The 55,522-nt window shown below is 64.1% G+C and carries 53 protein-coding genes (1 of these 53 cut by a window edge); 24 read left to right on the top strand and 29 right to left on the bottom strand.

Going from position 1 to position 55,522, the window contains the following annotated elements; translation table 11 throughout:
• On the bottom strand, positions 1-1,193 hold the 5' portion of the coding sequence (locus tag ACL9RJ_RS15445; protein WP_422765441.1) for a hypothetical protein. Its footprint begins 4,201 nt before the window's first position; only the first 1,193 of its 5,394 coding nucleotides appear in the window; it begins with the start codon at positions 1,191-1,193; its stop codon lies beyond the left edge, outside the window.
• A 281-nt stretch (positions 1,194-1,474) separates the two neighbouring features.
• Between ACL9RJ_RS15445 and ACL9RJ_RS15440 the strand changes: the two genes are divergently transcribed.
• From ACL9RJ_RS15440 to ACL9RJ_RS15420, 5 genes are all read left to right on the top strand, one after another.
• Positions 1,475-2,395, top strand: coding sequence for a hypothetical protein (locus ACL9RJ_RS15440; RefSeq protein WP_017125054.1), 921 nt, complete (start codon positions 1,475-1,477; stop codon positions 2,393-2,395).
• Positions 2,395-2,859, top strand: coding sequence for a hypothetical protein (locus ACL9RJ_RS15435; protein WP_017125053.1), 465 nt, complete (start codon positions 2,395-2,397; stop codon positions 2,857-2,859). Before ACL9RJ_RS15440 ends, ACL9RJ_RS15435 begins: the two co-directional genes overlap by 1 nt.
• A 176-nt stretch (positions 2,860-3,035) precedes the next feature.
• Positions 3,036-6,311 (top strand): DUF2126 domain-containing protein, encoded by a 3,276-nt coding sequence (locus ACL9RJ_RS15430; protein ID WP_422765440.1) that lies wholly within the window; start codon positions 3,036-3,038, stop codon positions 6,309-6,311.
• Positions 6,312-6,398: 87 nt separating this feature from the next.
• The gene (locus ACL9RJ_RS15425) at positions 6,399-8,885 is read left to right on the top strand and encodes a circularly permuted type 2 ATP-grasp protein (protein ID WP_422765439.1); all 2,487 of its coding nucleotides are present in this window, start codon (positions 6,399-6,401) and stop codon (positions 8,883-8,885) included.
• Entirely contained in the window at positions 8,885-9,787 is a 903-nt protein-coding gene (locus ACL9RJ_RS15420; RefSeq protein WP_177083338.1) for a transglutaminase family protein, read from the top strand. Before ACL9RJ_RS15425 ends, ACL9RJ_RS15420 begins: the two co-directional genes overlap by 1 nt.
• 217 nt (positions 9,788-10,004) lie before the next feature.
• Here the strand turns inward: ACL9RJ_RS15420 and ACL9RJ_RS15415 are convergent, their stop codons facing one another.
• Positions 10,005-10,178 carry a hypothetical protein gene (locus tag ACL9RJ_RS15415; protein ID WP_017125049.1) on the bottom strand — a complete coding sequence of 58 codons (174 nt, stop codon included), beginning with the start codon at positions 10,176-10,178 and terminating at the stop codon, positions 10,005-10,007.
• Between the two features lie 433 nt (positions 10,179-10,611).
• Here ACL9RJ_RS15415 and azu point away from each other — a divergent pair, with 433 nt between their 5' ends.
• Positions 10,612-11,058 (top strand): azurin, encoded by a 447-nt coding sequence (azu, locus tag ACL9RJ_RS15410; RefSeq protein ID WP_017125047.1) that lies wholly within the window; start codon positions 10,612-10,614, stop codon positions 11,056-11,058.
• Positions 11,059-11,094: 36 nt separating this feature from the next.
• Here the strand turns inward: azu and ACL9RJ_RS15405 are convergent, their stop codons facing one another.
• The 5 genes from ACL9RJ_RS15405 to ACL9RJ_RS15385 form a co-directional block, all read right to left on the bottom strand.
• On the bottom strand, positions 11,095-11,790 hold the full coding sequence (locus ACL9RJ_RS15405; protein ID WP_422765438.1) for a hypothetical protein: 696 nt from the start codon (positions 11,788-11,790) through the stop codon (positions 11,095-11,097).
• 109 nt (positions 11,791-11,899) lie between these two features.
• Positions 11,900-12,922, bottom strand: coding sequence for a DUF1338 domain-containing protein (locus ACL9RJ_RS15400; RefSeq protein WP_017125045.1), 1,023 nt, complete (start codon positions 12,920-12,922; stop codon positions 11,900-11,902).
• Positions 12,923-13,291: 369 nt separating this feature from the next.
• On the bottom strand, positions 13,292-14,119 hold the full coding sequence (gene nadE, locus ACL9RJ_RS15395; RefSeq protein WP_017125044.1) for an ammonia-dependent NAD(+) synthetase: 828 nt from the start codon (positions 14,117-14,119) through the stop codon (positions 13,292-13,294).
• Positions 14,120-14,155: 36 nt separating this feature from the next.
• On the bottom strand, positions 14,156-15,355 hold the full coding sequence (gene pncB, locus ACL9RJ_RS15390) for a nicotinate phosphoribosyltransferase (protein WP_017125043.1): 1,200 nt from the start codon (positions 15,353-15,355) through the stop codon (positions 14,156-14,158).
• Between the two features lie 344 nt (positions 15,356-15,699).
• Positions 15,700-16,605, bottom strand: coding sequence for a LysR family transcriptional regulator (locus ACL9RJ_RS15385; protein ID WP_017125042.1), 906 nt, complete (start codon positions 16,603-16,605; stop codon positions 15,700-15,702).
• Positions 16,606-16,768: 163 nt separating this feature from the next.
• Between ACL9RJ_RS15385 and ACL9RJ_RS15380 the strand changes: the two genes are divergently transcribed.
• From ACL9RJ_RS15380 to ACL9RJ_RS15345, 8 genes are all read left to right on the top strand, one after another.
• Positions 16,769-18,259 (top strand): aldehyde dehydrogenase family protein, encoded by a 1,491-nt coding sequence (locus tag ACL9RJ_RS15380; RefSeq protein WP_017125041.1) that lies wholly within the window; start codon positions 16,769-16,771, stop codon positions 18,257-18,259.
• 175 nt (positions 18,260-18,434) lie between these two features.
• Complete coding sequence (locus ACL9RJ_RS15375) at positions 18,435-19,718, top strand: NAD(P)/FAD-dependent oxidoreductase (protein WP_017125040.1); 1,284 nt, start codon at positions 18,435-18,437, stop codon at positions 19,716-19,718.
• Between the two features lie 362 nt (positions 19,719-20,080).
• Positions 20,081-21,214: a branched-chain amino acid ABC transporter substrate-binding protein gene (locus ACL9RJ_RS15370; RefSeq protein WP_042934891.1), complete on the top strand. Its 1,134-nt coding sequence runs from the start codon at positions 20,081-20,083 to the stop codon at positions 21,212-21,214.
• A 173-nt stretch (positions 21,215-21,387) separates the two neighbouring features.
• Positions 21,388-22,302, top strand: a complete 915-nt coding sequence (locus ACL9RJ_RS15365) for an ABC transporter permease subunit (RefSeq protein WP_017125038.1) — start codon at positions 21,388-21,390, stop codon at positions 22,300-22,302.
• Between the two features lie 3 nt (positions 22,303-22,305).
• Positions 22,306-23,604: a high-affinity branched-chain amino acid ABC transporter permease LivM gene (gene livM / locus ACL9RJ_RS15360; protein WP_422765437.1), complete on the top strand. Its 1,299-nt coding sequence runs from the start codon at positions 22,306-22,308 to the stop codon at positions 23,602-23,604.
• Positions 23,601-24,476 (top strand): ABC transporter ATP-binding protein, encoded by an 876-nt coding sequence (locus ACL9RJ_RS15355; RefSeq protein ID WP_017125036.1) that lies wholly within the window; start codon positions 23,601-23,603, stop codon positions 24,474-24,476. The genes livM and ACL9RJ_RS15355 overlap by 4 nt, the downstream gene beginning before the upstream one ends.
• Complete coding sequence (locus ACL9RJ_RS15350; RefSeq protein ID WP_177108822.1) at positions 24,473-25,189, top strand: ABC transporter ATP-binding protein; 717 nt, start codon at positions 24,473-24,475, stop codon at positions 25,187-25,189. The genes ACL9RJ_RS15355 and ACL9RJ_RS15350 overlap by 4 nt, the downstream gene beginning before the upstream one ends.
• Positions 25,190-26,057: 868 nt before the next feature.
• A complete protein-coding gene (locus tag ACL9RJ_RS15345; RefSeq protein WP_017125034.1) occupies positions 26,058-26,822 on the top strand; it encodes an SDR family oxidoreductase in 765 nt (254 codons plus the stop codon).
• A gap of 147 nt (positions 26,823-26,969) precedes the next feature.
• On the opposite strand, the gene ACL9RJ_RS15340 is transcribed toward ACL9RJ_RS15345, so the two are convergent.
• The 7 genes from ACL9RJ_RS15340 to ACL9RJ_RS15310 all read right to left on the bottom strand — a co-directional run bounded on the left by ACL9RJ_RS15340 (position 26,970) and on the right by ACL9RJ_RS15310 (position 32,258).
• Entirely contained in the window at positions 26,970-28,103 is a 1,134-nt protein-coding gene (locus ACL9RJ_RS15340) for an AGE family epimerase/isomerase (protein ID WP_042935143.1), read from the bottom strand.
• A 72-nt stretch (positions 28,104-28,175) separates the two neighbouring features.
• The gene (locus ACL9RJ_RS15335) at positions 28,176-28,748 is read right to left on the bottom strand and encodes a HupE/UreJ family protein (protein ID WP_103033011.1); all 573 of its coding nucleotides are present in this window, start codon (positions 28,746-28,748) and stop codon (positions 28,176-28,178) included.
• A 25-nt stretch (positions 28,749-28,773) separates the two neighbouring features.
• Positions 28,774-29,388: an urease accessory protein UreG gene (ureG, locus tag ACL9RJ_RS15330; protein ID WP_017125686.1), complete on the bottom strand. Its 615-nt coding sequence runs from the start codon at positions 29,386-29,388 to the stop codon at positions 28,774-28,776.
• 9 nt (positions 29,389-29,397) lie between these two features.
• Complete coding sequence (locus ACL9RJ_RS15325) at positions 29,398-30,072, bottom strand: urease accessory protein UreF (RefSeq protein ID WP_017125685.1); 675 nt, start codon at positions 30,070-30,072, stop codon at positions 29,398-29,400.
• Positions 30,069-30,569 (bottom strand): urease accessory protein UreE, encoded by a 501-nt coding sequence (ureE, locus tag ACL9RJ_RS15320; RefSeq protein ID WP_017125684.1) that lies wholly within the window; start codon positions 30,567-30,569, stop codon positions 30,069-30,071. Before ureE ends, ACL9RJ_RS15325 begins: the two co-directional genes overlap by 4 nt.
• A gap of 237 nt (positions 30,570-30,806) precedes the next feature.
• Complete coding sequence (locus ACL9RJ_RS15315) at positions 30,807-31,439, bottom strand: TetR family transcriptional regulator (protein ID WP_017125683.1); 633 nt, start codon at positions 31,437-31,439, stop codon at positions 30,807-30,809.
• 165 nt (positions 31,440-31,604) lie between these two features.
• On the bottom strand, positions 31,605-32,258 hold the full coding sequence (locus ACL9RJ_RS15310; RefSeq protein ID WP_422765436.1) for a hypothetical protein: 654 nt from the start codon (positions 32,256-32,258) through the stop codon (positions 31,605-31,607).
• A 361-nt stretch (positions 32,259-32,619) separates the two neighbouring features.
• On the opposite strand from ACL9RJ_RS15310, the gene ACL9RJ_RS15305 reads away from it, so the two are divergent.
• Positions 32,620-34,689: an AsmA family protein gene (locus tag ACL9RJ_RS15305; protein ID WP_017125681.1), complete on the top strand. Its 2,070-nt coding sequence runs from the start codon at positions 32,620-32,622 to the stop codon at positions 34,687-34,689.
• 224 nt (positions 34,690-34,913) lie between these two features.
• Here ACL9RJ_RS15305 and ACL9RJ_RS15300 read toward each other — a convergent pair whose 3' ends face one another.
• Both ACL9RJ_RS15300 and ACL9RJ_RS15295 read right to left on the bottom strand, forming a co-directional pair.
• Complete coding sequence (locus ACL9RJ_RS15300; RefSeq protein ID WP_017125680.1) at positions 34,914-35,444, bottom strand: ferritin-like domain-containing protein; 531 nt, start codon at positions 35,442-35,444, stop codon at positions 34,914-34,916.
• Between the two features lie 87 nt (positions 35,445-35,531).
• The gene (locus tag ACL9RJ_RS15295; protein ID WP_178990790.1) at positions 35,532-36,476 is read right to left on the bottom strand and encodes a LysR substrate-binding domain-containing protein; all 945 of its coding nucleotides are present in this window, start codon (positions 36,474-36,476) and stop codon (positions 35,532-35,534) included.
• A gap of 126 nt (positions 36,477-36,602) precedes the next feature.
• On the opposite strand from ACL9RJ_RS15295, the gene ACL9RJ_RS15290 reads away from it, so the two are divergent.
• The 3 genes from ACL9RJ_RS15290 to ACL9RJ_RS15280 all read left to right on the top strand — a co-directional run bounded on the left by ACL9RJ_RS15290 (position 36,603) and on the right by ACL9RJ_RS15280 (position 38,547).
• Positions 36,603-37,241 carry an FMN-dependent NADH-azoreductase gene (locus tag ACL9RJ_RS15290; RefSeq protein ID WP_017125678.1) on the top strand — a complete coding sequence of 213 codons (639 nt, stop codon included), beginning with the start codon at positions 36,603-36,605 and terminating at the stop codon, positions 37,239-37,241.
• Between the two features lie 9 nt (positions 37,242-37,250).
• Positions 37,251-37,556: a DMT family transporter gene (locus tag ACL9RJ_RS15285; protein WP_042935172.1), complete on the top strand. Its 306-nt coding sequence runs from the start codon at positions 37,251-37,253 to the stop codon at positions 37,554-37,556.
• 100 nt (positions 37,557-37,656) lie between these two features.
• The gene (locus tag ACL9RJ_RS15280) at positions 37,657-38,547 is read left to right on the top strand and encodes an esterase/lipase family protein (protein ID WP_422765435.1); all 891 of its coding nucleotides are present in this window, start codon (positions 37,657-37,659) and stop codon (positions 38,545-38,547) included.
• A gap of 15 nt (positions 38,548-38,562) precedes the next feature.
• Here the strand turns inward: ACL9RJ_RS15280 and ACL9RJ_RS15275 are convergent, their stop codons facing one another.
• Positions 38,563-39,441 carry a DMT family transporter gene (locus tag ACL9RJ_RS15275; RefSeq protein ID WP_017125675.1) on the bottom strand — a complete coding sequence of 293 codons (879 nt, stop codon included), beginning with the start codon at positions 39,439-39,441 and terminating at the stop codon, positions 38,563-38,565.
• A 98-nt stretch (positions 39,442-39,539) separates the two neighbouring features.
• Between ACL9RJ_RS15275 and ACL9RJ_RS15270 the strand changes: the two genes are divergently transcribed.
• The 4 genes from ACL9RJ_RS15270 (at position 39,540) to ACL9RJ_RS15255 (ending at position 42,617) form a co-directional block, all read left to right on the top strand.
• The gene (locus ACL9RJ_RS15270) at positions 39,540-40,325 is read left to right on the top strand and encodes an AraC family transcriptional regulator (RefSeq protein WP_017125674.1); all 786 of its coding nucleotides are present in this window, start codon (positions 39,540-39,542) and stop codon (positions 40,323-40,325) included.
• Between the two features lie 86 nt (positions 40,326-40,411).
• Entirely contained in the window at positions 40,412-40,708 is a 297-nt protein-coding gene (locus tag ACL9RJ_RS15265) for a PsiF family protein (RefSeq protein ID WP_422765434.1), read from the top strand.
• Positions 40,709-40,900: 192 nt separating this feature from the next.
• Complete coding sequence (locus tag ACL9RJ_RS15260; RefSeq protein ID WP_177118095.1) at positions 40,901-41,545, top strand: hypothetical protein; 645 nt, start codon at positions 40,901-40,903, stop codon at positions 41,543-41,545.
• A gap of 61 nt (positions 41,546-41,606) precedes the next feature.
• On the top strand, positions 41,607-42,617 hold the full coding sequence (locus tag ACL9RJ_RS15255) for an AI-2E family transporter (protein ID WP_017125671.1): 1,011 nt from the start codon (positions 41,607-41,609) through the stop codon (positions 42,615-42,617).
• 213 nt (positions 42,618-42,830) lie between these two features.
• On the opposite strand, the gene ACL9RJ_RS15250 is transcribed toward ACL9RJ_RS15255, so the two are convergent.
• On the bottom strand, positions 42,831-44,096 hold the full coding sequence (locus tag ACL9RJ_RS15250) for an Hsp70 family protein (protein WP_017125670.1): 1,266 nt from the start codon (positions 44,094-44,096) through the stop codon (positions 42,831-42,833).
• Between the two features lie 300 nt (positions 44,097-44,396).
• On the opposite strand from ACL9RJ_RS15250, the gene ACL9RJ_RS15245 reads away from it, so the two are divergent.
• Positions 44,397-45,350 (top strand): DnaJ C-terminal domain-containing protein, encoded by a 954-nt coding sequence (locus ACL9RJ_RS15245; RefSeq protein ID WP_177083305.1) that lies wholly within the window; start codon positions 44,397-44,399, stop codon positions 45,348-45,350.
• 2 nt (positions 45,351-45,352) lie between these two features.
• Positions 45,353-45,661: a chaperone modulator CbpM gene (locus ACL9RJ_RS15240; protein WP_017125668.1), complete on the top strand. Its 309-nt coding sequence runs from the start codon at positions 45,353-45,355 to the stop codon at positions 45,659-45,661.
• 12 nt (positions 45,662-45,673) lie between these two features.
• Here the strand turns inward: ACL9RJ_RS15240 and ACL9RJ_RS15235 are convergent, their stop codons facing one another.
• From ACL9RJ_RS15235 to urtB, 11 genes are all read right to left on the bottom strand, one after another.
• Positions 45,674-46,819 carry a sensor histidine kinase gene (locus ACL9RJ_RS15235; RefSeq protein WP_017125667.1) on the bottom strand — a complete coding sequence of 382 codons (1,146 nt, stop codon included), beginning with the start codon at positions 46,817-46,819 and terminating at the stop codon, positions 45,674-45,676.
• Between the two features lie 77 nt (positions 46,820-46,896).
• Positions 46,897-48,597: an urease subunit alpha gene (gene ureC / locus ACL9RJ_RS15230; protein ID WP_017125666.1), complete on the bottom strand. Its 1,701-nt coding sequence runs from the start codon at positions 48,595-48,597 to the stop codon at positions 46,897-46,899.
• Complete coding sequence (locus tag ACL9RJ_RS15225) at positions 48,594-48,914, bottom strand: urease subunit beta (RefSeq protein WP_017125665.1); 321 nt, start codon at positions 48,912-48,914, stop codon at positions 48,594-48,596. Before ACL9RJ_RS15225 ends, ureC begins: the two co-directional genes overlap by 4 nt.
• Positions 48,911-49,444, bottom strand: a complete 534-nt coding sequence (locus ACL9RJ_RS15220) for a GNAT family N-acetyltransferase (RefSeq protein WP_177083300.1) — start codon at positions 49,442-49,444, stop codon at positions 48,911-48,913. The genes ACL9RJ_RS15225 and ACL9RJ_RS15220 overlap by 4 nt, the downstream gene beginning before the upstream one ends.
• A gap of 7 nt (positions 49,445-49,451) precedes the next feature.
• Positions 49,452-49,985, bottom strand: coding sequence for a GNAT family N-acetyltransferase (locus ACL9RJ_RS15215; RefSeq protein WP_422765433.1), 534 nt, complete (start codon positions 49,983-49,985; stop codon positions 49,452-49,454).
• Between the two features lie 8 nt (positions 49,986-49,993).
• On the bottom strand, positions 49,994-50,296 hold the full coding sequence (gene ureA, locus ACL9RJ_RS15210) for an urease subunit gamma (protein ID WP_007937143.1): 303 nt from the start codon (positions 50,294-50,296) through the stop codon (positions 49,994-49,996).
• Positions 50,297-50,364: 68 nt separating this feature from the next.
• A complete protein-coding gene (locus tag ACL9RJ_RS15205) occupies positions 50,365-51,204 on the bottom strand; it encodes an urease accessory protein UreD (protein ID WP_177127891.1) in 840 nt (279 codons plus the stop codon).
• Positions 51,205-51,234: 30 nt separating this feature from the next.
• Positions 51,235-51,933, bottom strand: coding sequence for an urea ABC transporter ATP-binding subunit UrtE (gene urtE, locus ACL9RJ_RS15200; protein ID WP_422765432.1), 699 nt, complete (start codon positions 51,931-51,933; stop codon positions 51,235-51,237).
• 18 nt (positions 51,934-51,951) lie between these two features.
• Positions 51,952-52,827, bottom strand: a complete 876-nt coding sequence (gene urtD, locus ACL9RJ_RS15195; protein WP_042935141.1) for an urea ABC transporter ATP-binding protein UrtD — start codon at positions 52,825-52,827, stop codon at positions 51,952-51,954.
• Positions 52,824-53,903, bottom strand: coding sequence for an urea ABC transporter permease subunit UrtC (gene urtC / locus ACL9RJ_RS15190; protein WP_422765431.1), 1,080 nt, complete (start codon positions 53,901-53,903; stop codon positions 52,824-52,826). The genes urtD and urtC overlap by 4 nt, the downstream gene beginning before the upstream one ends.
• Positions 53,903-55,408, bottom strand: coding sequence for an urea ABC transporter permease subunit UrtB (gene urtB, locus ACL9RJ_RS15185; RefSeq protein WP_422765430.1), 1,506 nt, complete (start codon positions 55,406-55,408; stop codon positions 53,903-53,905). The genes urtC and urtB overlap by 1 nt, the downstream gene beginning before the upstream one ends.
• Positions 55,409-55,522: the final 114 nt, after the last annotated feature.

Genomic DNA, 55,522 nt, shown 5'->3' with positions numbered 1-55,522 from the left:
CGTCGGGCCGGTGCTTCGGTATCGCCAAACGCCTTGTACAACCAGCGGGCAGGGGTGGTCAGTTCGTTTTCATCGACGCTCGGGACCTTGAGCTTGCCGTAGAAGTCGGCCTGGTTCATCAGCGACATGGTGCGTGTGAGCCAGGTGATCTGGCCCGTGCCCGCATCCTCGCGTATCTGATCGCGCAGATCCTTGAGCGCCAGCGCGGAAGTGAGGTGGTAGCGCAGGGCGCCGCCCGGCCGGTCCGGGAAATAACTGAATACGCCTTGAGAGGCTCCGCGCTCGAAACGCATCAGGCAGAAGGGCAGCGGCAGCCATTGCAGATCGCCGAAATTGGGCAGGTAGTCGCGACCAAAATCAAGGCTGTAGAACTGTGCGCTCATGAGCTGTTTATCGGCCACGGCCTGCATGAATTTTTCCGCCGAGGGCTGATCGGTGCCGGGCAGTGTCTGCTGGCGCAAGGCTTCCAGGACCGCGAGTTCCAGGCTGGCCTTCTGAAGGGCGCTCAGTGCGTCGTTGATCTGGCCGATCATTTGTTCATGCAGTTCGCGTCTCAGGCGCGATCCCAGGTCCAGGGCGCGAACGACCGAGATAAAGCGATCCACGCTCAGGGATACTCTCTGCGCGGGATCTTCGCAGACGACACTGATGCTGCTGTGCTTCTGGAAATCGAAGCCCGAAGGAAACGAGGCCGTGGCGCCGGTGAAAGAGAAGTTCTCCCTGGCGGCCTGCCACAGGGATATGGAGATGATCTCCTCTACCGGGGCACTTGGGTCCAGGGCTCTGCGATGCCTGGTTTTCCGATACTGCTCGATGATTCTGTAGATGAGCTCGATCGGGTCCTTGGCGTCGGTACGCGGGGGGACTTTCAGTGTTTTGGTATTCAGCCGGGATTTTTCCGCATCGATGTACTGGCCGGTTTCCTCATGGAGTGCCGTGCGCAGATCGTGCCTGGCGTTGCGTTCGAAACGGGCCTTGAACCCTTGTAGCGATTCGGCCAGTTGTTGCTTGAGCCGTGGTTCTTCCCGGCACAGCGCCAGGTAGCGTTTCTGTTCCTCGGCGCTCAGTGGCGCGAGGAAAGAGGTCAATTGGTGTTCGATGGTGTCCAGCGCATCGTAGTCGGACCAGGTGTCACTGGACATCAGATAGTCGCCAGGTGAGTCGACTACAGGGAAGGGGGCGATTGCGGTCATGGAGACACTCTCTTCAGTGGCGTTGCCTGCGTCAGTCAGGGGCAGAAACAGTCGGAGTGTCATCTAAGGGCGGAACGGCCTTGCCAAGGTGTTAGATATCTACCGTGCAGAGATTTCGCTCTCGTCCGCAGGCGGGTCGAGCGACCTGCCGGTGGGTGCCAGGCGCCCCGGCGAAAGCTGTGGGCTGGCTGGATACTGGCATTTTGGTTTCTATCGGAGACCAGGTTCGTTTGCTAAGGTGCGGCGAATTTCCCCGCGCTCGATTCAAGGATGAACACTGCATGAGCAACCCGCTCCCTGGCATTGGCATGGACTCCAGCCCCTCGCAGTTCCTCGCGCGCAAACGCATCGAAAGCCAGATCAACCTGCCCCAGCTGTTTGCCGCGATCGATGCCGACCCCGGCATCGTCGGGGCCGGCGTGGTCTATATCGACGCCGACTTCAACGTGGTCACCCTGCGCGAATTCCAGCCGATCTGCAGCATCAAGCCCAAGCGCATCATCCTGCGCGAGGCGCAGAAGTACATCGCGCCGGTGCAGTTCGCCCAGCAGGTGCAGGACAATCCCCGCGAGTCGCGCCTGGTCGGCGAGGCGATCAATACCAGCCTGTCGTGCGCCGGCGCGGTGATCGGTTGGGTGGTGGTGCTCAGCGGCTCGGTGGCCGTGCCGTTCTCGGCCGGCGCCAGTTCGGTGCTGGTCGCCATTGGCTACACCGCGGCGGTCGCGAGTACCGCGCAATGCGTCGTTGGCGGCTATCGGACAGTCAACGAAGCGGTCAATCCCGCCCGCAATGACTACCTCGATGGCGAGGCCTGGTACCAGTACACCTCCATCGCCCTGGATGCGGCTTCCCTGGTCGGAGTCGGCGCCTCGTCGCTGACCACCCTCAAGCTGGTGCGCATGACCAAGGCCACCACCGGCAAGACAATCCGCGAAGTGCTGCGGGGCCTGAACCGCCAGGAGCGCTCGAAGCTGACCAAGGAGCTGTTGAGCATCAACGATCCGCGGCTGACGCCGAAAATGCTCAAGCTCAAGCAACTGGCCGGCGAACTGCCCAAGCGCTTCACGCCTACCCAGATCAAGCATGCCACCGTGACCCAGATCAAGGACTCCCTGGGGGCGGCGATCGGCCTGACCGGCAGTGCCTTGTCCGGCAATGTGAAAACCATTGCCGTGGGGCTCTACGAGGAGATCGAGGAGTAATGGAAGAGTTGAGCCTGCCGCGTTTCCTGGCGCAGTATTTCCCCACCTTCATCGGCGGAATTTTTGCCGCGCTGGTCGCTATCAGCTGTGGCGTGCCCCTGGTGGGCGGCCACTTTTTTCCCGATGCCTCCCTGGACGGCCAGGCAACCGGCATGTTCGTCGCGGTCCTGGTCCTGGCCCTGGTGGTGGTGCACTGCAACTTCCTGATCGTGCGCGGCCGTCCGCAATGGGTTTGGGGGCTGGTCCTGGTCTTTGCGCTGTGCTTTCTGAGCGTGCTGCCGACCATCACCTCGCATCCCCATCGGTTCATCTACGCCTTGGCCGTCCTGGCCCCGCTGGTTGGCCTGCTGTTGCTCAACAGTCGGCGCCACCGCGAAATGCGCCACCGGCTCGTCGCTATCCGCCACCAGCGCGAAGCCCTGCGCAAGGCCCTCAAGGCCCGGCGCAAGTCACGCCAGGGCTGATGTCCGGGCGTTCGCCCCGTTTCTGTGCGACTCTCTGCACTACGCCCTCAAGCTGGCGCCATTCTGGTGCTGTGCTTAGCTGAGCGAGCACGACTCACGCCGAAAGCGCAGGACTTGCCCGGGTGGCATAAGTCTTGCGCGCACAGGTATAAGCCCAGGCTCGCAGGAGGCACGCCGTGTCGATCCATGTCGCATTGCACCATGTCACGCATTACCGCTATGAGCGCGCCGTCGAGCTCGGCCCGCAGATCGTTCGCCTGCGTCCGGCGCCCCATAGCCGCACGCGGATTCTTTCCTATGCGCTGAAGGTTGCGCCCGAGCAGCATTTCATCAATTGGCAGCAGGACCCCCAGGGCAACTACCTGGCGCGGCTGGTGTTCCCGGAAAAGACCGACGAATTACGCATCGAGGTCGACCTGGTCGCCGAGATGGCGGTGTTCAATCCGTTCGACTTTTTCCTCGAGCCCTACGCCGAGAAGATCCCGTTTGCCTACGCGGCCGATGAAAAGCACGAGCTGATGCCCTACCTGGAGAAGCTGCCGCTGACCCCCAGGTTCAAGGCCTATCTCGACGGCATCGACCTGACGCCCAAGCCCAGCGTGGATTTCCTGGTGGCCCTCAACCAGCGCCTGAGCGAGGACATCGGCTACCTGATCCGCATGGAGCCCGGCGTACAGACGCCCGAATACACCCTGGAAGCGGCGTCCGGCTCCTGCCGCGACTCGGCCTGGCTGCTGGTGCAACTGCTGCGTCACCTGGGCCTGGCGGCACGGTTTGTCTCCGGCTACCTGATCCAGCTGACCGCCGATGTGAAGGCCCTGGACGGTCCGTCCGGGACCGAGGTCGACTTCACCGACCTGCACGCCTGGTGCGAAGTCTATCTGCCGGGTGCCGGCTGGATCGGCCTGGACGCCACCTCCGGGCTGTTTGCCGGCGAAGGGCATATCCCGTTGGCCTGCAGTCCCGATCCATCGTCAGCGGCGCCCATCAGCGGCCTGGTGGAGCCCTGCGAGTCGCAGTTCAGCCATGAAATGTCGGTGGAGCGGATCTGGGAGGCGCCCCGCGTCACCAAGCCCTACACCGAGGAGCAATGGTTGGCGATCCAGGCCCTGGGTCGACAGATCGACACGGACCTGCTCGAAGGCGATGTGCGCCTGACCATGGGCGGCGAGCCGACCTTTGTCTCCATCGACGATCCCGATGGCGCCGAGTGGAACACCGCGGCCCTGGGGCCGGACAAGCGCCGGCTGTCCGCGCAACTGTTCCAGCGCCTGCGCAAGCGTTATGCCCCGCAAGGCCTGGTGCACTTCGGCCAGGGCAAGTGGTACCCGGGCGAGCAACTGCCGCGCTGGTCGCTGAACTGCTACTGGCGCCGCGACGGTGTGCCGATCTGGCACAACAGCGCGTTGATCGCCGATGAGCAGGAGGACTATGGCGCCGATGGCGAACTGGCCGGGCGTTTTCTCGCCAGTGTCGCCGAGCGCCTGAAACTGCCGGGCCGTTTTGTCTTCCCGGCCTACGAGGACAACTTCTACTACCTCTGGCGCGAGGGGCAGTTGCCGATCAACGTCAGCGCCGAGGATCCGCGGCTGGGCGACGAACTGGAGCGCGCGCGCCTGCGCAAGGTGTTCTCCCAGGGCCTGGACAAGGTGATCGGCCAGGTCCTGCCGCTGGCGCGCACCGCCGCCAATGACCGCTGGCAGAGCGGACGCTGGTACCTGCGCGACAGCCATTGCCGGTTGGTGCCGGGCGATTCGCCGCTGGGCTACCGCCTGCCGCTGGCCTCCCAGCCCTGGGTGACGGCGGCGGAATATCCGTTCGTGCATCCGCTCGACCCGAACCAGGACCTGCCCGAACTGCCCGGCACCGACGCCCTCGAGGCCCACGGCGAGCCGGCGCCGGTCGACGAACGCGTGCCGCAGATCGATCAGTCGGCGAACTGGCTGACCCGCACCGCCTTGTGCGCCGAAGCACGGGAAGGCCGCCTGTACCTGTTCATGCCGCCCCTGGAGCGGGTCGAGGACTATCTGGAACTGGTCGGCGCCATCGAGGCCACTGCGGGGGAACTGCATTGCCCGGTGTTGCTGGAAGGCTATGAGCCGCCCGCCGACGGGCGCCTGGCGAACTTCCGGGTGACGCCGGATCCGGGCGTGATCGAAGTCAATGTGCAGCCGTCCGCGAGCTGGGACGAACTGGTCGAACGCACCGAGTTCCTCTACGAGGAGGCGCGCCAGACCCGCCTGACCACCGAGAAATTCATGATCGACGGGCGCCACACCGGGACCGGTGGCGGCAACCACTTTGTCCTCGGCGGCGCGACCCCGGCGGATTCGCCATTCCTGCGGCGCCCCGACCTGCTGCGCAGCCTGATCAGCTACTGGCATAACCACCCGTCGCTGTCCTACCTGTTTTCCGGACTGTTCATCGGCCCGACTTCCCAGGCGCCGCGGGTGGACGAGGCGCGCAACGATTCGCTGTACGAGCTGGAAATCGCCTTCGCGCAGATACCCGCGCCGGGCGAAGAGTGCCCGCCCTGGCTGGTGGACCGATTGTTGCGCAACCTGCTGATCGATGTGACCGGCAACACCCACCGTGCCGAGTTCTGCATCGACAAGCTCTACTCGCCGGACGGCGCCACCGGGCGTCTCGGCCTGCTGGAATTGCGCGCCTTTGAAATGCCGCCCCATGCGCGCATGAGCCTGACCCAGCAACTGCTGCTGCGGGCGCTGGTGGCGCGCTTCTGGCGCGAGCCCTATGCACCGCCGAAGCTGGCGCGCTGGGGCACCGAGCTGCATGACCGCTTCCTGTTGCCGCACTTTATCGAGCAGGATTTCGCCGATGTGATCGTCGACCTCAATGCCGCCGGGTATCCCCTGCGCGCGGAATGGTTTGCCGCGCACCTGGAGTTCCGCTTTCCGAAAGTCGGCGACTACGCGGTCAATGGCATCGAGCTGGAAGTGCGCCAGGCCCTCGAACCCTGGCATGTCCTGGGCGAGGAGGGCGCGGTCGGCGGGACGGTGCGTTATGTCGATTCGTCCCTGGAGCGCCTGCAGGTCAAGCTCAACGGCTTGCCGCCGCAGCGTTACCTGCTGACCTGCAACGGTATCCCGGTGCCGTTGCAGCCGACGGGGCGGGTCGGCGAGTTCGTCGCCGGCGTGCGTTATCGCGCCTGGCAACCGGCCAACTGCCTGCAACCGACCATCCCGGTGCACGCTCCGCTGGTGTTCGATCTGCTGGACACCTGGATGCAACGCTCCCTCGGCGGTTGCCAGTACCACGTCGCCCATCCGGGCGGGCGCAACTACGAGACGCTGCCGGTCAACGCCAACGAGGCGGAGAGCCGTCGTATGGCGCGCTTCTTCCGCCTTGGCCACAGCCCGGGCGTGCTGGCGATCCCGCTGTTGAAGATCAACGATGAACTGCCGATGACGTTGGACCTGCGACACACATAAGCCTGACAGGGCGCACGGAGTTTTCGCATATCCGTGCGTCACATGTCTGCGTTAACCTGACTTCCCTTGCCGTCTGCCGAGCTTTCCATGCCCGACCTGCTTGACCGCTACCCGCTGACACCGGGTACCTATCACGAACTGCTGGACGACAGTGGCGCGGTCCGTGCGCACTGGCGGCCGCTGTTCGACCAACTGCAGCGCAGTACGCCGACACAACTGGCCCAGCGCCAGGCCCTGCTGGCCCGGCAGATCCAGGAAAACGGCGTGACCTACAACGTCTATGCCGACCCCAAGGGTGCCGACCGGCCCTGGGAGCTCGACCTGCTCCCGCATATCATCCCCGCCGACGAATGGCAGCAGGTGGCCGCCGGCATCGCCCAGCGCGCGCGGTTGCTCAACGCCGTGCTGGCGGACCTGTACGGCCCGCAGACGCTGATCCGCGACGGCCTGCTGCCGGCCGAGCTGGTGTTCGGCCATAACAATTTCCTCTGGCCCTGCCAGGGTATCCGGCCGCCGGACGGCATCTTCCTGCACCTGTTCGCGGTGGACCTGGCGCGCACTCCCGATGGCCGCTGGTGGGTCACGGCAGACCGTACCCAGGCACCTTCCGGGGCCGGCTATGCCCTGGAAAACCGGACCATCGTATCGCGGGCGTTTCCCGACCTGTACCGCGACCTGCGGGTGCATCACCTGGCCGGGTTCTTCCGCACGCTGCAGGAAACCCTGGTGCGCCAGGCGCCGAGCGACGCCGAAGCGCCGCTGGTGGTGCTGCTGACCCCGGGACGCTTCAACGAGAGTTACTTCGAACATCTCTACCTGGCCCGCCAGTTGGGTTATCCACTGGTGGAAGGCGGCGACCTCACCGTGCGCGACGCCACGGTCTACCTGAAGACCCTGAGCGGCCTGCAGCGGGTCCACGCGATCATGCGCCGGCTGGACGACGACTTCTGCGATCCCCTGGAACTGCGCACCGACTCGGCCCTGGGCGTGCCCGGCCTGCTGGAGGCGGTGCGCCAGGGCCGGGTGCTGGTGGCCAACGCCCTGGGCAGCGGCGTGCTGGAGTCGCCCGGACTCCTGGGTTTCCTGCCGAAGATCAACCAGCATCTGTTCGGTGAAGAGCTGCTCCTGCCGTCCATCGCCACCTGGTGGTGCGGTGAGGCCCCGGTACTGGCCCAGGCCCTGGAAAAACTCCCCGAGCTGCTGATCAAGCCGGCCTTTCCGTCCCAGAGTTTCGTGCCGGTGTTCGGCCGCGATCTCGACGATACCCAGCGCCAGGCCCTGGCCGAGCGGATGCGGGCGCGGCCCTACGCCTATGTCGCCCAGGAACTGGCGCAGCTGTCCCATGCGCCGATCTGGCAGGAACAGGACGGCAGCCTGCAACCGCGGGCCATCGGCATGCGGGTCTATGCGGTCGCCAGTGCCGACGGCTATCGGGTGTTGCCCGGCGGCCTGACCCGGGTCGCGGCGGAAGCCGATGCCGAAGTGGTGTCGATGCAGCGCGGCGGTGCGAGCAAGGACACCTGGGTCCTCAGCGAACGCATGCCGAGCGGTGAACAATGGCGCGCCCAGCGTTCCCTGGGGGTGCACGACCTGGTGCGGCGCGATCCCTACCTGCCGTCGCGGGTAGTGGAAAACCTGTTCTGGTTCGGTCGCTACTGCGAACGCTGCGACGACAGCGCGCGGCTGCTGCGGATCATGCTCGCGCGGTATGTCGATGGCGACGACCCGCGAGCCCTGCAGGCGGCGGTCGACCTGGGCGAAAGCCTGATGCTGCTGCCGGACGAAGGCGAGCTGCCGGAGCGCCTGCAGGCGGCCTTGCTCGGCGACGACTGGCATTTCAGCCTGCGGGCCAACCTGCAGCGCTTGCAGTGGGCGGCATCCCAGGTTCGCGGCAAGCTGTCGCGGGAAAACTGGCAGGCCCTGGTGGAGCTGCAACGCGAGGCCCTGAGCCTGGAAACCGAAGCCCCGGATTTCGGTGAACTGCTGGACTTCCTCAACCGGCTGGTGATGTCCCTGGCGGCGTTGTCCGGCTTTGCCCTGGACGACATGACCCGTGACGAAGGCTGGCGCTTCCTGATGATCGGGCGGCGCATCGAGCGCCTGCAGTTTCTCAGCAGCAGCCTGGCGGCGTTCCTGCGCGGGATCGCGGTGTTCGACCAGGCCGGCTTGGAGTGGCTGCTGGAACTGGGCAACAGCAGCATCACCTACCGTTCCCGCTACCTGGCGGTGCCGCAGTTGATCCCGGTGCTCGACCTGTTGCTGCTCGACGAGCAGAACCCCCATGCGGTGCTGTTCCAGCTGAAACTGGTGAGCCGCACCTTGCGTCGCCTGAACGATGACTTCGGGGTGCCGCGCGAGCTGGGCCTGAACCAGCTGGTGGAGCGTCTGGCGCGGTTCGACCTGGGCAACCTGGAGAGCGCGCTGTTCGGCGACAGCGGCGTGCGCGAGGTGCTCGACGGTCTCGCCGGGCTGTTGCAGGAGGTCGCCGATGCCAGCGGCCAGGTCTCCGATCGCCTGGCCTTGCGGCATTTCGCCCATGTCGATGATATCAGCCAGCAGACGGTGTCCGTGTGATGAGCGCCCAGTACCAGATCTTCCACGACACCCACTATCACTACGACAGCCCGGTGTCCCTCGCCCAGCAGCTGGCACACTTGTGGCCGCGCGCCTGCGACTGGCAGCGCTGCAGTGCGCGGACGTTGCAGATCAGCCCCGAGCCGACCACCCGCCGCGATGAGCTGGATGTCTTCGGCAACCCGCTGACCCGCCTGGCATTCGAGCGGCCCCACGATGAATTGCTGGTCAACGCCTGCCTGACGGTGGAAGTGCTGGCGCGGCCGGCACTGGACTTCAACCAGTCGCCGGCCTGGGAAGAGACGCGCGGTGCCCTGACCTACAGCAGCCAGCCGGTGACGGCCGAGTTGCTGGAGGCCTGCCGCTATCGCTTCGAGTCACCCTATGTGCACCTGAAGAAAAGCTTCGTCGAGTTCTCCGAGAGCTGCTTTGCTCCGGGACGCCCGTTGCTGGTGGGCGTACAGGCCCTGATGGAGAAGATTTTCCACGAGTTCACCTTCGATGCCGAGGCGACCCAGGTCGCCACGCCGCTGGTGGAGGTGCTGGAGCGCCGGCGCGGGGTCTGCCAGGACTTCGCCCACCTGATGCTTGCCTGCCTGCGCTCGCGCGGGTTGGCGGCGCGCTACATCAGTGGCTACCTGCTGACCCAGCCGCCGCCCGGCCAGCCTCGTCTGATCGGCGCCGATGCGTCCCATGCCTGGGTGTCGGTGTTCTGTCCGGTGCTGGGTTGGGTGGATTTCGATCCGACCAACAATGTGCAGCCGGCACTGGAGCACATCACCCTGGCCTGGGGCCGGGATTTCTCCGATGTGTCGCCGTTGCGGGGGGTGATTCTGGGGGGCGGCAGCCATGACCCGGAAGTCCGGGTGACGGTGATGCCGGTGGGCGAGGCAGGGCCCTGATTGATCGTTCACACGCTCCGCGTGGGAACGCCTCGCTGGACGCTTCGCGTCCGCTCTGTGGGTTAGGCGGAGCGTGGGAGCAGTCGGAATCGCTAAAAGCTTCGCGGGCAAGCCCGCTCCCACACAAGCCCCATCCACTCAAGCCCGCTCTCACACAGGCCCGTTTCCATACCTGCCGGCTTCTGGACTAGTTCTGCCCTGCCAGTGTCCGGTGTGATCAGGCGTCCGGCGCCTGCTCTTTTTCTTCAGTGTCTTGCGCGGTGTCGCTGTCTGCTTCAGGGGTCAGCAGGGCTTCGGCCTCGGCTTTCTTGCGTTGCAGCTTTTCCTCTTTCTTCTGTTCCTTGGCCAGGTCTCGTTGACGTTTGGCGAAGGAGTAATTGGGTTTGGCCATGGGCGATCCTCTGGGGTCGAAGGTGAGGTTGAGCGGCGCGTATTGTGCCTGTGTTCGTCACGCAGTACACGTGGCAATGGCACGGGCGGACACGGGCGCCAGCGCGCTCTGCCTCCAGAGTAAAGGCTGGCCGACCAGGCTCCAAGCTTTAACGCTCGCGGGCCGGCGTTTCACAGGTGCCGCAGGCACCACAGGCGTAGGCGGCGAGCAAACTGTACAGCAGGCTGTTGAGAGGCATGGCAGACGCTCCGGTGGATGACGATGGGCTAATGTTAAGCCGCGCCGGTTCGTCTGGCTGGTTGATTGTATCCATCGAGGCGATAGCTTAGGATTGTATACAATCTCTTGATTCAGATCATGGGAACCCGGCCTGGTTTCAGGCAGTCTTCCCATTTGATCCCTTGATTTTCATACCCTGCCTTGGAGATTCACCATGTTCGCCAAAGTTGTTGCGGTATCCTTGCTGACCCTCGCCAGTGGTCAGTTGCTTGCCGCCGAGTGCAAGACCACCGTCGATTCCACCGACCAGATGTCCTTCAATACCAAGGCCATTGAAATCGACAAGAGCTGCAAGACCTTCACCGTCGAACTGACCCACAGTGGCAGCCTGCCGAAGAATGTCATGGGCCATAACTGGGTATTGAGCAAGGAAGCCGATATGCAGCCGATCGCCTCTGACGGCATGGCGGCGGGGATCGACAAGAACTACCTGAAGGACGGCGACGCCCGTGTCATCGCCCATACCAAGATCATCGGTGCCGGCGAGAAAGACTCGGTGACCTTTGATGTGTCGAAGCTGGCCGCGGGTGAGAAGTACGGCTTCTTCTGCTCGTTCCCGGGCCATATCTCGATGATGAAAGGCACCGTCACCCTCAAGTAACGGCCTTTGTCGCACCTGACCCCGCGCCACGCGGGGTCAGGACTGATCACCCATCCTCAACTCCAGCCGAATCTTCCTCCCCTCCAGCTCCTGGCGGCTGAATACCCCGCCCAGCTGCTTGCGCTTGTAGTCATTGCCAAGCATCTGCCACTGCTCGTCGACACTGTGGCAACTCAGGGTTTTCTGCGGCTCGACGCCGGCCGGTGTGTCCTGCTCCTGCCAGTGGCAGAGACCGCGATAGTGTTTTTCCCCCGACGCCGGAAATCCCGACACGCCCGCCCGCAGATCGTCGCGCAGGGTGATGGCGCCGCTGTTGCTGATGCTGCGCTGGTGGTTGTCCCGGCCGTAGAACGCCTCGGTCTCGAAGCTCACCTCGCTCAGCGAGAGCTGGCAGTCGGGCAGTTCATAGCCGGTGGGTATGTCGAAGTCGAAGTCGCGGCGGGTGTCGCCCGCAGGGGTATCGAAGTGCAGGGTCGGATGCTGGTAGGGGCAACCCACCTGCTGGCGATCGGGCGTATAGCGGGCACTGGCGCGCAATGCCGTCTGGCCGGGCATGGCGCCGGTCAGGGTGAAGTGTTCCTTGCTGGGACGGCCGTTCGCCGTGGTGCCTGACTGACTGGTGGCGGTGGCGATCCAGCACAGTGCGCCGATCAGTCCGAACAGCGGAATGATCCACGGGCGCTGGAAGAGGGGCGTGGCCCGGATATGAGGGGCTTTGTGCGAGAACAACATCGGCGGCAGTCCTGACCAACAAGGGTTGGCGCAGACTGCCGAGGTGTTTCCTGCGTCTCAAGAGGTGCCGAATAAAACAGAAATTTCCTACGATAAACAGGCCATTGCTTCAGGCCTTCGAGGCCGTCATCTTGAAAATGCCCTGGGCGTTGCTGCTGTCGAAGTTCAGGTCGAGCCGGTCGGTTTCCGGATCGATCCGGCGCTGGATGAATTCGACGAACGAGCCCGGCACCGAATGCTCGCGATACTGGCCCTGGGCATCGATCAGCCCGCGGCTGACCGTGCAGGCACGGTAGGCGGTCTGCATCACCCGGCCGGAAGCGGAGACTTCGATGCTGTCCTTCATCGGTCGCTGGCGTTGGCGCTGCTGCGCCACCGTGGCCTCAAGATCGGCGACGCGGTCGGTGAGGTGGTTGAAGCTGTTGCCCTCGGTGGCGATCCAGGCCATTTCCGCGCTTTCGCCGAGCAGGACCCGGTAGTCCGCCTCGTGCACCGCGCCGTGTTGCCGGCCAAAGGCCTGGTACAGCGCCGGCAACAGGAGCAGGGCTTCGCCCAGTTGGCAATGGCGGGTCAGGCGCAGGCGCTTGAGAATGCTCAGGTGCTCGGCCTGCAGCGGATCGCGGCTGGAAGCGACTACGCGCCCGACGGCGTCCTGGAAGGCCTCGCTGAAGCGTCCCGGGTGCAGTTCGGAGACGAAGAACTGGGCGATATCCTCCGGCAGGTCCATCTGGCGATAACCCCAGCCGGTCATGCCCAGCTTGGTCAGCGGGTAGGTGCGGACATCGGTGAAGCCCAGGGGCTCCAGCAGTCGCGAGAAGGCCAGGCGTCCGCGCGGCAGTTCGCCGTTTTCGGGCCAGTCGACGGTACGGATGGCGCCATGGTCGAACACCACCTTGCGGCCGTCCCCGGCCTGTTCTTCCACATAGCGGCGGCCATCGGGCACGGCTTCCACCAGCTTGTGGAACAGGCACAGGTTCAGGGCTTCGGCCAGCCAGACCCGATGCAGGGCGTCGTCGCTGCGGGAGAAGTCATGCAACGCCACCGGCACGTCGACGTGTTGTTCCAGCCACTGGGCGGCGGGTTGGCCGAGCACGGAAGCGACAAGGGAGAACAGGCCTTCGAAGGAGGACATGGGGCAGGACTCTGGCGGCAAAAATGAGTCCCTATGAAAGCCCCCGGACGGCAACCGGGCAAGCGAAAAAAAATGCTGGGTTCATTCCGTTTTGTCGGGTTGTGGTGTCTGGAAGGGATTTGTTCCTCGGGCTGGCGCTTTCGCGGGCAAGCCCGGCTCCCACAGTGATCGGGTCGGAGCCGGATTCCCGGTCCGAGCGCAACCTGTGGGCGAACCGCTTGCCCGCGAAGGGCATCTCGCGCTTTTGATCGTTCCCACGCTCTGCGTGGGAATGCAGCCTTCGACGCTCCGCGTCGTCGCAGTAAGGCTGGGCGCGGAGCGTCCGGTGAGGCGTTCCCACGCAGAGCATGGGAACGATCATCATGGGTCCTATGGCGCGAAAGGCATCTCGCGCTTGTGGTGGGTCTTTTCGTAGGTCCGGCAGATGATATCGAAGACTTCCTGGCGCACCGCTTCGCCGTGCAGGAAGGCGTCGATCTCGGCATAGGTCACGCCATGGGACGCTTCGTCCGGCTTGCCCGGCGCGAGGTCTTCGAGGTCGGCGGTCGGAACCTTCTCCACCAGCGACTCGGGGGCGCCGAAGCTGCGGGCAATCGCCCGGACCTGGTTCTTCACCAGGCCGCTGAGGGGCGCGAGGTCGCAGGCGCCGTCGCCGAACTTGGTGAAGAAGCCCATCACCGCTTCCGCCGCGTGGTCGGTACCGATCACCAGGCCATTGGCGGCGCCGGCGATGGTGTATTGCGCGACCATGCGCATGCGCGCCTTGGTGTTGCCCAGCACGAAGTCCCGCGAGACCGCCGCCTTGCCTTCAAAGGCCGCGACTTCGCCGGCCAGCGACTTCACTGCCGGACCGATATTCACGGTATGGCGCTCGTCGGGGTCGATGAAGTTCACCGAGGCGGTGGCGTCGTGTTCGTCGAACTGGGTTTCATAGGGCAGGCGCACCGCGATAAAGCGGTACTGCGCGTCGCCGGTGCTTTCGCGCAGTTCACGCATGGCGCGCTGGGCCAGCAGGCCGGCGGTCAGCGAATCGACGCCACCGCTGATGCCCAGCACCAGGGTCTTGAGGCCCGAGTTGCGCAAGCAGTTCTGGATAAAGGCGACGCGCCTTGCCACCTCGGCCTCGAGGGCGGCCTGGTTGGCGAACGGCGGCTGGACCTTGAGCTGTTCAGCAATCTGGCGCTGTACGGCTTGCATGATTCACTCCTCACGTAACATTCAATCGAAAACGGATTAGTCGGTCACCTGGAACACGTGGCGCAGGTAGGCGACGAAGTTCGGGTCCTTGCACTGGGCCTTGCCCGGCTCGTCGGAAATCTTCGCCACCGGCTGACCGTTGCAGGCGGTCATTTTAAGCACGATGCTCATCGGTTCCACCCCGGGAATGTCACAGGTGAGGTTGGTGCCGATGCCGAAGCTGACATTGATCCGACCGCGCAGGGCCCGGAATATCTCCAGGGCCTTGGGCAGGCTGAGGCTGTCGGAGAACACCAGGGTCTTGCTCATCGGGTCGATGCCCAGCTGGTGATAACGGGCTATGCATTTTTCGCCCCAATGCACGGGGTCGCCGGAGTCATGGCGCAAGCCGTCGAACAGCTTGGCGAAATACAGGTCGAAATCCCGCAGGAAAGCGTCCGTGGTGATGCAGTCGGTCAGGGCGATACCCAGCAGGCCGCGGTACTCGCGGACCCAGCAATCGAGGGCGGCGATCTGGCTGTCGATCAGCCGGGGGCCGAGTTGCTGGTGGGCCATGATCCATTCGTGGGCCATGGTGCCCAGCGGCTTCATGTCGAACTCGCGGGCCAGGTGCACGTTGCTGGTGCCGACGAAGCGCCCCGGGAAGTCATGCTTGAGCACGCTGACCACTTCCTCCTGGACCCGGTAGGAGAAACGCCGGCGGGTGCCGAAGTCGGCGACCTGCAGCTCGGCGAGCTCGTCGGGGGTGGCATTGGCGTTCAGCCAGTCGAACTTGCGATACAGCTGCTCGCGGGCCTGGCTCAGCAGGGTTTCCTGATAGCGGTAGCGGTTGCGCACTTCACTGACGATCGCCAGCAAAGGCACCTCGAACAGGATCACATGCAGCCACGGACCGCGCAGGCGGATGAACAGCTCGCCGTTTTCGATCCCGGTGTGCACATAGCGCAGGTTGAAGCGGAACAGGCCGAGGAAGCGCAGGAAGTCCGGCTTGAGGAAGCTGATGCGTTCCAGGAAGCTCAACTGGTCGGCACTCAGGCTCAACTCGGCCAGGCGCTCGATCTGGTAGCGGATTTCCGCCAGGTACGGACGCAGGTCCTCGCTGTTGCGGCAGCGGAAATCCCATTCGACTTCGACGTTGGGGTAGTTGTGCAGCACCGCCTGCATCATGGTCAGCTTGTAGAAGTCGGTGTCGAGCAGGTTCTGCACAATGCGATCGCCGAAGGCCTTATCGCTCATAACGGGTATCTCCATGCCGGTCGCGCGTCATGGCAGCGTCCTGGCAGTACTTGAATGAAGACCGCTAGTGGCGCATATCCGCGGGCGGTTTTACCAGCGATTTTTGTTGGCTGCCCCGGCCTTTTCGTCGGAGTGCCACCCGGACCGGGCCCGCTCCCACAGTCGATCGCATACCCCCAGCAGGAGTGGGCAAGCCCATTCCTGCAGTTGATCGCATATCCCTTGCAGGAGCGGGCAAGCTCATTCCTGCAGTCGATCGCATATCCCCAGCAGGAGCGGGCAAGCTCATTCCTGCAGTCGATCACATATCCCTTGTGGGAGCGGGCTTGCCCGCGAAACGATCCTCAAGATTGCACGGGACTGTCGATCTGCTCCAGCATCCAGCGCACGAAATCGCGCACCTTCGGTACTTCCGCCGAATGCTCCGGATAGGCCAGGTAATAGGCGTCGTGGCTGGGCATCGCGTGCTGCCAGGGAATGACCAGCTTGCCGTCGGCCAGTTCCTCTTCCACCAGGAACCGTGGCAGCAGGGCCACGCCACAGCCGACCTGCGCCGCGCGAATGCACATGTAGAAGGTTTCGAAGCGCGGCCCGTGGTAGCTGTGTTCGGTCTGGTAACCCTGGCTTTCGAACCAGTCATGCCAGGCCTGGGGGCGCGAGGCATTCTGCAGCAGGACCAGGTCGCTCAGTTGCGTCGGGTCGGCGAACGGCTTGTCCGGCAGGCTGGAGGGCGCGCAGACCGGCACCAGTTCCTCGCTGAACAGCTTCACGCACTCGGTGCCCGGGCGTGAGCCCTGGCCGAAATAGAAGGCCAGGTCGCTACGGCCTTGCAGCAGATCGTCGGCTTCCTGCTCGTTGCACAGGTCCAGATGGATATGCGGGTGGCGCAGGCGCCAGCCCTTGAGCCTCGGCACCAGCCAGCGGGCGCCGAAAGTCGACGGCGTGGAGACCCGCAGGACTTCGGTTTCACCGCCGTAGGAGCGCAGGTAATGCGTCGACATTTCTACCTGGGTCAGGATTTTTCGGACTTCCACCAGGTACAGGTCGCCCGCCGGCGTCAGTTGCAGGCGCCGCCGCACCCGGCGGAACAGCAGGTGCTGGAGCAATTCCTCGAGCTGCGCGACCTGTTTGCTGACCGCGCTCTGGGTGAGGTTCAGCTCTTCTGCCGCGCGGGTGAAGCTCAGATGGCGGGTGACGGCCTCGAAACATTGCAGGGCAGTGATCGAGGGCAGGTGTCTTTTATTCAGCATGAACGGGCCTTTTCTTCTGTTTCTTGCGCTGCATGAATAAACGGAATGATATCTCGCCTAAAGGTCGTTTGTTGGCAAGTCTCAAGGCCGCTACAACTAGAGGTCTGAAACGCCGTGTTTTTCCGGCTGAAGATTTCCGATTCCCGTTTGAAGGAGTGACCCCATGGTTGCCGCATTGCTCGATCGTCTTGGCGTGAACCCGGCGCTGTACCAACAGGGCAAGCAGCCTGTGCATTCGCCCATCGACGGCAGTCGCATCGCCTCCGTGAGCTGGGAAGGCCCGGCGGAAGTGGAACAGCAGGTCAGCCGTGCCGAGCGCGCCTTCGACGCCTGGCGCAAGGTGCCGGCCCCACGTCGTGGCGAGCTGGTGCGCCAGTTCGGCGAGGTGTTGCGTGAATACAAGGCCGACCTGGGCGAACTGGTGTCCTGGGAAGCCGGCAAGATCACCCAGGAAGGCCTGGGTGAAGTGCAGGAAATGATCGATATCTGCGATTTCGCGGTCGGTCTGTCGCGCCAGCTCTACGGCTTGACCATCGCTTCCGAGCGTCCGGGCCACCACATGCGTGAGTCCTGGCACCCGCTGGGCGTGGTCGGCGTCATCAGCGCCTTCAACTTCCCTGTCGCGGTCTGGGCCTGGAACACCACGCTGGCGCTGGTCTGCGGCAACTCGGTGATCTGGAAGCCGTCGGAGAAGACCCCGCTGACCGCACTGGCCTGCCAGGCGCTGTTCGAGCGGGTGCTGAAGAGTTTCCACGATGCTCCCGAGTACCTGAGCCAGGTGATCATCGGTGGCCGCGATGCCGGTGCCGCGCTGGTCGATGACCCGCGTGTGGCGCTGATCAGTGCCACCGGCAGCACGCGGATGGGCCGCGAAGTGGCGCCGAAAGTGGCCGCGCGCTTTGCCCGCAGCATTCTCGAACTGGGCGGCAACAACGCGATGATCCTCGGCCCGAGCGCCGACCTGGACATGGCGGTACGCGCGATCCTGTTCAGCGCCGTCGGTACTGCCGGCCAACGCTGCACCACCCTGCGACGGTTGATCGCCCACGAATCGGTCAAGGCGGAGATCGTCACCCGTCTGAAGGCGGCCTATTCCAAGGTGCGTATCGGCCATCCGCTGGAAGGCAACCTGGTCGGTCCGCTGATCGACAAGCAAAGCTTCGAGAACATGCAGGACGCCCTGGAGCAGGCCCTGAGCGAGGGTGGGCGGGTGTTCGGTGGCGAGCGCCAGTTGCAGGACAAATTCCCCAATGCCTACTACGTGTCGCCGGCCATCGTCGAAATGCCGGAGCAGAGTGAAGTGGTCTGCAGCGAGACCTTCGCGCCGATCCTGTACGTGGTCGGCTACAGCGACTTCGCCGAGGCCCTGCGGCTGAACAATGCAGTGCCCCAGGGCCTGTCGTCGTGCATCTTCACCACCGATGTGCGCGAGGCCGAGCAGTTCATGTCGGCAGTGGGCAGCGATTGCGGTATCGCCAACGTCAATATCGGCCCGAGCGGGGCGGAGATCGGCGGCGCGTTCGGCGGCGAGAAGGAAACCGGTGGCGGCCGTGAGTCCGGTTCCGATGCGTGGCGCGGGTACATGCGTCGCCAGACCAATACCGTGAACTACTCGCTGGAACTGCCTTTGGCCCAGGGCATCACCTTCGACTGAGGCCCTGCGAGCGCAGTGCTCGTCCGCACTGCCCGGCTGGGTGCGGACACTGCAGGAGCCGGCATGCTGGCGATGGCGTCTTCAGGGGCGCCAGCAGTTTCGCCGGCAAGCCCGCTGCTACAGGCGGGCGTATCAAGTCCAGGAGTTTGTTGGGTTTCATTTTCGGAGTCTGGCAATGCCGTTACGCGAAGAGTGTCTATGGGAAAAACTGACGCCGCAGCGACTTGAGGCGGCGCGCTTCAAGGGTGAGCTGAGCGTCGATGTCTGTGTGATCGGTGCCGGTATCACCGGCCTGTCCGCCGCGATCCATCTGCTGGAACAAGGCAAGCGTGTCTGCGTGCTCGAAGCCCATCGCACCGGCCATGGCGGTTCCGGGCGCAATGTCGGGCTGGTCAATGCCGGGATGTGGATCCCGCCGGACGAGATCGAGGCCGGTTTCGGCGAAGCGGTGGGCAGCCAGCTCAATCGCATGCTCGGTGCCGCCCCGGCCCTGGTGTTCAGCCTGGTCGACAAATATGCCATCGATTGCCAGTTGCGTCGCGAAGGCACCTTGCACATGGCCCACAATGCCCGTGGCGAGGCCGACCTGCGCAGCCGCGAAGAACAATGGAAGCGTCGTGGGGCGCCTGTGGAACTGTTGACCGGCAGCGCCTGCGAAACCGCCACCGGGACCAGGAAGATCGCCGCCGCCTTGCTCGATCGGCGCGCCGGCACCCTCAACCCCATGGCCTACACCTCGGGCCTGGCCAGGGCGGCCGCCGGGCTCGGTGGCCAACTGTTCGATCATTCGCCGGTCACCCGCCTGGAGCGCCAGGGCCAGCGCTGGTCGGTGCAGACGGGCGATGGCGCGGTCAGCGCGGAGCAGGTGGTCATGGCCTCCAACGCCTACACCGAGGGCGAATGGACCGAGCTGCGGCGCAATTTCTTTCCCGGTTACTACTATCAGGTCGCGTCCAGCCCGCTGACCGAAGACGCCGCGCGGCAGATCCTGCCGGGCGGGCAGGGCTCCTGGGACACCCGCCAGGTGCTCAGCAGCATCCGTCGCGATGCCGACGGTCGGCTGCTGCTGGGCAGCCTCGGCAACGGTAATCAGAAACCCGCGTGGTTCCTGCGCGCCTGGGCCGATCGGGTGCAGCAGCACTACTTCCCCTACCTGAAAAAGGTCGATTGGGAGTGCACCTGGACCGGCTGCATCGCCTTTACCCCCGATCACCTGATGCGCCTGTTCGAGCCGGCGCCCGGTTTAGTGGCAGTCACCGGCTACAACGGTCGCGGCGTTACCACCGGAACGGTGGTCGGCAAGGCATTCGCCGATTACCTGTGTAACGGAAATCCTCAGGCCCTGCCGATTCCCTTCGCGCCGATGCGTCCGGTCCCGGCGGTGGGGCTGCGCAGTTGTCTGTACGAGGCCGGATTCTCGCTGTATCACGCGGGCCAGTGCCTGCGCATAGTGATTTGATACAACAAAAGCGCCAATACGGACGGCGCTTTTACCCAATGCAGCTAGCCTGTAATGGTGCGCGATGTAGCAGTCGCGCACTGTGAGTGTGCACTTCGGTGACGCACGTTGTTACAGGGCGGTTGCACGCCTTTCGGTGCGGTGGTTGCAGTAGTGGCACCTTTAGGTTGCACCTTTTGAAAAAATGGGTTTCACCTTCCGCGGTTTAGACGGTTGCACGCCCAGTTAAAAAGGGCCCGAAACAGTCCATAAAACAATAAGACAGCGACTTTTTGCAGAACAAAAAACCTATGGCACGCCCCTTGCTCTGAGCATTCAGTGAAGTCGCAGTGCCAACTAAAAAAACCTTGGAGCACCACCTCATGTCCCAGACGTTTTACAAGAAAGGCTTTGTAGCCCTCGCAGTGGCTGCTGCGTTGGGTGTTTCTGCGTTTGCTCAGGCTGATATCAAGATTGGCGTGGCAGGTCCCATGACCGGTGCCAACGCCGCCTTTGGCGAGCAGTACATGAAAGGTGCACAAGCGGCGGCCGATGCGGTCAACGCGGCGGGCGGCGTCAACGGCGAGAAGATCGTCCTGGTCAAGGGCGACGACGCCTGCGAACCGAAACAGGCGGTAACGGTCGCCAAGGACCTGGCCAACCAGAAAGTGGCCGGCGTCGTCGGGCACTTCTGCTCGTCCTCGACCATCCCGGCGTCGGAAATCTACGACGAGGCGGGCATCATCGCGATCACCCCCGGCTCCACCAACCCGCAGGTGACCGAGCGCGGCCTGAGCGCCATGTTCCGTATGTGCGGACGTGACGACCAGCAGGGCATCGTCGCCGGCGACTACATCGTCGACGTGCTCAAGGGCAAGAAAGTCGCGGTCATCCACGACAAGGACACCTACGGCCAGGGCCTGGCGGATGCCACCAAGGCGCAGCTTGAAAAGCGTGGCGTGAAGCCGGTGCTTTATGAAGGCCTGACCCGTGGCGAGAAGGACTTCAGTGCCCTGGTCACCAAGATCCGCGCGGCCGGTGCCGACGTGGTCTATTTCGGCGGCCTGCACCCGGAAGCCGGCCCGCTGGTCAAGCAACTGCGCACCGAAGGCCTGAAGGACGTCAAGTTCATGTCTGACGACGGTGTCGTGACCGACGAACTGGTGACCACCGCTGGTGGCCCGCAATACGTCGATGGCGTGTACATGACCTTCGGCGCCGACCCGCGCCTGCTGCCGGACAGCAAGGCGGTCGTGGAGCAGTTCCGCAAGGCCGGCACCGAGCCTGAAGGCTACACCCTGTACGCCTATGCTTCGATCCAGACACTGGCCGCCGGCTTCAACGGCGCCAAGTCGAACAAGGGCGAAGATGCGGCCAAATGGCTGAAATCGCACCCGGTCAAGACCGTGATGGGCGAAAAGACCTGGGACGCCAAGGGCGACCTGAAAGTCTCCGACTACGTGGTTTATCAGTGGGACAACACCGGCAAATACCATCAGCTGGAAAAACAGAAGTGACATGAAGGCTTGATCCGGCCGGCGCCCGCGGGGGCCGGCCGGTCGTCATGCGTGTTCGTGCAGTACCTGTCTTTTCTCGTAGAACTGCACATGGCTGTGCTGCGGCGGTGGTTGAACCCCGGTCCGTCGCGGTGCGCCTGCGTGCAGTCTCTCCAAATGCGTGAGATTGCGTTATGGATGGTATTTTCCTGCAGCAACTGGTCAACGGCCTGACCCTCGGGTCGGTCTATGGCCTGATCGCCATCGGCTACACAATGGTCTATGGCATCATCGGCATGATCAACTTCGCCCACGGCGAGGTTTACATGATTTCCGCTTACCTCGCGGCAATCAGTCTGGCTCTGCTGGCTTACTTCGGTATTGAATCCTTCCCGCTCCTGATGCTCGGTACCCTGATCTTCACCATCGTCGTCACCGGCGTCTATGGCTGGACCATCGAACGCATCGCCTACAAACCGCTACGCAACTCCACCCGCCTGGCCCCGCTGATCAGCGCCATCGGTATTTCGCTGATCCTGCAGAACTACGCACAGATCGCCCAGGGTCCGAAACAGCAAGGGGTTCCGACCCTGCTCACCGGCGCCTGGCGCATCGAGGTCGGTACCGGCTTCGTCCAGCTGACCTACACCAAGGTCTTTATCCTGATCGCCGCGTTCCTCGGCATGGGCCTGCTGACCTATGTCATCAAGTACACCAAGCTCGGTCGCATGTGCCGCGCGACCCAGCAAGACCGCAAGATGGCCTCGATCCTCGGGATCAACACCGACCGGGTGATCTCCTATGTGTTCGTCATCGGCGCGGCCATGGCGGCCCTGGCCGGCGTGCTGATCACCATGAACTACGGCACCTTCGACTTCTACGCCGGCTTCGTCATCGGGATCAAGGCGTTTACCGCCGCGGTGCTCGGCGGCATCGGCTCGTTGCCGGGCGCGATGCTCGGCGGGGTGATCCTCGGGATTTCCGAGTCGCTGTTCTCCGGTCTGGTCAACTCGGACTACAAGGACGTCTTCAGCTTCTCGCTGCTGGTCCTGGTCCTGGTCTTTCGGCCGCAAGGCCTGCTCGGCCGTCCTCTTGTGTCGAAGGTGTAAGCAATGTCCTCAGCCACTAAAAAATCGCTCGATATCAAAAAAAGCCTGGTGGATGCCATTCTTGCCGGCCTGATTGCCCTGATCGTCTTCGGTCCCATTGTCGGGATCGTCCTGGAGGGCTACAGCTTCAACCTGGAACCGGCCCGTGTTGCCTGGCTGGTGGCCATCGTGATGCTCGGCCGCTTTGCCCTGAGCCTGTTCCTGCAGACATCGAAGGGCCTGCGCATTCTCGACGGTTTCGAGAGCAGCGGCTCGGGCGTGCATGTGCTGGCGCCGGACTACAAGTCGCGCCTGCGCTGGATCATCCCGCTGATGATCGCCATCGCGGTGATCTTCCCGTTCTTCTCCAACTCCTACCTGCTGGGGGTGGTGATCCTCGGCCTGATCTACGTGCTGCTCGGGCTCGGCCTGAATATCGTGGTCGGCCTGGCGGGCCTGCTCGACCTCGGCTACGTGGCCTTCTACGCCATCGGTGCCTATGGCCTGGCGCTGGGTTATCAGTACCTGGGGCTGGGGTTCTGGACCGTCCTGCCACTGGCCGCCATCGCCGCCGCGATGGCCGGCTGCATCCTCGGCTTCCCGGTATTGCGCCTGCATGGCGACTATCTGGCCATCGTGACCCTGGGCTTCGGTGAAATCATCCGCCTGATCCTCAACAACTGGCTGTCGCTGACCGGTGGCCCGAACGGCATGCCGGCGCCGTTGCCGACCTTCTTCGGCCTGGAGTTCGGCAAGCGGGCGAAGGATGGCGGGATTCCGTTCCATGAATTCTTCGGGATCGCCTACAACCCGGATGTGAAGTTCTACTTCATCTACGCCGTGCTGTTCCTGGTGGTGCTGGCGGTGCTCTATATCAAGCACCGGCTGACCCGCATGCCGGTCGGCCGCGCCTGGGAAGCCCTGCGTGAAGACGAGATCGCCTGCCGCGCCATGGGTTTGAACCATGTGCTGGTGAAGCTTTCGGCGTTCACCCTCGGTGCCTCGACCGCGGGCCTGGCCGGGGTGTTCTTCGCCACCTACCAGGGCTTCGTCAACCCGACCTCGTTCACCTTCTTCGAATCGGCGCTGATCCTCGCCATCGTGGTGCTCGGCGGCATGGGCTCGACCATCGGCGTGGTGATCGCGGCGTTTGTCCTGACCGTCGCCCCGGAGTTGCTGCGCAGTTTCGCCGAATACCGCGTGCTGCTGTTTGGCGTCTTGATGGTGTTGATGATGATCTGGCGCCCCCGTGGCCTGATCCGCATCAGCCGGACCGGTGTCACCCCGCGTAAAGGCGCTTTGCACGAGGGAGCCGCGCAATGAACGATGAAATCATTCTGTCGGTCGAGAAGCTGATGATGCACTTCGGTGGGATCAAGGCCCTCAGCGACGTCAGCCTGCAAGTCAAACGCAACTCGATCTTCGCCCTGATCGGTCCCAACGGGGCCGGCAAGACCACCGTGTTCAACTGCCTGACCGGGTTCTACAAGGCTTCCGGCGGCCGCATCGAGCTCAATACCCGTGGCGAGGTGACCAATGTCATCAAGCTGCTCGGCGAGTCTTTCCGCGTCAGCGACTTCGTGTCGCCGAAGACCTTCGCCAGCCGGCTCTACTACAAGATGTTCGGCGGTACCCACCTGGTCAACCGGGCGGGACTGGCGCGGACCTTCCAGAACATCCGCCTGTTCAAGGAAATGTCGGTGCTGGAAAACCTGCTGGTGGCCCAGCACATGTGGGTCAATCGCAACATGCTGGCCGGCATCCTCAACACCAGGGGCTATCGTCAGGCCGAGAGCGACGCGCTGGACACGGCGTTCTACTGGCTGGAAGTGGTCGACCTGGTGGACTGCGCCAACCGCCTGGCCGGTGAGCTTTCCTATGGCCAGCAGCGTCGTCTGGAAATCGCCCGGGCCATGTGCACGCGGCCGCAGATCATCTGCCTCGACGAGCCGGCGGCCGGCCTCAACCCTCAGGAAACCGAAGCGCTGAGCGCGATGATCCGGCTGCTGCGCGACGAGCACGATCTGACCGTGGTGCTGATCGAACACGACATGGGCATGGTAATGAGCATTTCCGACCACATCGTGGTGCTGGACCACGGCAACGTGATCGCCCAGGGCGGGCCCGAGGCGATCCGCAATGACCCGAAAGTGATCGCGGCCTACCTGGGTGCGGACGAAGAGGAGCTGGTATGAGTCAACCTATCCTCGAACTCAAGGACCTGGACGTGTTCTACGGTCCGATCCAGGCCCTGAAAAAAGTCTCGCTGCATATCGACGAAGGCGAAACCGTGAGCCTGATCGGCTCCAACGGCGCGGGCAAGTCGACGCTGCTGATGTCGATCTTCGGCCAGCCCCGGGCGGCGAGTGGGCAGATCCTCTACCGTGGCGTCGATATCACCCACAAGTCCTCCCACTACATCGCTTCCAACGGCATTGCCCAGTCGCCGGAAGGCCGGCGGGTGTTCCCCGACATGACCGTGGAAGAGAACCTGCTGATGGGCACCATCCCGATTGGCGACAAGTTCGCCGCCGAGGATATGCAGCGCATGTTCGAGCTGTTCCCCCGGCTCAAGGAGCGGCGCAACCAGCGGGCCATGACCATGTCCGGTGGCGAGCAGCAGATGCTCGCCATTGCCCGGGCCCTGATGAGCCGGCCCAAGCTGTTGCTGCTGGATGAGCCGAGCCTGGGCCTGGCGCCGATCGTGGTGAAGCAGATCTTCGCCACCCTGCGGGAACTGGCGGCCTCGGGCATGACCATCTTCCTCGTGGAGCAGAATGCCAACCACGCGCTCAAGCTGTCGGACCGGGCCTATGTGATGGTCAACGGACAGATCCGCCTCAGTGGCACCGGCAAGGAACTGCTGGTCAACGAGGAGGTGCGCAACGCTTATCTGGGCGGGCATTAAGCCTTTACCGGAGAGGTAACAGCAGGGCACGGTCACTGTAGGAGCTGGCTTGCCAGCGAAGAGGCCAGCAAGTCTTGCAGTGCCCAAAAGGACACCATCGCCAGCAAGCCGGCTCCTGCAGGTTATGTGCAACCTTGAAGCGCCCCGTGATCCTCGGATCCGGGGCGTTTTTCATATCCACAGCGGCGCCGCGAAATTGTGGACAACAAAATTGGAAACTTCGTAAAACGCGACATAAAGCCGCTGCAAACAGTTGTTTTGTCACAGTTTTGACTTGTCCCCGTTTGCTGTGGAGGTGGCTGTGGGTAACGTGGGAGTACCTCGCTACAGGCCTTTGAAATCGTGGCTTGTAGCCTGTTGTGTGTTTTTTGATCAGTGGTTTTTGCGCAAGTCTCCGAGGTATTTGTCAACAGATTTGTTGCTGTGCAACCCGTGCCGGAACGGGGTTGTCCAGCCTGTGGATAACTCTGTGGGCAAACTCTGGAAAGACCGCCGCGAGCAGCGTAGTTACTGGCCTGGAGCCACCCCTTTGAAATCGGCCGGATGAGCTGTTCCGGCGACCGCTGCATACGGGGTCGTCCGGGGTCAAGCAAAAAACTTTTGAAACAGGGCCGCAAGCCTTGTGGATAGAGGGCTCGACGCCTTTCGACTTGCCCCCAGAGACTGTGGACGGGACTGTGGATAAGGTGCGCACATCAGGCGCCAGGGCCCGGCCCGCCTGTCTTGGCGGTGATTGATCGTTTTTTGTACAGTGACGCCGAGGAGGGCGTGACGAACGGGTAGAGTTGCTGGCCTCACTCAGGCCGGGCATGCTGGGCAACGACCGACTTTATTTCTGGCTGTAACCAGGCCGAGCAAGGAGAACATGATGACATCCACGCTGTTTATCACGGGCGCCACTTCGGGTTTTGGCGAGGCTTGTGCCCGCCGTTTTGCCGAGGCCGGTTGGAAATTGGTGCTGACCGGGCGTCGCGAAGAGCGCCTCAACGCCCTCTGCGCCGAGTTGTCCAAGCAGACCGAAGTCCATGGCCTGGTGCTCGACGTGCGTGACCGCAAGGCCATGGAAACCGCCATCGCCAACCTGCCGCCGAGTTTCAGCACCCTGCGCGGGCTGATCAACAACGCCGGCCTGGCCCTGGGCGTGGACCCGGCGCCCAAGTGCGACCTGGACGACTGGGACACCATGGTCGATACCAACATCAAGGGCCTGATGTACAGCACCCGCCTGCTGCTGCCGCGGCTGATCGCCCATGGCCGTGGCGCCGGGATCATCAACCTGGGCTCGATTGCCGGCAACTACCCGTACCCGGGCAGCCATGTGTATGGCGCGAGCAAGGCATTCGTCAAACAGTTCTCCCTGAACCTGCGTTGCGACCTGCAGGGCACGGGCGTGCGGGTGACCAATATCGAGCCGGGGCTGTGTGAGAGCGAGTTCTCGCTGGTGCGCTTCGCCGGTGACCAGGCGCGGTATGACGCGACCTACGCCGGCGCCGAGCCGATCCAGCCGCAGGATATCGCCGACACCATCTTCTGGGTGCTCAACACCCCGGCCCACGTCAATATCAACAGCCTGGAACTGATGCCGGTGAGCCAGACCTGGGCCGGGTTCGCCATCGAGCGCAACAAGGGCTGATCAAGGGATCTGTAGGAGCCGGCTTGCCGGCGATGGCGTCCGCACGGGCGGCGAATGGCTTGATGGCCTCATCGCTGGCAAGCCAGCTCCCACAAGTCTTCGGGTGTAGCCGATATCCGGTGTTAACCCGGACCCTGTAGGAGCCGGTCAACGCAGATAGTCGGCCAGGCCGTACAGGCAGGTCGCCAGATGGTAAGGCGTGGTCGATGGCATGTCCTCGCGGCTGACCACGCCTGTCGCGTCCAGGCATTCGTGCCAGCCGCCCGGATGCATGAAGTACTGCTGCAAGGCGGTCAGCTGACGCTGCAGGCGGGCCGAGTTATCCACACGCAGGGTCAACGCCCGCAGGTATTCGGCCTGGGCCCAGATCCGCCGGGTGCCATCGCGCACGGTGCCATCGAGCGCGAGCATGCCGCTGACCGCACCGCTGTGCGGATCGACCCCCGACTGCTCGGCGAACGCGAACGCGCGATCCAGCGAGCCATGCAGCGGCGTGTCGCGAAGCAGGGGAGACGACTCCAGCAGGAACAGCCATTCGAATTGATGGCCGGGTTCGAACCAGTTATCCACAGCCCCCAGCGGTTTCTCCAGCATCACGCCGTGGTGGCGGTCGATAAAACGTTGCTGCATGCCGGCGGCCAGGGCCAGCAGCGCGCTTTGCGTCGCTGCATCCTCGCGTACCGACAGGGTCGCCAGAAAGGCTTCGGCCAGGTGCATCAACGGGTTCTGCAACGGCCCGCTGCCCAGGGGCGACCAGTCGCGATCCAGGCTGGCTTCATACAGGCCGTCGCCATTGGCGAAGCGCACGGCGATCACTTCCAGGACGGCGTTGAGCACCGACTCCACCAGCGGTTCGCGGACCTTGTCCCAGTAATGGGCGCAGGCGAAGAGGATGAACGCGTGGGTGTAGAGGTCCTTGCGCGTATCCAGCGGCTTGCCTTGCGGATCGATGCTGTAGAACCAGCCGCCATGCTCGGCATCGTGGAAATGCCGTTGCAGCGAACGGAACAACGCCGCGGCGCGACCGGCGGCGTCGGGGAAGGCGCTGTCGCCGATCAGGCTGGAGAACAGATACAGCTGGCGGGCACAGGCCATCGCGCGATAGCGCTGTGGGGGCAGCGGGCGATGGCCGGCGTCCAGCGCCTCATAGGGCAATGCCAGTTCGGCATTCCACCCCGGGCCTTGCCACAGGGGCACGATCACCTGACGAAAGTGCCGTTGCAGCGCGGCGAACAGGGCGGTCAATTCAGGCTGGGAGGCAGAGCTGGAAACATCGGGCATCGGCTGGCGTCGTCAGGGCAAGGGCGTTTGCGCGACATGGTAACAGGCAGGCCAGCCTGGACACTATGATTCTCAGCCCGCGAGCAACCAGACCCCGGTCGCCGCCGAAGCCGCGCCGGCCAGTCGCACCAGCGGTGCCGCGGCTTGCGGCAATACCCGTACCACGACATAACCCAGCGCATGCAGGGCGGCTGTCGCCATCACGAAACCGGCGGCGTAGGCCCAGGGGCTCGACATCTCCGGCAACTCCAGGCCATGGGCGACGCCATGGAACAGGGCGAAGACGGCCGTTGCACCGATGGCCAGGCTCAACGGTGGTCGTACCGCCAGCGCCACGGCCAGGCCCAGGGCCAGTACCGAGGCGGCGATGCCGCTTTCCAGCGCCGGCAACTGCAGGCCTTCGAAGCCGAGCACGCCGCCGATCAGCATGGTGCCGACAAAGGTACACGGCAGCGCCCAGCGCGCCGCACCCCGTTGTTGCGCGGCCCAGAGACCGACTGCCAGCATGGCCAGCAAATGGTCGATGCCGCCGATCGGGTGTTCCACCCCTGCGAGCAGGCCGCTGTCCCCGTGTCCGGGGTGGGCGAAGGCCAGGGCCGGAGTGAGCAGCAGGGCAACGGCGCCGAAAAGCTTCTTGAGTGTCATGCACGGATTCCTCGTTGTTGATGGATCAGGCGGCGGTCAGCAGGCCCTGACGTTCGATAAAGGCCACGATGGCATCCAGGCCGAGCCCGGTTTTCTGGTTGCTGAACACGAACGGCTTGTCGCCGCGCATCCGCCGGGTGTCGCCATCCATCATTTCCAGGGAGGCGCCCACCAGCGGTGCGAGGTCGATCTTGTTGATCACCAGCAGGTCGGACTTGCAGATTCCCGGCCCGCCCTTGCGCGGCAGCTTGTCGCCGGCCGAGACATCGATCACATAGATCGTCAGGTCAGAGAGTTCCGGGCTGAAGGTCGCCGACAGGTTGTCGCCGCCGGATTCCACCAGGATCAGGTCCAGGCCCGGGAAGCGCCGGTTCAGCTGGTCCACGGCCTCGAGGTTGATCGAGGCATCCTCGCGGATCGCCGTGTGCGGGCAGCCACCGGTCTCCACGCCGATGATCCGCTCGGGCGCCAGGGCTTCGTTGCGCACCAGGAAGTCGGCGTCCTCGCGGGTATAGATGTCGTTGGTGACCACCGCCAGGTTGTAGCGGTCGCGCAGGGCCAGGCACAGGGCCAGGGTCAGGGCGGTCTTGCCGGAGCCGACGGGGCCACCGATACCGACACGCAAGGGTTGTGCGTTCATTTTTCTCTCCTAGGAACGAAACAGGCGGCTGTACTGGCGCTCATGGGCCATGCACGCCAGGGACAGGCCGAAGGCGGCGCTGCCGATTTGTCGCGGATCTTGTGCCGTGGCCGATTGCTGCGCCTGTTGCAGCAGCGGCAGCAGTTCGCTGGTCAGGCGCTGGGCGGCCTGCTGGCCCAGGGGCAGGGTTTTCATCAGCACCGCCAGCTGGTTTTCCAGCCAGCTCCAGAGCCAGGCGGCCAGGGCATCCTGGGGACTGATCCGCCAGGCCCGGGCGGCCAGGGCCCAGCCGAGGGCCAGGTGCGGTTCGGCTTGCCCGGCGAGAAAGGCGCGGGCGGCGTCATCGAGTTCCGGCAGGCCATTGAGCAACTGTTGCAGGGAATAGCCCATTTGCCGGCTCTCCTGATACAGCTCTCGGGTTTCACGACTGGCGCGGTGTTCTTCGCCCAGTTGCCGCAGCGTGGCCCAGTCGGCGGCGGCTGCCGCGTTGCAATGGGCGAGCAGCAGCGGCGCTTCGAAACGGGCGAGGTTGAGCAGCAACTGGTCGCTGATCCAGCGCCGGGCGCTGGCCGGATCCGTGACCCGGGCCTGCTCCACGGCCATTTCCAGCCCTTGGGAGTAGCTGTAGCCGCCAATCGGTAATTGCGGGCTGGCCAGGCGCAGCAGCGCCCAGGCCGGATTCATGTGCGGACACCAAACTGGTGCAGGCGCGGCGGGTAGTTGAAGTCCTCGTCGCCATGTCGGGAGTGGTGATGGCCGCCGCCATAGGCGCCGTGTTCCGGCTGGAACGGGGCTTCGAGGGTTTCGGTCCGGGCGCCGAGCTGTTCGAGCATGGCCTTGAGCACATAGTCGTCGAGCAGGCGCAGCCAGCCATCGCCGACTTGCAGGGCGACATGGCGGTTACCCAGGTGATAGGCCGCGCGGGTCAGTTCGAAGGCATTGCTGCAGGTGACATGCAGCAGTTGTTCGGGCCGGGCGCAGACCCGCACGATACGGCCGTCCTGGGCTTCCAGGCATTCGCCGTCGTACAGGGGGGGCTGACCGCGTTCGAGGAACAGTCCGACATCTTCACCCTCGGCGCTGAAACAGCGCAGGCGGCTTTTGCTGCGGGCTTCGAAGTTCAGGTGCAACTCGGCGGCCCAGGTGGGCTGAGGTTCGATTCTTCTATGAATCACCAGCATCGGGAGGCTTCCAGCAGTGAGCAATGCTTGAGCTAGAGCAAGGGGCTTGCCAATCGGGCGAAACGTAGGAAAGCCCTGTCAGAAAGCACGGAGCGCCTGAAAAGGGAGCGTAGCGGTGTTTCTGAATGTTTCAAGATGGTGCGCGATGGTATTTTTGGCTCTGTTCCGGTGCGTCTTTCGCTCCAGGGCCTCTTCGCGGGCAAGCCCGCTCCCACAGGTCCGCTCCCCCGGGCTGCGTTACTCGGTGCTGCCCAGGCCCTGCCAGTGTTTCAAGCCGATAAAGATGAAGCGCAGTTGCTGGGTGATCTTGGCTTGCGGCGTCAGGTGCTCGGGCAGCGGTTCGAGGGGCGGGTCGATGATTTCCGGCAAGGTGGCGAACACGCTCTTGACGATCAGGTCGGCCATGACCGCCAGGCCGGCGGCGTCCAGGTGCTGCAGCTTGGGCATGAAGGTCAGGTCGGCGGCCAGGTCCGAACTGATATGTTCGCGCAGGATGCCGATGGCCTGGCGCACGCGCAATGATCCGCCGTACTGCTCGCGGGCGAGAAACAGGAATTGCGAGCGGTTCATCGCCACGACATCGAGGAAGATCCTCACCGAGGCATCGATGATGCCGCCCATGACGAACTCGTTGTGCCGGACCAGCCGGATGGTTTCTCGGAAGGTCTGGCCGACTTCGCTGACCAGCGCCAGGCCGAGCTGGTCCATATCGTCGAAATGCCGATAGAAGCCGGTCGGCACGATGCCGGCGGTTTTTGCCACTTCCCGCAGGCTGAGGCTGCCAAACCCACGCCCACCCTCCATCAGATGGCGCGCGGCGTCCATCAGGGCATGGCGGGTCTGTTGTTTCTGTTCGGCACGGGGCAGCATCGGGAGGGGCGTTTTTCTGGAGGACAAGAGCGGGGCACTCTAGCAAATCAGCTTTGCCGGCGTCGAACGCGGCGATGCAACTGGCGGGTGATGCGATGAACCGGTGCTGCAGAAATGTCAAAGCCCGATCCAGGGGACCGGGCTTTGTTCCAGGCCAGCATGGCCTTAGCTCAAGGACTGGTGACGTTCGGCCAGGCGATCGGCACCGCCTTCGGTGATCAGGCCTTTGTCTTTCAGGCGATCGTTGCCACCTTCAGCCAGGGTCTGGCCTTGTGGAGTGCGGTCGCTACCATCGGCAGCCAGGGTCTGGCCTTGTGGAGTGCGGTCGCTACCGTCGGCAGCCAGGGTCTGGCCTTGTGGAGTGCGGTCGCTACCATCGGCAGCCAGGGTCTGGCCTTGTGGGGTGCGGTCGCTACCGTCGGCAGCCAGGGTCTGGCCTTGTGGGGTGCGGTCGCTACCATCGGCAGCCAGGGTCTGGCCTTGTGGAGTGCGGTCGCTACCATCGGCAGCCAGGGTCTGGCCTTGTGGGGTACGGTCGCTACCATCGGCAGCCAGGGTCTGACCTTGTGGGGTGCGCTCGGTACCGTCGGAAGCCAGGGAGCGGATTTGTGGGGCACGGTCAGAGGTGTCGTCGGCGGCAGCCTGGGTCTGGCCTTGTGGCGTGCGATCCGAACCATCCGCGGCCAGGGTGTTCAGCGACTGGCTGACAGTGGCGTGGCTGGCTTGTGCCTGAGGTGCGGCTTGTTCGCGGGCTGGCAAGGCATAGGCGTTGGCAGCAAGGACGGCAAGGGTGAGGCTGAGCAGTAATTGGCGTTTCATGATCGGTTGCTCCGTAGGAGGGCGAGAAAGTGGGTACGAAGCTAATGCTACTCTTGCAAAGTCGATATAAAAGTTCATAAAGACAATGGTAATAATCAACGGAATTGATTGTTCTACCCAAACCCCTCTAGGTCGGTGCTTTCCGGGCGTTACCGGTGCTCCGTATTGGGTATTTTCTACCCATGCTTGCGCCATGGCAGGGCGTCGGCGGAACAAAAAACTGTCTGATTGGTCAGCTCCGGCGGCCTTGGATTTGTCGATCAATGGTCTTTTTCATTAAACCTTGGCGGGTGTTTGTCAGTCGTAAAGGTATTCCGCGTCGCTTTTTGGACGTTCAGTTGTCATCAGGAGCCCCCGTGCAATGACGCGCACTCGAAAAATCCTCGCCTGGACCAGCGCCAGCCTGGTCCTGCTGCTGGCGGTGCTGGTGGCGATCATCGCGTTCTTCGATTGGAACCGGGTCAAGCCACCGATCAATGCCAAAGTCTCCGAGATCCTGCATCGGCCGTTCGCCATCAATGGCGACCTGGCGGTGCGCTGGCAGCGTGAGCCCGACGAGGGCGGCTGGCGGGCCTGGTTGCCTTGGCCCCATGTGATTGCCGAAGACCTCACGCTGGGCAATCCGGACTGGTCGAAGACCCCGCAGATGGTCGAGCTCAAGCGCGTCGAGTTGCGGCTGTCGCCGTTGCCGCTGCTGGCGCAACGGGTGGTGATCCCGCGGATCGACCTGACCGAGCCGAATGCGAGCCTCGAACGCCTGGCCGATGGTCGCGCCAACTGGACGTTCCAGTTCGACCCCAAGGACCCGAACGAGCAGCCATCCAGCTGGGTGGTGGATATCGGTGCCATCGGCTTCGACAAGGGCCATGTGACCCTGGATGACAAAAGCCTGAACACCCGGCTCGACCTGCTGATCGATCCGCTGGGCAAGCCCGTTCCGTTCAGCGATATCGTCGGTGACAGCGCGGCGAAGAAGGCCCGGGAAAAGGGCGTCGCGCCGCAGGACTATGCGTTCGCGCTGAAGGTCAAGGGCCAGTACCACGGCCAGAATCTCGCCGGTACCGGCAAGGTCGGCGGCCTGCTGGCGTTGCAGGACGCGACCAGGCCCTTCCCGGTGCAGGCCGATGTGAAAATCGCCGACACCCGTATCGCCGTCGCCGGTACCCTGACCGACCCGCGCAACCTTGGCGCCCTGGACCTGCGCCTGACGCTGGCCGGGAGCAGCCTGGGCAACCTCTACCCGCTGACCGGGGTGACCCTGCCCGACTCGCCGGCCTATGAAACCGACGGCCATCTGATTGCGCGGCTGCATGAGCCGGGCGGGGCGACCTTCACCTACGAGAAGTTCAACGGCAAGATCGGCACCAGCGACATCCACGGTGACCTGGCCTATGTCGCCAGCCAGCCGCGGCCCAAGCTCAGCGGCGTGCTGGTGTCGAACCAACTGCTGATGACCGACCTGGCGCCGCTGATCGGCGCCGATTCAAATGCCAAGCAGAAGGCCCGTGGTGGCGAGAGCAAGCAGCCCGCGGACAAGGTCCTGCCGGTGGAAGAGTTCCGCACCGAGCGCTGGCGCGATATGGATGCCGATGTGGAGTTCACCGGCAAGCGTATCGTCCACAGCGCGGAGTTGCCCTTCACCGATCTCTATACCCACCTGGTGCTCACCGACGGCGAACTGAGCCTCGAGCCCCTGCGTTTCGGCGTGGCGGGCGGCAAGCTCGATGCGCAGATCCGCCTCAATGGTCGTACGGCGCCGATGCAGGGGCGGGCCCGGTTGACCGCGCGCAACTTCAAGCTCAAGCAACTGTTCCCGACCTTCGAGCCGATGAAGACCAGCTTCGGCGAGCTCAATGGCGATGCCGACATCAGCGGCACCGGCAACTCGGTGGCCAAGCTGCTGGGCACGTCCAATGGCGACCTGAAGATGCTGGTCAACGACGGTGCGATCAGTCGTGGCCTGATGGAGATCGCCGGGCTCAATGTCGGCAACTACGTGGTCGGCAAGATCTTTGGCGACAAGGAAGTGAAGATCAACTGTGCGGCCGCGGACCTGGGGATCAAGAGCGGTCTGGCGACTACCCGGCTGTTTGTCTTCGATACCGAGAACGCGATCATCTATATCGATGGCACGGCGAATTTCGCCAATGAGCAGCTGGACCTGAAGATCAGTCCCGAATCCAAGGGCTTCCGCCTGTTGTCCCTGCGTTCGCCCCTGTATGTGCGTGGCAAGTTCATCAAGCCCGATGCCGGTGTGCAGGCGGTGCCGCTGTTGCTGCGGGGCGCGGGCATGGTTGCCCTGGGCGTGATCGCCGGCCCGGCGGCGGGACTGCTGGCGCTGGTGGCGCCCAGTGGCGACGTGCCGAATCAGTGCGCGCCGTTGCTGGAGCAGATGAAGTCGGGCAAGGCGCCCAAGACCGTCCGCAATTGAAGGCCGGCCTCGGCCTGCTGCGCGTTGCAGGGTCGGATTGTGGTAGTGGGCTTGTCTGGGAGTAAGCCATGTGGGAGCGGGCTTGCCCGCGAATCCTGAGAACGCCGCGCTGTATCAGGTACACCGCGGCATCTTCTTCGCGGGCAAGCCCGCTCCCACAGGTGCTGCCCCCCATCCTCCCACAGGTGCTCCCTGCTTCCACAAGGGGCAGATGTTTCCGTGATTCAGAGGTCTTTCAGGATATCCGCCATATCATCGGCATGTTCTTCTTCCTGGGCGAGGATGTCCTCGAAGATCCGCCGCGTGGTCGGGTCCTGGTCGCCGATGAACTGGATGATCTCGCGGTAACTGTCCACGGCGATGCGTTCGGCCACCAGGTCTTCATAGACCATTTCCTTGAGGGTCTTGCCGGCCACGTACTGGGCATGGGAGTGCTGGGACAGCAGGTCCGGATTGAATTCCGGTTCGCCACCCAGTTGCACGATGCGTTCGGCCAGGCGGTCGGCATGGGCCATTTCCTGGTTGGCATGCTCGAGGAACTCGTCGGCGGCGACGCTGGCCTTGAGACCGGTGGCCATGAAGTAGTGACGTTTGTAGCGCAGGGTGCAGACCAGCTCGGTGGCCAGCGATTCGTTGAGCAGCCGCAGGATCTCGTCGCGGTCTGCGCTGTAGCCTTCGGTGACGGCACCGTTTTCGACGTTCTTGCGGGCGCGTTCACGAAGGGTGGTTACATCGGACAAATGCATGTCGCTCATCTCGATCTCCTGACTAATCCGGTTAGGCGCCTCGCTCTGCTGGCGAGATCGCTACCTGGTTGTGAGTCTCGGGCGACGGGAAAAGTTTTATCCGATTGTCTCTTCGACCGCGAGGGGGCGGATCGGCCGGTGTCCGGACGCCCGCGCCTCTTGCGCCAACCACTGGAAAAACGCCCGCACCGGCGGATGCCGTTCGCGTCCGGGCACGCAGAGGGCGCTGTAGCCGGCACCGTCGACGCTGATGTCCGGGCGATAAGCCTGCAGCAGGCCACTGGCGACGCTTTCCGAGACCAGGATCGAACTGGCCAGCACCAGGCCCTGTCCGCCGATCGCCGCCTGCAATGCGTAATGCTCCTCATCGTATTCGCGAATGACCGGTTGTCCCTGCATCCAGCTTTCCCCCGCCAGGTCGCACCAGGCTTCCCAGCCCCTGGCGTAGAGCTTGGAGTTGTGCCAGTGGACGCTGATCAGGGTCGGCTGGTGTTGTGCCGCCAGGGCCACCTGGGCCGGTGAGCCGTAGACCGTGAAGCATTCGTCGAACAGGCATTGGCCGTACAGGTTCGGCCAGTCGTCGAGGCTGTAGCGGATCACCATGTCGATGCTGGCGTCCTGGTGCAGGTCGTGGACTTCGCAGTGGGTGTCGAGGCGCAGGCTGATGTTCGGATGACTGGCATAGAAACGTCCCAGGCGCGGCACCAGCCAGAGGGCGGCAAAGGCCGGGGTGGTGGAAATCGTCAGGCTGGTGCCGCTGCGTTGCGGGCGCAGGGTATCGACGCTCTGGGCGACCTCCAGCAGCGCGCCATGCAGGCTGCGGAACAGTCGCTCGCCCGCGTCGGTCAGGCGCACCTGGCGTGGCAGGCGTTCGAACAGCGGTACGCCGAGCCAGCCTTCCAGCGACCGGATCTGATGGGACACGGCGGTCGGCGTCACGGTCAGTTCTTCGGCGGCCGCCTTGAAGCTGCGCAGGCGCGCGGCGGATTCGAAGGCGCGCAGCGCGGTGAGTGGCAGGCTGGCGAACATGCTCGGCTCCATGGATGAATTGAACTCATCCTGAATGACTATTGCTCATTTGTTCCGATGAGGCGTTGCCTCTAGCTTTTGCGGCAGGAGGCAGGTTCATTCTGAGCTGGCCAGCAGTGTTCGGTAAAGGGGAAACAGATGAGCAGGATTCTTGTTGTCGAAGCCAGTCCACGGGGTGAGCGTTCCCAGTCGCGGCGTCTGGCCGAGGTGTTTCTGGGGGCCTATGGCGAGGCGCATCCCCAGGCCCGCCTGACGCGCCGGGAGACCGGGCGTGCGTTGATTGCTCCGGTCAACGAAGCGTTTATCGCCGCGGCGTTTTATCCACGGCCCGCCGAGCGCCCGCAGGCGATGCAGGCGGACCTGGCGTTCAGCGATGAACTGGTGGGCGAGCTGCTGCTCAACGACCTGCTGGTGATTGCCACGCCGATGCACAACTTCAGTATTCCCAGCGGGCTCAAGGCCTGGCTGGACCAGATCGTGCGGGTCGGGCTGACCTTCGACTTCAGCCTCGACAATGGTGTCGCCCAGTATCACCCGCGGGTGCAGGGCAAGAAGGCGTTGATCATCAGCAGCCGTGGCGGGCACGGCATGGGGCCGGGCGGACCGCTGGAGGCGATGAACCACGCCGAGCCGTTGCTGCGTACGGTGCTGGGCTTTATCGGAATCGAGGAGGTCACGGTTGTCGCCGTCGAGGGCGAGGAGTCCGGCGGGGCATCGTTCCAGGCCGCCCTGGCCGACGCCGAACGGCGCCTGCTGGACCTGGCGCGGACGCTCTGAGGGATGGCCATGCCCTGGATCCATCTGCTGATCGCGGCGGCCTTCGAAGTCACCTTTGCGCTGGGCATGAAGTACGCCGAGGGTTTCACCCGCCTCTGGCCCTCGCTCGCCACCGTGATCGCGGCGGTGGGCGGGATCTACTTCCTGACCCTGTCGCTGCGGGTGCTGCCGGTCAGCATCGCCTATCCGATCTGGACCGCCATCGGTTCATTGGGCACGGTATTGCTCGGGTTCCTGCTGCTGGGGGAAAGCCTGACGGCGGTCAAGCTGGTGTCGGTCGGACTGATCGTGGTCGGCGTGGTGGGGTTGAAATAAGCGTCGTGTCGCCGTGTTGTCATCTTCAGTACCGATGCTTTTGCACCTGGCCGGTGCATTGCGGCTAGGCTCTATTTCTTCCCGTCATGGATGGTCGTCGATGTCGCAAGAACTCGCCACGCGTTATCCGCTGGTGCTGGTGCCGGGCATGCTCGGATTTGTCCGGCTGCTGCTGTTTCCCTACTGGTACGGTATCGCCGAGGCGTTGCGCCAGGGCGGGGCGACGGTATTCCCGGTGCAGGTGTCGCCGCTGCACGCCAATGAAGTGCGTGGCGAGCAGTTGCTGCAGCGCATCGAGCAGATCCGCCGCGAAACCGGGGCCGACAAGGTCAACCTGATCGGTCACAGCCAGGGGGCGTTGACGGCACGTTATGCGGCGGCCAGGCGTCCGGAGTGGGTGGCTTCGGTGACCTCGGTGGCCGGGCCCAACCATGGTTCGGAGCTGGCCGACCACTTCCAGCGGCACTACCCGCCGACCAGCGTGCGCGGGCGCCTGCTGACCTTCGTGCTCTGTGTCGTCGCGCGGATCATGGGCTGGCTGGAAACCGGCTATCGCGGGCCGGGCCTGCCGATGGACCTGGCCGCCTCCCATCAGTCGCTGACCAGCGAAGGCGTGGCCCTGTTCAACCGGCAGTACCCGCAAGGGTTACCGGACAGTTGGGGCGGGCAGGGGCCCGAGCTGGTCGACGGCGTGCGCTATTACTCCTGGTCCGGGACCTTGCAGCCGGGCATCACCGATCGCGGGCGCAATCTGTTCGACGGCACGAATCGCAGTTGCCGCCTGTTCGCCAGGACCTTTATCCGCGAAGCCGGGCAGTGCGATGGCATGGTCGGGCGCTACAGCTCGCACCTGGGGACGGTGATCGGCGACGACTATCCCCTGGACCACTTCGATATCGTCAACCAGTCAATGGACCTGGTGGGCAAGGGGGTCGCGCCGATCCGCCTGTTTGTCGAGCATGCCCGGCGCCTGAAGGCGGCGGGGCTGTAGCGCCCCGCCAGGCACTCAGCGGGCCTTGCCCAGTGGTGTGGTCCAGCGCTCGGAGAGGATCACCCCGCCCAGGGTCAGCGCCCCGCCCAACAGGTGGAACAGCGCCAGTTGTTCGTGCAGTACCGCGGCGGCGATCAGGGCGGTGAGGATCGGCAGCAGGTTGAAAAACAGCACCGTGCGGCTCGGCCCCAGCTTGCCCACCGCGCTCATCCACATCAGTGGCGCGAGCATCGACGCCAACAGGCAGGCGTACAGCACCAGGCCGGCGTTCTGCAGGTTCGGCCCGACCTTGGGCGAGAGCCAGAACAGCGGGAACAGCACCACCACCGCCACCAGGATCTGCAGGTACAGCAGTTGCAACGGTGGCAGGCGCAATTGCCACTTCTTCAGCAGCGTGCTGTAGATCGCATAGGCCAGGGTCGCGATCAGCATCATCGCATCGCCCAGGTTCACGCCGTGGGTCAGCAATGAGCCGAGGTTGCCGGCCGAGACCACCACCAGCACGCCGGCGAAGGACAGCACCGCGCCGGTCAGCGCCCCGGCGGTCAGGCGCTGGCCGAGGCTGATGATCGCCAGGGCCAGGGACATCAGTGGCATCAGCGAGAGGATGATGCCCATGTTGGTCGCCGTGGTCAGGGTCGCGGCGTAGTAGGCCAGGCTCTGGTAGACCGCCATGCCGAGCACGCCGAGGACGACGATCTTGCCCAGGTGCGCGCGGATCGCCCCCCAGTTGGCGATGACCGGGCGGAGCATGAAGGGGGTGAACAGCAGCGCGGCGAGCAGCCAGCGGTAGAAACCGATCTCGGCGGGGAAGATCGAGCCGACGGCCATCTTGTTGACGACGGTGTTGCCGGCCCAGATGAAAATGGCGAGCAGGGGAAACGCGTATTGCATGGGGTGACGACCAGAGCAGTAGTGAGCGGGAATTATCCATCTGTCCGGATCAAAGCCTATACTTCGATCCGGTCAATCAGCGTCGGAATCCGGACAGCATGCGCAAGATCCCCATCGAGATCCCCCGTTTCCCCGATCTGCCGGCGCCGGTGTACTTTCGTTATGCCGAATTCGGCCCCGGCAGCCATGCCGAGTCCCATCGGCATTCCTGGGGTTCGCTCGACTACGTGTCCCATGGCGTCATCCACTACGAAGTGGCCGGCCAGCGCTTCATGTCGCCGTCGCGCTACGCCCTGTGGATTCCCCCCAACACCGAGCACAGCGCCTACAACGCCCACGCGATCGTCTACCGTTCGGTCTACCTCGCCGAGGAGCACTGCCACGGCATGCCCGAGGTGGCGAGCACCCTGGCGATCAGCGATATCCTCAAGGCGATTCTCAGCGATTTCGCCCGCCGCGATGTGAAGATCCCCAGCGATCCGGCCGATGTGCGGCTGGCCCAGGTGCTGGTGGACCAGTTGCACCTGGCCAAGGTCCACAGCTGCTACCTGCCGTATTCCGATGAGCCGGGGTTGCTCTCGGTGCTCGAAGGCTTGCAGGACGATCCGGCGGACAACCGCTCGCTGGGGCAATGGGCGGCGAGCCTGCATGTCAGCGAGAGGACCCTGGCGCGCCTGTTTGTCCGGGAGCTGGGCGTGAGTTTCGGCGAATGGCGCCAGCGCCTGCGCTTTGTCTGGTCGATCCAGGCCCTGGAAGGGCCGCGCAGCGTGCAGGAGATCGCGTTCGATATGGGCTACAGCACCGCCTCGGCCTTTATCGCCATGTTCCAGCGCCAGGCCGGTTGTTCGCCGGAGCAGTATCGCCGGCAGTCGCGCTCACTCTAGGGCGCCTGCGGCTGGAGGTGTAACAGTGTTTGTCTACACTCCTTCAGAGGCCGTGCCCATCGGCGCGGTAACAAGGAGAAAACTCCATGAAGATGCTGCGTATTCCTTTGTTGATGGTAGGCCTGCTGCTGTGTTCCCAGGGCTTTGCCGCCACCGCCGCGCAACAGGCCCAGCAGGACAAGATGAAGTCCTGCAACGCCGACGCCACCACCAAGGCGCTCAAGGGCGATGAACGCAAGGCCTTCATGAGCAACTGCCTGAAAGCCGCCAAGCCCGCCACCCAGCATGACAAGATGAAGACCTGCAATGCCGATGCGACCACCAAGGCGCTCAAGGGCGACGAACGCAAGGCCTTCATGAGCACCTGCCTGAAGAACAAGTAGCCCTGCCCGGCAAGGCGTCCCCCGTGGCGGTGGGAGGCCTTGCCGTATTCCTCGTCGGTTTGCGAAATCCCCGCACTTCAGGCTGTCCCTTTGGTTATGATTCGGCGCGATAGTGGCGTTTTGTTATTGTGCGCCGCGGATGAGACGATACCCCTCCCTGGGGGCGTCCATTGGTCACCATAGGGATGTGCCGTGAAGAGAATCGTCTTGCTGCTCCTGGTCCTGACCCAATGCGCTTGCAGTGGCGCCCAGCTCCAGCGTTGGAGACCGGATTTTCGCCTGCCCCCCCGGCCTGAAGACCAGCCGTTGGTGGTGGACGCCGAGCATGCGAAAGTCATCCTGCAGGTGGCCGGGGATACCTTCAACCCGGTGCAGTTCTCGGCGAAGCGCGGCAGCGATGCGCAACAGAGCCCGGAAGAGCTGGGGACTCTGGTCAAACCCTCGAAGTGGGGATGGCTTCGTACCAGGCGCGAACTGCAGGTCGACCCCGACCAGCGGTTCAAGGTACTTGGCTATTCGCAGTTTAATGGCCGCAAACCGGCACCGGGCTATATCAGCGAGTACACGACGGAGCACACGTTCAATTATTCGAGCAACAAGTGGGAGCAGAAACAGGTCGCCAATCCGACAGTGCCTACCTCCTACAGCTGCGGAACCCTTGGCAGCAGCTTTGTGCCGCAGAAGCAGAAGGTCTATCTGGTGGAGTTCAGCTTTATCCATGACGGCGATGCGTGCCGGCAGCAGGTTTATGACGTCACCCGGGCTGGTCAGCGCATCCCTGTCACGTTGCTCGATGACTTTCCCGCTTCGTTTGCCGAGGCGTCCAAGTCCCCCTAGTCCTGCCGGTGGAACGCTGGCAGACTGCCTATCCTTTAGCTGCATTTTGTTTTGAGGCTGTATGTCAGCGTTTTCCCAGCGTTACGTAGTCTTGGCCAGTTTGATCATCGTCTTCGGTGGGTTGCTGCTGGTATTGCCGTTGAAGTTGCTGCCAAGCCTGCTGGCCGGCCTGCTGGTGTTCGAGCTGGTCAATATGCTCACGCCCAAGCTCGAGCACCTGATTGCCGGGCGGCGCGCGCGCTGGCTGGCGGTGGCCTTGCTGGGCACGTTGATCGTCAGTGTGCTGAGCCTGATCTTTGCCGGCGCCATCAGCTTCCTGTTGCATGAGGCGGAAAACCCGGGGGCCTCCCTCGGCAAGTTCATGGTCGTGGTGGACAAGGCCCGCGGACAGTTGCCGCCGGTGATCGACGCCTACCTGCCGGCCAGCGCCGCGGAGTTCCAGGTGGCCATCGGCGAGTGGTTGAGCAAGCACCTGAGCGAATTGCAACTGGTGGGCAAGGACGCGGCGCATATGTTCGTGACCCTGCTGATCGGTATGGTGCTGGGGGCGATCGTGGCCTTGCAGCACGTCTCGGATGTCAGCCAGCGCAAGCCCCTGGCGGCGGCCCTGTTCGATCGCCTGCGCCTGCTGGTCCAGGCGTTTCGCAATATCGTCTTCGCCCAGATCAAGATTTCGGCGCTCAATACCGCCTTCACCGCGATCTTCCTGGCGGTGATTCTGCCGCTCTGCGGGATCAAGCTGCCGCTGACCAAGACCCTGATCGTGCTGACCTTCCTGCTCGGGCTGCTACCGGTGATCGGTAACCTGATGTCCAACACCCTGATCACCATCGTCGGCCTGTCGCTGTCGATCTGGGTCGCGGCGGCTGCGCTGGGCTACCTGATGTTTATCCACAAGCTGGAGTACTTCCTCAACGCGCGGATCGTCGGCGGGCAGATCAGCGCCAAGTCGTGGGAGTTGCTCATGGCAATGCTGGTGTTCGAGGCCGCATTCGGCTTGCCGGGGGTGGTGGCGGGACCGATCTATTATGCGTATCTCAAGAGCGAGCTGAGGTTGGCGGAGCTGGTCTGAGTGCAACCCCGGGCGGGGTTCGAACCTTGCGGGAGTGGGCCTTGAGACTTGCAGCGCCGCTGATGGCCCCTTCGCTGGCAAGCCAGCTCCTACAGGTTCGGGGCGCCGCTGATGGCCTCTTCGCTGGCAAGCCAGCTCCTACAGGTTCGGGGGCGCCGCTGATGGTGGTGGGCGACATAGAGTCCAGTGAGAGCCAGCCAGCTCCCGTGATTTTCAGCCGTAGCGCTTGCGCGCATCGATCGCCAGGCCGCTGCCGATGCTGCCGAAGATATTCCCTTCCACATGCCGCGCGTTCGGCAGCATGGCCGAGACGCTCTGGCGCAGCGCCGGAATCCCGCTCGAACCGCCAGTGAAGAACACCGTGTCGACCTGTTCGACGCTCACGCCGGCATCATCGAGCAAACGGGTGACGCTATTGCGAATACGCTCCAGCAGGTTGTCGATGGCCGCTTCGAACAGCGCCCGGCTCAACTCCACGCTCAGCCCCGGCTCGATGCGGTCCAGCGGTACATGGCGGCTTTCGGCGTGGGTCAGCTGGATCTTGGTTTCTTCCACTTCCATCGCCAGCCAGTGCCCGGCGCGCTGTTCGATCAGCTTGAACAGGCGGTCGATGCCACCGGTGTCCTCGATGTCGTAGCGCATGCTGCCCAGGGCCAGCTGGGACTTCTGCGAGTACACCGAGTTGATGGTGTGCCAGGTCGCCAGGTTCATGTGGTGGCTGGTGGGCATGTAGGCGCCACTTTTCATCCGGCTGCCGTAGCCGAACAGCGGCATCACGCCCTGCAGGCTCAGTTGCTTGTCGAAGTCGGTCCCGCCGACATGCACGCCGCCGGTGGCGAGGATATCGTCGTGGCGGTTATCCAGGCCACGGCGCTCCGGCGACAGGCGCACCAGCGAGAAGTCGGACGTACCGCCGCCGATGTCGACGATCAGGACCAGCTCTTCGCGCTCGATGGTCGACTCGTAGTCGAAGGCCGCCGCAATCGGTTCGTATTGGAAGGACACGTCCTTGAAGCCGATCTTCTTCGCCACTTCCACCAGGGTGTCTTCGGCTTCCTGGTCGGCGACCGGGTCCTCGTCGACGAAAAACACCGGGCGGCCCAGTACCACCTGTTCGAACTCACGACCGGCGGTGGCTTCCAGGCGGCTTTTCAGCTGGCCGATAAACAGCCCGAGCAGGTCCTTGAACGGCAGGGCGGTGCCCAGCACGCTGGTGTCATGCTTGATCAGCTTGGACCCCAGCAGGCTCTTGAGCGAGCGCATCAGCCGGCCTTCGTAACCTTCCAGGTACTCGTGCAGCGCCAGGCGGCCGTAGACCGGGCGACGTTCCTCGATATTGAAAAAGACCACCGAAGGCAGGGTGATCTTGTCGTCCTCCAGCGCGATGAGCGTTTCCATGCCGGGGCGCAGCCAGCCGACCGTGGAGTTGGACGTGCCGAAGTCGATACCGCAGGCACGGGCTGGAGATGCGCTTTTCATGTCTTTCGAGTTCCGGTTAAAAAACGGCCGCGCAGTGTATGTCAGTCGGGCGCGGAATCGAAGGCCGACTATCCGCTAAATCGTGCCTTGTCGACTTGAAAGGCGGGCCATCACCCCCAAACTTGCAGTCATTGGTTCGACTTGTGTAACGGCGATGACAAGAAATCGCCGGCACGGCCGATAAACTTTTGCCGCACCGCCCAGTCACAGCCTTGAGATCGGTCAATCCTCGTTGCGCCGAAAAGCGCATGCTGTGGGCTGTCGGACGGTGCGATATCGATAACGCAGGGTGATCCTTAGATGGACTTCAAAGACTATTACAAGATCCTGGGTGTTGAGCCGACGGCGGACGACAAGACCATCAAGGCCGCGTACCGCAAGCTGGCGCGCAAGTATCACCCGGATGTCAGCAAGGAAAAGGACGCCGAGGCGAAATTCAAGGACGCCTCCGAAGCCTATGAAGCGCTGAAAAGCGCCGACAAGCGCGCCGAATATGACGATCTGCGCAAATACGGCCAGCATGGCCAGCCGTTCCAGGGCCCGCCGGGCTGGCAGGGACGTGGCGCGGGCGGCGGTTTTGGTGGCGCTGGTGGTGGTGACTTCTCGGACTTCTTCAGTTCGATCTTCGGCTCGCGCGGTGCCGGTTTCAGTAGCGGACAATCGGGCCGCAGCGCCGGTCGTCGAGGGCAAGACGTGGAAATGGAACTACCGATCTTCCTGGAAGAGAGCCTGACCAACGAATCGAAGAAGGTCACCTTTCAGGTCCCGCAGTACAACGCGGCCGGCCAGCATGTGAGCAACACCAGCAAGAGCCTGAACGTGAAGATTCCGGCGGGGGTGACCGACGGCGAGCGCATCCGCCTCAAGGGCCAGGGCGCGCCGGGGCTCGGTGGCGGGGCCAATGGCGACCTGTACCTGACGATCCGCTTCGCACCCCATCCGAAATTCGATGTCGAAGGTGAAGACCTGATCATCACGCTGCCCCTGGCGCCGTGGGAACTGGCACTGGGCACCGAAGTGGCGGTGCCGACCCTGACCGGCAAGATCAACCTCAAGGTCCCGGCGGGCAGCCAGAACGGCCAGCGCATGCGCGCCAAGGGCCATGGCCTGCTGAACAAGGCCGGGCAGCGCGGTTATCTGTTCGTGCAACTCAAGGCGGTCATGCCCAGGCAGAGCGACGATGCCGTGAAGGCGTTGTGGCAGGAACTGGCGAAGAAGGCCGCATTCGACCCGAGAGAGCAATGGAGTAGCTGATCATGAGCCCAGCCCTGAGCGTCGTTCAACTGGATATGCAAGCCTTCTGCGAGGCGTCCGACCTGCCGGTCGCCTACGTGATCGAAATCGTCGAACACGGCATCCTCGAACCTCAGGGCCGCTCACCGGAGGCCTGGCGCTTTCTCGACCATGAACTGGTTATCGCCCGGCGCGCGGCGAAGCTGCGCCACGACCTCGAACTGGAGTGGGAAGGCGTCGCCCTGGCCCTGGAACTGCTGGGCGAGGTTCGCGAGCTGCGGGCGGAAAACCGCATGCTCAGGCAGCGCCTGGACCGGCTGGTCGACGAGTAGCCCGGCAGCCGCTCAGGATTGGGCGCGCGAGACTCGCGGCAGCACGACCCTGAACCGCGTGCCTTCTTCCTCGCTGGAGCTGACCTCGACACTGCCCTGATGGGCCGTCACCACTTCCTTGACGATAAACAGGCCCAGCCCCAGGCTGGTCGAGGCGCCCGTCTGGCCGAGTTCCTCGGCGGCGTTGCGTACCAGCGGATCGAAGATCGTCGCCAGCGACTCGGCCGGAATCGGCGGGCCGAAGTTGTGCATGGACAGGCTGACGCTGTCTTCGCCGCCGATCAGGGTCAGGGTCACCTTGCGCCGGCTGGCCCCGTGCTGCAGGGCATTGCCGATCAGGTTCTGCAGCATCTGTTCGATCCGCCCCCGATCCCAGACCCCATGCATATCGCCTTCGACCTTCAGGCTCGGGCGACACTCCGGCTGACCGGCCCAGGCTTCGTTGAGGGCGGCTTTCGCCGCGCTCACCAGGTCCATGGGCGCCGGGTCTATCGGCAACTGGCTGCCCAGGCGGCTGCGCACGAACTCCAGCAGGTCGTTGACCATCGCCCCCATGTGGCGGGCGCTGCTCTTGATGTTCTTCACATAACCCATGGCGGTTTCATTGAGCTGGGTCTTGCGCACCAGCATTTCCGCCGACATGGTCACCGCCTGCAAGGGCGCGCGCAGGTCGTGTCCGAGAATGGCGAGGAAGATGTCCCGCGAGCGATTGACCTGCTCGGCATAGGCGACGGTGGACTCGGCGAGGGCTTCGTCGATGGCTTCGTTGAAGCGGATCATGTCCTGGAAGTAGGTCAGTTCCGGCGAGGACAGGTTGTTGACCCAGCGCCGGATCACGCAGGCCCGCAGGTGACGGAACTCCGACGTCATCTGGACCAGGTCGAAACCGACGTTATGGCGCAATTCACCATGGCTGGCGGCGGCGATATCGAGGCTGGGGCTGTTCTCCGGGCCTTCGCCCTTGGCCTTGTCCGCCTGCTGGCTGGCGCTCTGGGCGGTTTCCATGTCCCGCGCGGCCGCCAGCAGGATCGACTTGGCATGATCGCGCAGGGCGACCCGGCCCATGCTGTCCGCGGCGGGCGTCAGGGTTTTGGCAAACTGCTCCCAATCATCGACGATGGCGTCAACATGCAGCACGATAAAGTCAGACAGGCGCATGACCGATACCTTGATGAAGACTGCGAAAGGGGCTGGATGTGTTGCATCTTAGCCCCTAATCGTTGCCCTGCCTGCTCCTAGAAGAGGAAATACCTCTGCGCCATCGGCAGCACCTCCGCCGGCTCGCACCAGAGCAGCACGCCATCGGCCTTGACCTGGTAGGTCTGCGGGTCGACGTCGATGTCCGGCAGGTAGTCGTTATGGATCAGGTCGGTCTTCTGCACCGTACGGCAACCCTTGACCACGGCGATCCGTTTCTTCAGCCCCAGGCTCTCGGGCAGGCCCGCATCCCGGGCCGCCTGGCTGATGAACGTCAGGCTGGTGGCGTGCAGCGAACCGCCATAGCTGGCGAACATCGGCCGGTAGTGGACCGGTTGCGGCGTCGGGATCGAGGCGTTGGCGTCGCCCATGAGGCTGGCGGCAATCGCCCCGCCCTTGAGGATCAGGGTCGGCTTGACGCCGAAGAAGGCCGGGCGCCACAGCACCAGGTCGGCCCACTTGCCGATCTCGATGGAACCCACCTCATGGCTGATGCCGTGGGTGATCGCCGGGTTGATGGTGTACTTGGCGATATAGCGCTTGACCCGGAAGTTGCTGTTGCCCTCGCCATCGCCCGGCAGCGGCCCGCGTTGCTTGTGCATCTTGTCGGCGGTCTGCCAGGTACGGGTGATGACTTCGCCGACCCGGCCCATGGCCTGGCTGTCGGAACTGATCATCGAGAACGCACCGAGGTCGTGGAGGATATCCTCGGCGGCGATGGTTTCCCGGCGGATGCGGCTTTCGGCGAAGGCCACGTCCTCGGCGATGCTCGGATCGAGGTGATGGCAGACCATCAGCATGTCCAGGTGTTCGTCGATGGTGTTGCGGGTGAAGGGCCGGGTCGGGTTGGTCGAGCTCGGCAGGACGTTGGCGAAGCCGCAGGCCTTGATGATATCCGGCGCATGGCCGCCGCCCGCACCCTCGGTGTGATAGGTGTGGATGGTACGGCCCTTGAACGCGCCGAGGGTGGTTTCGACAAAGCCGGATTCGTTGAGGGTGTCGGTGTGGATCGCCACCTGCACATCGTACTGGTCGGCCACGCTCAGGCAGTTGTCGATGGACGCGGGCGTGGTGCCCCAGTCTTCGTGGAGCTTGAGGCCGATGGCGCCGGCCCTGACCTGCTCGACCAGCGGTTCCGGCAGGCTGGCGTTGCCCTTGCCGGTGAGACCGATGTTCATCGGGAAGGCATCGGCGGCCTGCAGCATGCGCGCCAGGTGCCAGGGCCCGGACGTGCAGGTGGTGGCGTTGGTGCCAGTGGCCGGCCCGGTGCCGCCGCCGATCATGGTGGTGACGCCGCTCATCAGCGCTTCTTCGATCTGCTGCGGGCAGATGAAGTGGATGTGGGTGTCGATGCCGCCGGCGGTGAGGATCATGCCTTCGCCGGCGATGACTTCGGTGCTGGCGCCGATGGCGATGGTCACGTCGGGCTGGATGTCCGGGTTGCCAGCCTTGCCGATGGCGGCGATGCGTCCGTCCTTGAGACCGACGTCGGCCTTGACGATGCCCCAGTGGTCGATGATCAGGGCGTTGGTGATCAGCGTGTCGACCACCTCGGCGGCCAGCAACTGGCCCTGGCCCATGCCGTCACGGATGACCTTGCCGCCGCCGAACTTCACTTCTTCGCCGTAGGTGGTGAAGTCCTTTTCCACTTCGATCCACAGGTCGGTATCGGCCAGGCGCACCTTGTCGCCGACCGTGGGGCCGAACATGTCGGCGTAGGCTTGTCGGGAGATTTTCATGCAGGTTCCTTGTCCAGGTCGCCCATGACGCGTCCGGCAAAGCCGAACACCCGGCGCAGCCCCGCCAGATCCACCAGTTCCACTTCGCGGGCCTGGCCCGGTTCGAAGCGCACGGCGGTGCCGGCCGGGATGTTCAGGCGCATGCCGCGGCTGGCGGCACGGTCGAAGTCGAGGGCATCGTTGGTTTCGAAAAAGTGGTAGTGGGAACCGACCTGGATCGGCCGGTCACCGCTGTTAGCCACGTTCAGGCGCAGGGTGCGACGACCGGCATTGAGCTCGATCTCGCCGGGCTGGATCTGGTATTCGCCAGGAATCATGCAGGTAACCCCAGTGTCTTGTAGTAGAGGGTGGTCGCCTGGTGGCGACCGTCCGGTGTCATGCAGTAGTTCGGCAGCTCGCCGACGCGGGTATAGCCCAGGGCGCTGTAGAACGCCTCGGCGTCGGAGCCGGCCTGGGTATCGAGGTACAGCAGGCCGCGCCTGTGGTCCCGGGCCGCCTGCTCCACGGCCTGCATCAGTTGCTGGCCGAGGCCATGGCGGCGCGCTTCGCTGAAGACCAGCAGTTTCTGCACTTCGGCGCGGTTCAGGCCGTTGGGCTTCTGGCACAGGCCCAGTTGCACGCTGGCCTGCACCTGCTCGTTGCGCACCACCACCCAGAGCAGCAGGCTGCCGTCCCGCAGGGCGGCCTGCACCTCGTCGAAGTAGGCGCGGGCCTGGTGGGCGTCGAGGTCGGCCATGAACCCCACGGAAGCGCCATGCCCCACGGCATCGAGCAAGAGATCGATCAGACCCTGGCGGTAGTGCGCAAAGCTTTCGGCATTGACGCGACGCAGTTGGGCGGCGTTCATCGGCGGATCACTCCTGGTTGGCGGTGGGCGGTTCTGCGCCCGGATTCAGGCAGAGCTGCATGAAAGTCAGGTCGAGCCAGCGGCCGAACTTGACGCCCACCTGGGGCATCTGCCCGGTGCTGGCGAAGCCCAGGCGCTCGTGCAGGCGGACGGAGGCGGCGTTACCGCTTTCGATCGCGGCCACCATGATGTGCTTGCCGCCGTCCCTGGCGCGCTCGATCAGCGCCGCCATCAGCCGTGGACCGAGGCCGTTGCCGCGCTGGTCGTTGCGTACGTAGACCGAGTGTTCGACGGTGTGGCGGAAACCTTCGAAGGGCCGCCAGTCACCATAGGAGGCGTAGCCGAGCACGCTGTCCGTGGCATCGACGATCACCAGGATCGGATAGGCCTGGGCCTGGCGGGCGCTGAACCAGGCCTGGCGATTGCCCAGGTCGACCGGTTGCTCGTTCCAGATCGCGGTGGTGTTGAGCACCGCGTCGTTGTAGATGTCGCGAATGGCCGGCAGGTCGGCATGCTGGGCGTCGCGGATAACGTAGGACATGAAGAGCCTCAGGCAATCGGTTGGTGGACGGTGACCAGCTTGGTGCCGTCGGGGAAGGTCGCTTCCACCTGGATCTCCGGGATCATCTCCGGGATACCTTCCATCACTTGTTCCCGGCTGAGCAGGGTGGTGCCGTAGTGCATCAGTTCGGCCACGGTCTGGCCGTCACGGGCACCTTCGAGCAGGGCGGCCGAGATATAGGCCATGGCTTCCGGATAGTTCAGTTTCACCCCGCGGGCCAGGCGCCGTTCGGCAACCAGACCAGCGGTGAAAATCAGCAGTTTGTCTTTTTCGCGGGGAGTCAGGTCCATGGTTCAAGGATCCATTGGCAGGCAGGGAAAAGGCAGGCAGAGCAAAGGCCGGCAGTTGAACAGGCACGTCATGTGTTCCAGATCCTTGGCGGCACCGCCTCACGACCCAGCAGTGCCGGGCGCAGCAGCCGCCATAATTCGATCAGCCAGGCCCGGGCATGCAGGGCCTGGCCAGCCAGGCAGCGGGCCACCAGCAGGCCGGGGAGCTGGCTCAGGTCGCCGCGTACGGCTGTCGACAGGTTACGACAGCGCTCCAGCAGCTCGCTGTCGATTTCACCGGTGACCAGCAGGGTGGCGAACACCGGCTGGCCGTCGAGCCCGATCGGCGAATCCAGCAGGCCGTCGTCGCCCTCGATGCGCTGGCGCTCGTGCCACAGCGGCTGGCCGTCGCGGCGGATATCGAGGTGCGCCTGGAAGTGCCCGCGGTCGAAACGTTCGCCGCTGGCCGGGCGGCCGAGGGCGACCATGTCCCAGTAGAACAGTCGCGCATCGCCCTCCAGCTCGATGCGGGTGGCGAGTTCGGCCTGGGCCGCGCTGAAGACGATGGTTTCCTGGGGCAGCCATTCCAGGGTGGCCCCGGCGGCGACCTTGAGGCTGAGGGTCTGGCTGGCCGGGCCGGTTGCGCGATACCACTTGGCGGCGCCGGGGCTGGTCAGCTGTGCCCAGGCATCGCGTTCGACGCTGGCGCGGATATCCAGGCGATCACCGCCGGCAATTCCGCCCGGCGGGTGGACGATGATGTGCTGGCAGACCTCCGGGCCTTCGGCATACAGGTGTTTCTGCACCCGCAGCGGGCCCTTGTGGCGGCGCTGGACCGGGCGCGTGGTGGCGCCGAAACGGGCGTAGCCGAGCTCCAGCTCGGCGTGCCAGCTGGGGGTGAACAGGGCGGTAGAGGCGGGCAGGTTCATGAGTTCCGATTATCGTCAGGACGCTACAGGTTAGATCGTAACCAGGCCGCGTACACCCTCGGCTTCCATATTTTCTCCGCGACCCTGCTGGACGATCTCGCCCCGGGACATCACCAGGTACTGATCGGCCAGTTCGGCGGCAAAATCATAGAACTGTTCCACCAGCAGGATGGCCATGTCGCCGCGGGCCGCGAGCTTCTTGATCACCGCGCCGATCTCCTTGATCACCGAGGGTTGGATGCCTTCGGTGGGTTCGTCGAGGATCAGCAGGCGCGGGCGGCTGGCCAGGGCCCTTCCGATAGCAAGCTGTTGCTGCTGGCCGCCGGACAGGTCACCGCCACGGCGCTGCTTCATCTGCAGCAGGACCGGGAACAGTTCGTAGATAAACGCCGGGACTTCACGGGCTTCGGCGCCGGGGAAGCGCGACAGGCCCATCAGCAGGTTTTCTTCCACCGTCAGCCGCCCGAAGATTTCCCGTCCCTGAGGCACGTAGGCGATGCCGGCATGCACCCGCTGGTGCGGCTTGAACTGGGTGATGGGCTTGCCTTCCCACTGCACGACACCTTCCTTGGCCGGCAGCAGGCCCATCAGGCACTTGAGCAGGGTGGTCTTGCCCACGCCGTTACGGCCGAGCAGGCAGGTGACTTCGCCGACCTTCACGTCGAACGACAGGCCCCGCAGGATGTGGCTACCGCCGTAGTACTGGTGCAGCTTGTCGACTTGCAGCATGTTCGGATTCCTTGTGGTTCAGCGCCCGAGGTAGACCTCGATCACCCGCTCGTTTTCCTGCACCTGTTCCAGCGATCCTTCGGCCAGCACGCTGCCCTGGTGCAACACCGTGACATGGTCGGCAATCGAGCCGACAAAGCCCATGTCGTGTTCCACCACCATCAGCGAATGCTTGCCGGCGAGGGTCTTGAACAGTTCGGCGGTGAATTCGGTCTCGGCATCGGTCATGCCCGCCACCGGCTCGTCGAGCAGCAGCAGTTGCGGGTCCTGCATCAGCAGCATGCCGATCTCGAGGAACTGCTTCTGGCCGTGGGACAACAGACCCGCCGGGCGATTGACCGAGGCCGTCAGGCGGATGGTTTCCAGGACCTGGGCAATGCGGTCCTTCTGCTCGCCGCTCAGGCGCGCCCGCAGGCTGGCCCACACCGACTTGTCGGTCTTTTGCGCCAGCTCGAGGTTCTCGAACACGCTGAGGGCCTCGAACACCGTGGGTTTCTGGAACTTGCGGCCGATCCCGGCCTGGGCGATCCGCACTTCGCTCATCTGCGTCAGGTCGAGGGTTTCGCCGAACCAGGCCTTGCCGTGGCTGGGCCGGGTCTTGCCGGTGATCACGTCCATCAGGGTGGTCTTGCCCGCGCCGTTGGGACCGATGATGCAGCGCAGTTCGCCGACGCCGATATACAGGTTGAGGTCGTTCAGCGCCTTGAAGCCGTCGAAGCTGACGCTGATATCTTCCAGGGTCAGGATGGTCCCGTGGCGGGTGTTCAGGCCCGTGCCGGCGGCCTGGCCGAGACCGATGGCGTCGCGGCTGCTGCCGGCGTCCCGATTGGCATCAAAGGCAGGGGGTTCGAGAATGGGTTCCAGCATGAACTGCGCCGTTGCTGTGATTCTCATTGTTCACCCCTTTTCTTCAACAGGCCGATCACACCCTTGGGCAGGTACAGGGTCACGACGATAAACAGCGCACCGAGGAAGAACAGCCAGTATTCCGGAAAGGCCACGGTGAACCAGCTCTTCATGCCATTGACCAGGCCAGCGCCGAGCAGCGGGCCGATCAGCGTGCCGCGCCCGCCGAGGGCGACCCAGACGGCGGCCTCGAGGGAGTTGGTCGGCGACATTTCGCTGGGGTTGATGATGCCCACCTGTGGCACATACAGCGCCCCGGCCAGGCCGCACAGCACCGCGCTCAGGACCCAGACGAAGAGCTTGAAGCCGCGTGGATCGTAGCCGCAGAACATCAGGCGGTTTTCCGCGTCGCGCAGGGCGGTCAGCACCCGGCCGAACTTGCTCCGGGCCAGCCGCCAGCCGCAGTACAGGCTGGCGACCAGGAGCAGCACGGTGGCGAGAAACAGGACCGCGCGGGTGCCCGGCTCGGTGATGCCGAAACCGAGGATGCTGCGGAAGTTGGTGAAGCCGTTGTTGCCGCCGAAGCCGGTCTCGTTGCGGAAGAACAACAGCATGCCGGCGAAGGTCAGGGCCTGGGTCATGATCGAGAAATACACGCCCTTGATCCGCGAGCGGAAGGCGAAGAAACCGAAGACCAGGGCCAGCAGTCCCGGCGCCAGCACCACCAGGCACAGGGCCCAGAGGAAATGGCTGGTGCCGGTCCAGTACCAGGGCAGCTCGGTCCACGACAGGAAGGTCATGAACGCCGGCAGTTCATCGCCGGAGGCCTCGCGCATCAGGTACATGCCCATGGCATAGCCGCCCAGGGCGAAGAACAGGCCATGGCCCAGGGACAGCAGGCCGGCATAACCCCAGACCAGGTCCAGGGCCAGGGCGACAATGGCGTAGCAGAGAATCTTGCCCACCAGGGTCAGGGTATAGGCGGAGACCTGCAGCGGGTTTTCCGGCGCCAGCAGCGAGAGCAGCGGCAACGCCAGCAGCAACAGCAGCACCACGGCACCGACGATCAGGGTCACCTTGGGCCCGGCCTTCTGGCTCGCGGTCAATATCAGGGGCTGGTTCATCAGTCGATCACCCGTCCTTTCAGTGCGAACAGCCCTTGCGGACGTTTCTGGATAAACAGAATGATCAGCGCGAGGATCAGGATCTTGCCCAGCACGGCGCCGATCTGCGGTTCCAGGATCTTGTTGGCGATGCCCAGGCCGAAGGCGGCCATGACGCTGCCCGCCAACTGGCCGACGCCGCCGAGGACCACCACCAGGAACGAGTCGATGATGTAGCTCTGGCCCAGGTCGGGGCCGACGTTGCCGATCTGGCTCAGGGCCACGCCGCCGAGGCCGGCGATGCCGGAACCGAGGCCGAAGGCGAGCATGTCGACGCGACCGGTGGGCACGCCGCAGCAGGCGGCCATGTTGCGGTTCTGGGTCACCGCCCGCACGTTCAGGCCCAGGCGGGTCTTGTTCAGCAGCAGCCAGGTCAGCACCACGACGAACAGGGCGAAGGCGATGATCACGATACGGCTGTAGGGCAGGACGAGGTTGGGCAGGACCTGGATGCCGCCGGACAGCCACGCCGGGTTGGCGACTTCGACGTTCTGCGCGCCGAACACCAGGCGCACCAGCTGGATCAGCATCAGGCTGATGCCCCAGGTGGCGAGCAGGGTTTCCAGGGGGCGGCCGTAGAGGTGGCGGATCACCGTGCGCTCCAGGGCCATGCCGATGGCCGCGGTGACGAAGAACGCCACCGGCAGGGCCACCAGCGGGTAGTAGTCGATGGCCTGCGGCAGGAAGCGCTGGAACAGCAACTGCACCACGTAGGTGGCGTAGGCGCCGAGCATCAGCATCTCGCCGTGGGCCATGTTGATCACCCCGAGCAGGCCGAAGGTGATCGCCAGGCCGAGGGCCGCCAGCAGCAGGATCGAGCCGAGGGACATGCCGCTGAAGGCCTGGCCGAGGATCTCGCCCACCATCAGCTTGCGCTTGACCTGGGCCAGGCTGGTCTCGGCGGCGGTATGCACGCCGGCATCGGCTTCGACGCCGGGGGCGAGCAGGCCTTCGAGGCGGGTCCGGGCCAGGGGATCGCCGGTTTCGCCGAGCAGGCGTACGGCAGCCAGGCGCACGGCCGGGTCGCTGTCCACCAGTTGCAGGTTGGCCAGGGCCAGGCTCAGGGCCGCGTGGACATCGGCATCGGTTTCGCCGGCCAGTTGCCGGTCGAGGAAGCCCAACTGTGCGGGCTTGGCGCTTTTCTGCAGTTCCCGGGCGGCGCCCAGGCGCACCTTGGCGTCGGCGGCGAGCAGTTGCTGGGCGGCGACGGCGGTCTCGATCAGGCCGCGCAGGCGGTTGTTCAGGCGCACGGGTTGCGGGAGAGCGCCGTCGACGCTGATCTCGCCCTGTTGCAGGCTGTTGATCAGTTCGACGCGCGCGGGATCGGGCTGGGCGGCCCAGCTTTCCAGGAGCTTGGCCTGTTGCAGGGGATTGGCCGCGACGAAGTCGCTGGCATCGCTGGCGTGGGCGGCCATCGGCAATAGCAGCGCGAGGGCGAGGAACAGACGGTATAGGGCAGTGGACATATCATCGGCCTTGCATAAGACCCTGTAGGAGCCGGCTTGTCCGTGGTCAGGACAGAAAAACCCCCCTCTACCCCTTTGCCCCCCCCCCCCTCAAACATCCTCCCCCCACAAGTG

This window comes from Pseudomonas sp. Mn2068 (assembly GCF_049319725.1).
Classification (GTDB): domain Bacteria; phylum Pseudomonadota; class Gammaproteobacteria; order Pseudomonadales; family Pseudomonadaceae; genus Aquipseudomonas; species Aquipseudomonas gingeri.
Note: the sequence above shows the minus strand (reverse complement) of the source record. Positions and strands in the feature narration are given on the sequence as shown.

Bases quoted from the DNA above. Each gene is read 5' to 3' on its own strand.
- ACL9RJ_RS15420 (WP_177083338.1), top strand. From the start codon at position 8,885: ATGAGCGCCCAGTACCAGATCTTCCACGACACCCACTATCACTACGAC.
- ACL9RJ_RS15285 (WP_042935172.1), top strand. From the start codon at position 37,251: ATGCCCTGGATCCATCTGCTGATCGCGGCGGCCTTCGAAGTCACCTTT.
- ACL9RJ_RS15400 (WP_017125045.1), bottom strand. From the start codon at position 12,922: ATGTCCTCCTTCGAAGGCCTGTTCTCCCTTGTCGCTTCCGTGCTCGGC.
- ACL9RJ_RS15405 (WP_422765438.1), bottom strand. From the start codon at position 11,790: ATGTTGTTCTCGCACAAAGCCCCTCATATCCGGGCCACGCCCCTCTTC.
- urtE (WP_422765432.1), bottom strand. From the start codon at position 51,933: ATGCTGCAAGTCGACAAGCTGCACCAGTACTACGGCGGTAGCCACATC.
- ACL9RJ_RS15415 (WP_017125049.1), bottom strand. From the start codon at position 10,178: ATGGCCAAACCCAATTACTCCTTCGCCAAACGTCAACGAGACCTGGCC.
- ACL9RJ_RS15280 (WP_422765435.1), top strand. From the start codon at position 37,657: ATGTCGCAAGAACTCGCCACGCGTTATCCGCTGGTGCTGGTGCCGGGC.
- ACL9RJ_RS15385 (WP_017125042.1), bottom strand. From the start codon at position 16,605: ATGCTGAATAAAAGACACCTGCCCTCGATCACTGCCCTGCAATGTTTC.
- ACL9RJ_RS15435 (WP_017125053.1), top strand. From the start codon at position 2,395: ATGGAAGAGTTGAGCCTGCCGCGTTTCCTGGCGCAGTATTTCCCCACC.
- ACL9RJ_RS15290 (WP_017125678.1), top strand. From the start codon at position 36,603: ATGAGCAGGATTCTTGTTGTCGAAGCCAGTCCACGGGGTGAGCGTTCC.
- azu (WP_017125047.1), top strand. From the start codon at position 10,612: ATGTTCGCCAAAGTTGTTGCGGTATCCTTGCTGACCCTCGCCAGTGGT.
- ACL9RJ_RS15370 (WP_042934891.1), top strand. From the start codon at position 20,081: ATGTCCCAGACGTTTTACAAGAAAGGCTTTGTAGCCCTCGCAGTGGCT.
- livM (WP_422765437.1), top strand. From the start codon at position 22,306: ATGTCCTCAGCCACTAAAAAATCGCTCGATATCAAAAAAAGCCTGGTG.
- ACL9RJ_RS15315 (WP_017125683.1), bottom strand. From the start codon at position 31,439: ATGCTGCCCCGTGCCGAACAGAAACAACAGACCCGCCATGCCCTGATG.
- urtB (WP_422765430.1), bottom strand. From the start codon at position 55,408: ATGTCCACTGCCCTATACCGTCTGTTCCTCGCCCTCGCGCTGCTATTG.
- ACL9RJ_RS15335 (WP_103033011.1), bottom strand. From the start codon at position 28,748: ATGACACTCAAGAAGCTTTTCGGCGCCGTTGCCCTGCTGCTCACTCCG.
- ACL9RJ_RS15255 (WP_017125671.1), top strand. From the start codon at position 41,607: ATGTCAGCGTTTTCCCAGCGTTACGTAGTCTTGGCCAGTTTGATCATC.
- ACL9RJ_RS15310 (WP_422765436.1), bottom strand. From the start codon at position 32,258: ATGAAACGCCAATTACTGCTCAGCCTCACCCTTGCCGTCCTTGCTGCC.
- ureG (WP_017125686.1), bottom strand. From the start codon at position 29,388: ATGAACGCACAACCCTTGCGTGTCGGTATCGGTGGCCCCGTCGGCTCC.
- ACL9RJ_RS15425 (WP_422765439.1), top strand. From the start codon at position 6,399: ATGCCCGACCTGCTTGACCGCTACCCGCTGACACCGGGTACCTATCAC.
- ureA (WP_007937143.1), bottom strand. From the start codon at position 50,296: ATGGACCTGACTCCCCGCGAAAAAGACAAACTGCTGATTTTCACCGCT.
- ACL9RJ_RS15350 (WP_177108822.1), top strand. From the start codon at position 24,473: ATGAGTCAACCTATCCTCGAACTCAAGGACCTGGACGTGTTCTACGGT.
- ACL9RJ_RS15300 (WP_017125680.1), bottom strand. From the start codon at position 35,444: ATGAGCGACATGCATTTGTCCGATGTAACCACCCTTCGTGAACGCGCC.
- ACL9RJ_RS15250 (WP_017125670.1), bottom strand. From the start codon at position 44,096: ATGAAAAGCGCATCTCCAGCCCGTGCCTGCGGTATCGACTTCGGCACG.
- ACL9RJ_RS15295 (WP_178990790.1), bottom strand. From the start codon at position 36,476: ATGGAGCCGAGCATGTTCGCCAGCCTGCCACTCACCGCGCTGCGCGCC.
- ACL9RJ_RS15340 (WP_042935143.1), bottom strand. From the start codon at position 28,103: ATGCCCGATGTTTCCAGCTCTGCCTCCCAGCCTGAATTGACCGCCCTG.
- urtD (WP_042935141.1), bottom strand. From the start codon at position 52,827: ATGAGAATCACAGCAACGGCGCAGTTCATGCTGGAACCCATTCTCGAA.
- ACL9RJ_RS15240 (WP_017125668.1), top strand. From the start codon at position 45,353: ATGAGCCCAGCCCTGAGCGTCGTTCAACTGGATATGCAAGCCTTCTGC.
- ACL9RJ_RS15380 (WP_017125041.1), top strand. From the start codon at position 16,769: ATGGTTGCCGCATTGCTCGATCGTCTTGGCGTGAACCCGGCGCTGTAC.
- ACL9RJ_RS15205 (WP_177127891.1), bottom strand. From the start codon at position 51,204: ATGAACCTGCCCGCCTCTACCGCCCTGTTCACCCCCAGCTGGCACGCC.
- ACL9RJ_RS15365 (WP_017125038.1), top strand. From the start codon at position 21,388: ATGGATGGTATTTTCCTGCAGCAACTGGTCAACGGCCTGACCCTCGGG.
- pncB (WP_017125043.1), bottom strand. From the start codon at position 15,355: ATGAGCGATAAGGCCTTCGGCGATCGCATTGTGCAGAACCTGCTCGAC.
- ACL9RJ_RS15215 (WP_422765433.1), bottom strand. From the start codon at position 49,985: ATGTCCTACGTTATCCGCGACGCCCAGCATGCCGACCTGCCGGCCATT.
- ACL9RJ_RS15220 (WP_177083300.1), bottom strand. From the start codon at position 49,444: ATGAACGCCGCCCAACTGCGTCGCGTCAATGCCGAAAGCTTTGCGCAC.
- ACL9RJ_RS15355 (WP_017125036.1), top strand. From the start codon at position 23,601: ATGAACGATGAAATCATTCTGTCGGTCGAGAAGCTGATGATGCACTTC.
- ureE (WP_017125684.1), bottom strand. From the start codon at position 30,569: ATGCTGGTGATTCATAGAAGAATCGAACCTCAGCCCACCTGGGCCGCC.
- urtC (WP_422765431.1), bottom strand. From the start codon at position 53,903: ATGAACCAGCCCCTGATATTGACCGCGAGCCAGAAGGCCGGGCCCAAG.
- nadE (WP_017125044.1), bottom strand. From the start codon at position 14,119: ATGCAAGCCGTACAGCGCCAGATTGCTGAACAGCTCAAGGTCCAGCCG.
- ACL9RJ_RS15305 (WP_017125681.1), top strand. From the start codon at position 32,620: ATGACGCGCACTCGAAAAATCCTCGCCTGGACCAGCGCCAGCCTGGTC.
- ACL9RJ_RS15275 (WP_017125675.1), bottom strand. From the start codon at position 39,441: ATGCAATACGCGTTTCCCCTGCTCGCCATTTTCATCTGGGCCGGCAAC.
- ACL9RJ_RS15265 (WP_422765434.1), top strand. From the start codon at position 40,412: ATGAAGATGCTGCGTATTCCTTTGTTGATGGTAGGCCTGCTGCTGTGT.
- ACL9RJ_RS15245 (WP_177083305.1), top strand. From the start codon at position 44,397: ATGGACTTCAAAGACTATTACAAGATCCTGGGTGTTGAGCCGACGGCG.
- ACL9RJ_RS15375 (WP_017125040.1), top strand. From the start codon at position 18,435: ATGCCGTTACGCGAAGAGTGTCTATGGGAAAAACTGACGCCGCAGCGA.
- ACL9RJ_RS15270 (WP_017125674.1), top strand. From the start codon at position 39,540: ATGCGCAAGATCCCCATCGAGATCCCCCGTTTCCCCGATCTGCCGGCG.
- ACL9RJ_RS15325 (WP_017125685.1), bottom strand. From the start codon at position 30,072: ATGAATCCGGCCTGGGCGCTGCTGCGCCTGGCCAGCCCGCAATTACCG.
- ACL9RJ_RS15235 (WP_017125667.1), bottom strand. From the start codon at position 46,819: ATGCGCCTGTCTGACTTTATCGTGCTGCATGTTGACGCCATCGTCGAT.
- ACL9RJ_RS15225 (WP_017125665.1), bottom strand. From the start codon at position 48,914: ATGATTCCTGGCGAATACCAGATCCAGCCCGGCGAGATCGAGCTCAAT.
- ureC (WP_017125666.1), bottom strand. From the start codon at position 48,597: ATGAAAATCTCCCGACAAGCCTACGCCGACATGTTCGGCCCCACGGTC.
- ACL9RJ_RS15440 (WP_017125054.1), top strand. From the start codon at position 1,475: ATGAGCAACCCGCTCCCTGGCATTGGCATGGACTCCAGCCCCTCGCAG.
- ACL9RJ_RS15345 (WP_017125034.1), top strand. From the start codon at position 26,058: ATGACATCCACGCTGTTTATCACGGGCGCCACTTCGGGTTTTGGCGAG.